The sequence below is a fragment of the Kitasatospora sp. NPDC096204 genome, assembly GCF_044763205.1.
Classification (GTDB): domain Bacteria; phylum Actinomycetota; class Actinomycetes; order Streptomycetales; family Streptomycetaceae; genus Kitasatospora.
The window spans coordinates 1-48,672 of record NZ_JBIWFT010000057.1; the positions used below are offsets into that span (position 1 = coordinate 1).

The 48,672-nt window shown below is 71.6% G+C and carries 39 protein-coding genes, 1 tRNA gene and 1 pseudogene; 17 read left to right on the plus strand and 24 right to left on the minus strand.

Annotated elements, in window-relative coordinates:
* Positions 1-516: 516 nt before the first annotated feature.
* The 4 genes from ACIQ87_RS37380 to ACIQ87_RS37395 form a co-directional block, all read right to left on the minus strand.
* Positions 517-2,163, minus strand: coding sequence for a polyamine aminopropyltransferase (locus ACIQ87_RS37380; protein WP_402416087.1), 1,647 nt, complete (start codon positions 2,161-2,163; stop codon positions 517-519).
* A 154-nt stretch (positions 2,164-2,317) separates the two neighbouring features.
* Positions 2,318-2,848 carry a DUF2617 family protein gene (locus tag ACIQ87_RS37385; RefSeq protein WP_402416090.1) on the minus strand — a complete coding sequence of 177 codons (531 nt, stop codon included), beginning with the start codon at positions 2,846-2,848 and terminating at the stop codon, positions 2,318-2,320.
* A gap of 501 nt (positions 2,849-3,349) precedes the next feature.
* Positions 3,350-4,510 (minus strand): pyridoxal phosphate-dependent aminotransferase, encoded by a 1,161-nt coding sequence (locus ACIQ87_RS37390; RefSeq protein ID WP_402416092.1) that lies wholly within the window; start codon positions 4,508-4,510, stop codon positions 3,350-3,352.
* A gap of 120 nt (positions 4,511-4,630) precedes the next feature.
* A complete protein-coding gene (locus ACIQ87_RS37395) occupies positions 4,631-5,188 on the minus strand; it encodes a YbjN domain-containing protein (RefSeq protein ID WP_392868552.1) in 558 nt (185 codons plus the stop codon).
* Positions 5,189-5,602: 414 nt separating this feature from the next.
* Here ACIQ87_RS37395 and ACIQ87_RS37400 point away from each other — a divergent pair, with 414 nt between their 5' ends.
* Positions 5,603-5,884, plus strand: a complete 282-nt coding sequence (locus tag ACIQ87_RS37400; RefSeq protein ID WP_402416096.1) for a helix-turn-helix domain-containing protein — start codon at positions 5,603-5,605, stop codon at positions 5,882-5,884.
* Between the two features lie 107 nt (positions 5,885-5,991).
* On the opposite strand, the gene clpB is transcribed toward ACIQ87_RS37400, so the two are convergent.
* The gene (gene clpB, locus ACIQ87_RS37405; RefSeq protein ID WP_402416098.1) at positions 5,992-8,598 is read right to left on the minus strand and encodes an ATP-dependent chaperone ClpB; all 2,607 of its coding nucleotides are present in this window, start codon (positions 8,596-8,598) and stop codon (positions 5,992-5,994) included.
* Positions 8,599-8,670: 72 nt separating this feature from the next.
* Positions 8,671-9,603: a LysR family transcriptional regulator gene (locus ACIQ87_RS37410; RefSeq protein WP_402416101.1), complete on the minus strand. Its 933-nt coding sequence runs from the start codon at positions 9,601-9,603 to the stop codon at positions 8,671-8,673.
* A gap of 70 nt (positions 9,604-9,673) precedes the next feature.
* Between ACIQ87_RS37410 and ACIQ87_RS37415 the strand changes: the two genes are divergently transcribed.
* The 3 genes from ACIQ87_RS37415 to ACIQ87_RS37425 all read left to right on the plus strand — a co-directional run bounded on the left by ACIQ87_RS37415 (position 9,674) and on the right by ACIQ87_RS37425 (position 13,443).
* A complete protein-coding gene (locus ACIQ87_RS37415; RefSeq protein WP_402416103.1) occupies positions 9,674-10,789 on the plus strand; it encodes a TDT family transporter in 1,116 nt (371 codons plus the stop codon).
* 721 nt (positions 10,790-11,510) lie between these two features.
* Positions 11,511-12,497 (plus strand): LuxR C-terminal-related transcriptional regulator, encoded by a 987-nt coding sequence (locus ACIQ87_RS37420; RefSeq protein WP_402416106.1) that lies wholly within the window; start codon positions 11,511-11,513, stop codon positions 12,495-12,497.
* Positions 12,487-13,443: a LuxR C-terminal-related transcriptional regulator gene (locus ACIQ87_RS37425; protein ID WP_402416109.1), complete on the plus strand. Its 957-nt coding sequence runs from the start codon at positions 12,487-12,489 to the stop codon at positions 13,441-13,443. The genes ACIQ87_RS37420 and ACIQ87_RS37425 overlap by 11 nt, the downstream gene beginning before the upstream one ends.
* Positions 13,444-13,933: 490 nt before the next feature.
* On the opposite strand, the gene ACIQ87_RS37430 is transcribed toward ACIQ87_RS37425, so the two are convergent.
* The 6 genes from ACIQ87_RS37430 to dnaK form a co-directional block, all read right to left on the minus strand.
* Positions 13,934-14,551 (minus strand): hypothetical protein, encoded by a 618-nt coding sequence (locus ACIQ87_RS37430; protein ID WP_051709310.1) that lies wholly within the window; start codon positions 14,549-14,551, stop codon positions 13,934-13,936.
* 574 nt (positions 14,552-15,125) lie between these two features.
* Positions 15,126-16,118 carry a hypothetical protein gene (locus ACIQ87_RS37435; protein WP_402416111.1) on the minus strand — a complete coding sequence of 331 codons (993 nt, stop codon included), beginning with the start codon at positions 16,116-16,118 and terminating at the stop codon, positions 15,126-15,128.
* A 193-nt stretch (positions 16,119-16,311) separates the two neighbouring features.
* On the minus strand, positions 16,312-16,842 hold the full coding sequence (locus ACIQ87_RS37440; RefSeq protein ID WP_402416114.1) for a heat shock protein transcriptional repressor HspR: 531 nt from the start codon (positions 16,840-16,842) through the stop codon (positions 16,312-16,314).
* A 7-nt stretch (positions 16,843-16,849) separates the two neighbouring features.
* On the minus strand, positions 16,850-18,013 hold the full coding sequence (gene dnaJ / locus ACIQ87_RS37445) for a molecular chaperone DnaJ (protein ID WP_402416117.1): 1,164 nt from the start codon (positions 18,011-18,013) through the stop codon (positions 16,850-16,852).
* Positions 18,014-18,227: 214 nt separating this feature from the next.
* Positions 18,228-18,845, minus strand: a complete 618-nt coding sequence (grpE, locus tag ACIQ87_RS37450; protein WP_402416119.1) for a nucleotide exchange factor GrpE — start codon at positions 18,843-18,845, stop codon at positions 18,228-18,230.
* The gene (gene dnaK / locus ACIQ87_RS37455) at positions 18,842-20,683 is read right to left on the minus strand and encodes a molecular chaperone DnaK (protein WP_402416122.1); all 1,842 of its coding nucleotides are present in this window, start codon (positions 20,681-20,683) and stop codon (positions 18,842-18,844) included. Before dnaK ends, grpE begins: the two co-directional genes overlap by 4 nt.
* Positions 20,684-21,014: 331 nt before the next feature.
* Here dnaK and ACIQ87_RS37460 point away from each other — a divergent pair, with 331 nt between their 5' ends.
* The 4 genes and pseudogenes from ACIQ87_RS37460 to ACIQ87_RS37475 all read left to right on the plus strand — a co-directional run bounded on the left by ACIQ87_RS37460 (position 21,015) and on the right by ACIQ87_RS37475 (position 26,938).
* The gene (locus ACIQ87_RS37460; RefSeq protein ID WP_402416125.1) at positions 21,015-23,240 is read left to right on the plus strand and encodes a heterodisulfide reductase-related iron-sulfur binding cluster; all 2,226 of its coding nucleotides are present in this window, start codon (positions 21,015-21,017) and stop codon (positions 23,238-23,240) included.
* 342 nt (positions 23,241-23,582) lie between these two features.
* A pseudogene (locus ACIQ87_RS37465) lies at positions 23,583-24,656 on the plus strand (sugar phosphate nucleotidyltransferase); the annotation flags it as partial.
* A gap of 196 nt (positions 24,657-24,852) precedes the next feature.
* Positions 24,853-25,953 (plus strand): Yip1 family protein, encoded by a 1,101-nt coding sequence (locus tag ACIQ87_RS37470; RefSeq protein ID WP_402416128.1) that lies wholly within the window; start codon positions 24,853-24,855, stop codon positions 25,951-25,953.
* A gap of 94 nt (positions 25,954-26,047) precedes the next feature.
* Positions 26,048-26,938, plus strand: coding sequence for a metal-dependent hydrolase (locus tag ACIQ87_RS37475; RefSeq protein ID WP_402416131.1), 891 nt, complete (start codon positions 26,048-26,050; stop codon positions 26,936-26,938).
* Between the two features lie 108 nt (positions 26,939-27,046).
* Here the strand turns inward: ACIQ87_RS37475 and dcd are convergent, their stop codons facing one another.
* Both dcd and ACIQ87_RS37485 read right to left on the minus strand, forming a co-directional pair.
* Positions 27,047-27,622, minus strand: coding sequence for a dCTP deaminase (gene dcd / locus ACIQ87_RS37480; RefSeq protein ID WP_392868524.1), 576 nt, complete (start codon positions 27,620-27,622; stop codon positions 27,047-27,049).
* Positions 27,623-27,693: 71 nt separating this feature from the next.
* Positions 27,694-27,915 (minus strand): hypothetical protein, encoded by a 222-nt coding sequence (locus tag ACIQ87_RS37485; protein ID WP_074001850.1) that lies wholly within the window; start codon positions 27,913-27,915, stop codon positions 27,694-27,696.
* A gap of 276 nt (positions 27,916-28,191) precedes the next feature.
* On the opposite strand from ACIQ87_RS37485, the gene ACIQ87_RS37490 reads away from it, so the two are divergent.
* Positions 28,192-28,265 (plus strand) — tRNA-Gly (locus ACIQ87_RS37490).
* A gap of 272 nt (positions 28,266-28,537) precedes the next feature.
* On the opposite strand, the gene ACIQ87_RS37495 is transcribed toward ACIQ87_RS37490, so the two are convergent.
* On the minus strand, positions 28,538-29,137 hold the full coding sequence (locus ACIQ87_RS37495) for a GNAT family N-acetyltransferase (protein ID WP_402416134.1): 600 nt from the start codon (positions 29,135-29,137) through the stop codon (positions 28,538-28,540).
* Between the two features lie 23 nt (positions 29,138-29,160).
* Positions 29,161-30,564: a hypothetical protein gene (locus ACIQ87_RS37500; protein WP_402416137.1), complete on the minus strand. Its 1,404-nt coding sequence runs from the start codon at positions 30,562-30,564 to the stop codon at positions 29,161-29,163.
* Positions 30,565-30,943: 379 nt separating this feature from the next.
* Here ACIQ87_RS37500 and ACIQ87_RS37505 point away from each other — a divergent pair, with 379 nt between their 5' ends.
* The 6 genes from ACIQ87_RS37505 to alaS all read left to right on the plus strand — a co-directional run bounded on the left by ACIQ87_RS37505 (position 30,944) and on the right by alaS (position 37,385).
* Positions 30,944-31,777, plus strand: a complete 834-nt coding sequence (locus ACIQ87_RS37505) for an aspartyl/asparaginyl beta-hydroxylase domain-containing protein (RefSeq protein ID WP_402416139.1) — start codon at positions 30,944-30,946, stop codon at positions 31,775-31,777.
* Positions 31,778-31,812: 35 nt separating this feature from the next.
* Entirely contained in the window at positions 31,813-32,685 is an 873-nt protein-coding gene (locus tag ACIQ87_RS37510; RefSeq protein ID WP_402416141.1) for a hypothetical protein, read from the plus strand.
* The gene (locus ACIQ87_RS37515) at positions 32,682-33,281 is read left to right on the plus strand and encodes an LOG family protein (protein WP_402416144.1); all 600 of its coding nucleotides are present in this window, start codon (positions 32,682-32,684) and stop codon (positions 33,279-33,281) included. The genes ACIQ87_RS37510 and ACIQ87_RS37515 overlap by 4 nt, the downstream gene beginning before the upstream one ends.
* The gene (locus tag ACIQ87_RS37520; protein WP_402416146.1) at positions 33,278-33,829 is read left to right on the plus strand and encodes an orotate phosphoribosyltransferase; all 552 of its coding nucleotides are present in this window, start codon (positions 33,278-33,280) and stop codon (positions 33,827-33,829) included. The genes ACIQ87_RS37515 and ACIQ87_RS37520 overlap by 4 nt, the downstream gene beginning before the upstream one ends.
* Positions 33,826-34,494: an HAD family hydrolase gene (locus ACIQ87_RS37525; RefSeq protein WP_402416149.1), complete on the plus strand. Its 669-nt coding sequence runs from the start codon at positions 33,826-33,828 to the stop codon at positions 34,492-34,494. The genes ACIQ87_RS37520 and ACIQ87_RS37525 overlap by 4 nt, the downstream gene beginning before the upstream one ends.
* 227 nt (positions 34,495-34,721) lie before the next feature.
* Positions 34,722-37,385, plus strand: coding sequence for an alanine--tRNA ligase (alaS, locus tag ACIQ87_RS37530; protein ID WP_402416152.1), 2,664 nt, complete (start codon positions 34,722-34,724; stop codon positions 37,383-37,385).
* A gap of 61 nt (positions 37,386-37,446) precedes the next feature.
* Here alaS and ACIQ87_RS37535 read toward each other — a convergent pair whose 3' ends face one another.
* The 6 genes from ACIQ87_RS37535 to ACIQ87_RS37560 form a co-directional block, all read right to left on the minus strand.
* Positions 37,447-38,004 carry a GNAT family N-acetyltransferase gene (locus ACIQ87_RS37535; protein ID WP_402416155.1) on the minus strand — a complete coding sequence of 186 codons (558 nt, stop codon included), beginning with the start codon at positions 38,002-38,004 and terminating at the stop codon, positions 37,447-37,449.
* Positions 38,005-38,107: 103 nt separating this feature from the next.
* Entirely contained in the window at positions 38,108-39,169 is a 1,062-nt protein-coding gene (locus ACIQ87_RS37540) for a phosphotransferase (protein WP_402416158.1), read from the minus strand.
* A 618-nt stretch (positions 39,170-39,787) separates the two neighbouring features.
* Entirely contained in the window at positions 39,788-40,924 is a 1,137-nt protein-coding gene (locus tag ACIQ87_RS37545; RefSeq protein ID WP_402416161.1) for a caspase domain-containing protein, read from the minus strand.
* Positions 40,921-41,292, minus strand: coding sequence for a hypothetical protein (locus ACIQ87_RS37550; RefSeq protein ID WP_402416163.1), 372 nt, complete (start codon positions 41,290-41,292; stop codon positions 40,921-40,923). The genes ACIQ87_RS37545 and ACIQ87_RS37550 overlap by 4 nt, the downstream gene beginning before the upstream one ends.
* A gap of 106 nt (positions 41,293-41,398) precedes the next feature.
* Positions 41,399-42,142, minus strand: a complete 744-nt coding sequence (locus ACIQ87_RS37555) for a hypothetical protein (protein WP_402416166.1) — start codon at positions 42,140-42,142, stop codon at positions 41,399-41,401.
* 1,107 nt (positions 42,143-43,249) lie between these two features.
* Positions 43,250-44,176 (minus strand): LysR family transcriptional regulator, encoded by a 927-nt coding sequence (locus ACIQ87_RS37560; protein ID WP_402416169.1) that lies wholly within the window; start codon positions 44,174-44,176, stop codon positions 43,250-43,252.
* A gap of 144 nt (positions 44,177-44,320) precedes the next feature.
* Here ACIQ87_RS37560 and ACIQ87_RS37565 point away from each other — a divergent pair, with 144 nt between their 5' ends.
* Positions 44,321-45,577: an MFS transporter gene (locus tag ACIQ87_RS37565; RefSeq protein ID WP_402416172.1), complete on the plus strand. Its 1,257-nt coding sequence runs from the start codon at positions 44,321-44,323 to the stop codon at positions 45,575-45,577.
* 104 nt (positions 45,578-45,681) lie between these two features.
* Here the strand turns inward: ACIQ87_RS37565 and ACIQ87_RS37570 are convergent, their stop codons facing one another.
* Together ACIQ87_RS37570 and ACIQ87_RS37575 are read right to left on the minus strand one after the other, a co-directional pair.
* Positions 45,682-46,800: a nucleotide disphospho-sugar-binding domain-containing protein gene (locus tag ACIQ87_RS37570; protein ID WP_402416175.1), complete on the minus strand. Its 1,119-nt coding sequence runs from the start codon at positions 46,798-46,800 to the stop codon at positions 45,682-45,684.
* A 176-nt stretch (positions 46,801-46,976) separates the two neighbouring features.
* Positions 46,977-47,759, minus strand: coding sequence for an alpha/beta fold hydrolase (locus ACIQ87_RS37575; protein WP_402416178.1), 783 nt, complete (start codon positions 47,757-47,759; stop codon positions 46,977-46,979).
* Positions 47,760-48,096: 337 nt separating this feature from the next.
* Between ACIQ87_RS37575 and ACIQ87_RS37580 the strand changes: the two genes are divergently transcribed.
* A complete protein-coding gene (locus tag ACIQ87_RS37580; RefSeq protein WP_402416181.1) occupies positions 48,097-48,576 on the plus strand; it encodes a hypothetical protein in 480 nt (159 codons plus the stop codon).
* Positions 48,577-48,672 lie beyond the last annotated feature (96 nt).

The window sequence follows — 48,672 nt, forward strand, 5'->3', positions numbered from 1 at the left end:
GCTGGAGCAACCGCTGGATGGGCGCTCTGAACGCCTTCGACATGGCCTTCGACGGCCGCCTGTCAGCCGGACGGGCGTAGGCCACTCGGCCCACAGCCGACGACAAGATCAACAGCTAGTCCAAACGGGTGTCGTACACCGGAATCCTGATAGTCCCCCCCGGCGCGGACGCGGGGCCGTGGTGTGGCTTGGTGCGCCTGCCGTGTCGGGGGGCGGTGGTCTGGGGTGGCGGTGTGGGTGGGCGTCGCGCGACGGGGAGCCGGGAGTGTGGTGGGCCCGGGCCCGGATGTGGGGCCGTGGTGTGGCTTCGTGGTGTGGCGTGGTGTGTTTGCCGTGCCGGGGGCGGTCCGCTCCCGTACGAGGCGAGGCGGCGGCTCGGCGGCCCGTTCTCCTCCGTCCCGTCGCCGCTTCGGCGGGGCCGAAGCGGCGACGGCGGCGTTCGGGCTCTCCGCGTGGGAAGCCGGCGGGACCGACCTCCCACGGCGCCGCCTTCCCCCGGTGGCTCGGCCGGTCGCCTCAGCGTGGGCCGAGGAGGGTGAGGGCGGCCGGGGGGTGGGTGGGACGGAGGGCGGTGAGGCGGGCGGTGGTGGTGCGGAGGGTGTCGGGGGTGAGGGCGCGGGGTGGCGGGGCGTCGGGGGCGAGGGTGAGCCGGGGGCGGCCGGCGGCGGCGAGGAGGAAGTTCCGGGCGTCGCCCGGCGGGCCGGGCCGGCAGGTGGCGGTGGGGCTGTCCGGGACGGCGTACGGGGCGGTCTGGAGGCCCGCCGCGCGCAGGCCGGACTCGATCTGCCAGAGGCCGTCCGGGTCGCTCCCGGCGCGGACGGCGATCCGCCCGTCGGGGGAGAGCAGCCGGGTGGCGAGGCCGTAGAACTCCTGGGAGTGGAACTTGACCGGCCCGCCGTCGGCCGGGGCCGGGAGGTCGGCGAGCACCACGTCGTACGGCCCGTCCCCGCCGGGGGCGCCGGCGCCGCGCAGCCAGGCCAGCGGGTCGGCCGCGGTGGTGCGGACCCGGGGGTCGTCCAGCGAGTGGCCGTCGAGGGCGGCGAGCCCGGGGTCGGTGCGGGCCAGCCGGGGGAGGACGGGGTCGGCGTCGACCAGCCGGACGGTGCGGACGCCCCGGTGCCGCAGCACCTCCCGCAGAGCCGTCCCGTCGCCGCCGCCGAGCAGCAGGACCCGGGTGTCCGGGCCGGCCGCCATGGCGGGGTGGACCAGGCCCTCGCTGCTGCGGTACTCGTCGGGCCCGCAGACCGCGAGCCGGCCGTCCAGGTAGAGCCGGAGGGGGCCCTCGGCGGGGCCGGTGAGCACGATCTCCTGGTGCCGGCTGCGGATCGCGTAGCGGACCTGGTCGCCGTACAGGGCGTGCCGGGCGGCGCGTTCGACGGCCTCGGAGCTGGCCGCGGCCGCCGCGAGCAGGCCGAGGACCAGCAGGCAGCCGCCCCACAGCAGCCGGCGTATCCGGGGGGCCGGTTCCTCGCGGAACAGCCAGAGCACCACGGCGGCCCCGGCGACGGCGTTGACGGCGCCGGTGAGCAGCGCGCCGTCGCCCGGTCCGAGGGCGGGCAGGATCAGGAACGGGAAGGCGAGGCCGCCGATCAGCGCGCCCACGTAGTCGGCGGCGAACAGGTCGGCGACGGCCCGCCCGGCGTCCTCGCGCCGGATCCGCTGGATGAGGGTCATCAGCAGGGGGATCTCGGCGCCGATCAGGATGCCGATCAGGCAGGTGAGGCCGACCATGGCGGCCTGGTAGCGGCCGAGCCAGGCCCAGCAGGAGTAGAGCGCGAGGACGGAGAGTCCGCCGGTGAGCGCGAGCGCGCACTCGACGGCGGCGAAGGCGGTGGCGGGCCGGCTGGTGAGCCGTTTGGCGAGCAGCGAGCCGAGGCCCATCGCGAACACCATGACGGAGAGCACGACGGAGGTTTGGGTGACCGTGTCCCCGAGCAGGTAGTCGCCGAGCGCCACGAGTTCGAGCTCGTAGACGAGTCCGCAGGCCGCGCAGACGAACGCGGCCAGCAGGACGGCCAGGCGGGCGAGCCGGGGGCGGGAGCGCAGCCGGGATGGACGGCGGGCGGGCAGGAGTGGGGCGAGGCCTCGCCCGGGCCGGGGTGGGGCGCCGTCGTCGAGGTCCACTCGCGGGCGTGCGGGCGGACCGGCCGGATGGTTGATCACGAACAAACGCTAGGGGACGTGCGGGATGGATCGCTGCGCCCATCCGACGGACAGTGAGCGACGTCGGATTGACGAACCGTTCCTGCGTACGATTCGCAGGCCCGCGCTGGACGGCCTACGGCCGGATCGGTGTTCCGGTCCGGGCTTGGGACGGTCATGCCCCGGACACCACCAGCGAGGAGCGGGTGCACACCAGCTGCCCCTCCTGCGGGTAGGCGTGCCAGGTGCGCCAGAGCAGCCGGTCCGCGCCGCCCTGGGTGACCAGCGCGGTGAAGGCGCTCGGGTCGCCCGGGAAGACCCCGGCGAGGCCGCGCGGGTGCCCCTCGACGAGGGCCAGCAGCTCCTGGGCGCGGGCCGCGAAGTCGTGCGGTGGCAGCGCCTCGATGCGGGCGGCGAACTCGTACTCCCAGCCGCCGACCTGCTTGGCCACCCGGGCCGGCAGCGGGGTGCGGCGGCCGGGCAGGCAGGCGACGGTCTCCAGGCACTGGCCGGGGCCGGCGTCGATCACCACCTGGTGGGAGGCGCCCAGCAGGCGCAGCTGGAGGGTGCCGGACGCGCCCGGGCGGCCGCCTCCGTCGAGTCTCAGGTCGCGGACGGCGAGCGCGGGCAGTGGGTCGCCGCCGAGGCACCAGGCGAGGTCACCGGCGCGGGTGTCCGTGTAGGAGGTCTGCAGTGTGGTGAGCATGCTCGGCTCCGCGTTTCAGCTCCGTGCGCGCCCGCCGAGCAGCAGCGAGTAGGCCTAGGCGATGGCGAGGCTGTTCGTGGCTGTGCGGCCCTGGGCGCGGCCGACCGTGGAAGGAAGGATTCCGGCTGGAGATTCAGCAGCAGAGAAGCACGAATACGCCGGGTCCGCCGGTGATTTACCCAACTTTGTCAAGCATTCACCGTTTAGGGCACATCTGCTTCCCGGGTCTGATCGAGTCCATGTGCGAGTCTGCACAGCGCGCGCCCCTATCACCGGATTGTGCGCCGTGCGCGCCGGGTGTGCGCTGTTCGGGTGCAGCACACACCGCCGCCCTCCGGGCGCGGGGCGTGGAGGGCGGCAGGGGAGTGCCTGGAGAGGCGGCCAGGATGTCTCGATTGAGGCAAACAGGCAAGCTGATCAAGGAAGTTGATGATCCATCAGAACTGGTGTCGGGTCATGGACGCCTCTGTTCGACGGGAGTGAAAGGGGGCGTGCGGCCCCTCACAGGCGCCGTAGACGGGTGACGGCCTCCTGAAGAACCTCGTCCTTTTTGCAGAAAGTGAAGCGGACCAGGCTACGGCCGGCGTCCACGTCGTCGTAGAACACCGCGTTCGGAATGGCGACGACGCCGCAACGGCCGGGCAGGGCGCGGCAGAACTCGATGCCGTCCTTCTCGCCGAGCGGGGTGATGTCGGTGGTGACGAAGTACGTGCCCTCGGGCGTGAAGGCGCGGAAGCCCGCCGCGCCGAGGCCGTCGACCAGCAGGTCGCGCTTGCGCAGCAGGTCGGCGCGGAGGGTGTCGAAATAGCTGTCGGGGAGCCGGAGGGCCTCCGCGACGGCGTACTGGAAGGGGCCGGCGCTGACGTAGGTGAGGTACTGCTTCGCGGTGCGCACGGCCGCGACCAGGTCCGGGCTCGCGGTGACCCAGCCGACCTTCCAGCCGGTGAAGGAGAAGGTCTTGCCGGCCGAGGAGATGGTGACGGTGCGCTCGCGCATGCCGGGCAGCGCGGCGATCGGGTGGTGGGTGGTGCCGAACACCAGGTGTTCGTAGACCTCGTCGGTGACGACCAACAGGTCGTGCTCGACGGCGAGTTCGGCGATTCCGCGCAGTTCCTCGGCGGTGAGGACGGTGCCGGTCGGGTTGTGCGGGGTGTTGATCAGCAGCAGCCGGGTGCGCGGGGTGACCAGCGAGCGCAGCTCGTCGAGGTCGGGGCGGAAGGAGGGGGCCCGCAGGGTGAGCGGGACACGGGTGGCGCCGGACATCGCGATGCAGGCGGCGTAGGAGTCGTAGAAGGGTTCGAGGGCGATCACCTCGTCGCCGGGCTCCAGCAGGGCCAGCAGGGTGGCGGCGATGGCCTCGGTGGCGCCGGCGGTGACCAGCACCTCGGTGTCCGGGTCGTACGTGAGGCCGTGGAAGCGCTGCTGGTGCTCGGCGATCGCGGTGCGCAGCTCGGGGATGCCGGGGCCGGGCGGGTACTGGTTGCCGCGGCCCTCGCGCAGGGCCCGTACGGCCGCCTCGCGGACCTCCTCGGGCCCGTCGGTGTCCGGGAAGCCCTGGCCGAGGTTGATCGAACCGGTGGCCGTGGCCAGCGCGGACATCTCGGCGAAGACCGTCGTGCCCATCCCGGCCAGTCGGCGGTTCAGCAGTGGCCTGGTACCCATCGGTGGCTCCTCGCGGCTCGTCGTCAGGGCCATCCTGGGACAGTCGGGAGCCGGGGACAAGAACGGCCCGCCACCGCGCGGAGGCGGTGGCGGGCCGGACCGGAGTGCCGGGGAGCGGGATCAGGCCTCGTCGGTGCCCTCGGTGCCCTCGCCGTCCTCGCCCTCGATCTCGTTCTGGAGGCCGAGGCGCTCGACGATCCACTGCTCGAAGCCGACCGCGGCCTGGGTCCAGTTGGCGGTGGTGGTGACGAAGTAGTCCAGGTTGACGCCGGTGCCGACGATCATCTGGGCCTCGCCGATCAGGCGGACCACGCCGTCCTCGTGGGTGTGGGTGTACACCTTGGGCCAGAGGGTCTCGCGGTTCCACTCGTCGATCAGGTCGAGGATCTCGCCCTTCTTCTCCAGCGGGTACGCGCGGTCGTAGAAGGCGCGGACCGCGAAGAGCTCCTTCTGCTCGCCGCGGAACATGTAGTAGACGCGGAAGCCCTCCCAGGGGGCGGTGAGGTCGCCCTCCTCGTCCACGACGTGCTTGAGCTGCATCTGGTCCAGCAGCTGGGTGACCAGGGCCTGGTCCGGGACGATGATCGGCGGCGGGCCGGCCGGCCGACCGCCCTGGCCGCCGGGCTGGCCGCCCTGGGGAACGCCGAAGGACGGGATGGACGACGGGTCGATGCTCATGGGGGTCCTCTTCCTCAGTGCACGTGGTGGCCGGCAATGAGAGGCCGCCCTTTCCACCTCCCATCCTGCCTCATTCGGGGCTTCGCTCACAGGGGCACCCGGGGGCGTGTGGATCTTCGTCCGGTGTTCGTCCCCGCGTTCTTCCCGGCGTTCTTCCACCGGTTCTCCCGGCTGCCGTCCGGCGGTTCCGGTGGCGGGTTCGAGGGGTGGCGGTCACGCAGGGTGTTCGGGGCGGGGGCGGGCCGTCCGCGGGGGGCGCGTGAGCCACGTCACGCGCCCGGCGCGCCGGTTCGGCTGCCGCGCCGGCCGGTTGCGGTTAGCGTGCGACGGAACTCGCTTCGATCAAATCCCGGCCGGGCCGGGGGAGTTGGGCCGTCCTGAGGTGGACTGTCCGGAATTGAGGGGGGAACAGGAGTGGGTGGAGCGGCGACGGGGGACGGCGCATCGCTCGGGGCGCTGCTGCGGAGCATCCGGCTGGACCGGGGCATGACGCAGGAGCGGCTGGGCGAGGCGACCGGGCTGAGCGTGCGGTCGATCAGGGACCTGGAACGGGGGATCTCCTGCCCGCGGGTGTCCACGCTCCGGCTGCTGACCCAGGCCTGGGGCCTGCCGGACGCCCAGGTGGCCGAGCTGCACCGGCTGGCGCGCAGCCGGCGGGACCGGACGCGGCGGCTGCTGCGGCAGGCGGCGAAGTGACGCCCGCCGGGTGAGGCCGGCCGGGTGACGCCGGGCGCGGAAGCGGAGCGGGCCGCCCCCGCCGCCGGAGCGGAGGGAGCGGCCCGTGCGCCGGACGCCCGGCGGTACTACTTCTCCAGCGGACCCCGGCCGCGGACGGTGAGGCGGTCGCCCTCCTCGTCCCGCTCGACCACGACGGTGTCCCCGTCGTGCACCGCGCCGGACAGGATCGCCCGGGCGAGCTGGTCGCCGATCGCGGACTGCACCAGCCGGCGCAGCGGGCGGGCGCCGTACGCCGGGTCGTAGCCGGTGAGCGCCAGCCAGTCGCGGGCGGCCTCGGAGACCTCCAGGGTGAGCCGCCGTTCCTGCAGGCGCTCGCCCAGGCGGGCCACCTGGAGGTCGACGATCCGGCTGAGCTCGCCGGTGCCCAGCGGCTCGAAGACCACGATGTCGTCCAGCCGGTTGAGGAACTCCGGCTTGAACGCGGACCGGACGGCGCCCAGCACCAGCTCCCGCTTCTCCGCCTCCGGGGTGGTCGGGTCGACCAGGTACTGGCTGCCCAGGTTGGAGGTGAGGATCAGGATGGCGTTGCGGAAGTCCACCGTGCGGCCCTGGCCGTCGGTGAGCCGGCCGTCGTCCAGCACCTGGAGCAGGACGTCGAAGACCTCCGGGTGCGCCTTCTCCACCTCGTCCAGCAGGACCACGCTGTACGGGCGGCGGCGGACGGCCTCGGTGAGCTGGCCGCCCTCCTCGTAGCCGACGTACCCGGGCGGGGCGCCGACCAGACGGGAGACCGAGTGCTTCTCGCCGTACTCGCTCATGTCGATCCGGACCATCGCCCGCTCGTCGTCGAACAGGAAGTCGGCCAGGGCCTTGGCGAGTTCGGTCTTGCCGACGCCGGTCGGGCCGAGGAAGAGGAAGGAGCCGGTCGGGCGGTCCGGGTCGGCGATGCCGGAGCGGGTGCGCCGCACCGCGTCCGAGACGGCCTGCACGGCCTCCTTCTGGCCGATCAGGCGCCTGCCCAACTCCTCCTCCATGCGCAGGAGTTTGGCGCTCTCGCCCTCCAGCAGCCGACCGGCCGGGATGCCCGTCCAGGAGGCGACCACGTCGGCCACGTCGTCCGGGCCGACCTCCTCCTTGACCATCGAGGCGGAGGCGTCCTGGTCCGCGGCGCGCTCCTGGGCGTCGGTGAGCTCCTTCTCGGCGGCCGGGATCTCGGCGTACATCAGCTTGGACGCCCGCTCGAAGTCCCCGTCCCGCTGGGCGCGTTCGAGCGCGCCGTGCAGGTCGTCCAGCCGCTCCTTGAGCTCGCCGACCCGGTTGAGGCTCTTCTTCTCCTGCTCCCAGCGCGCCGTCAGCACGCTCAACTGCTCGTTCCGGTCGGCGAGGTCGCGCCGCAGCCGGGCCAGCCGGTCCACCGAGGCCGGGTCCGACTCCTTCTCCAGGGCGAGCTCCTCCATCCGCAACCGGTCGACGGAGCGCTGGAGTTCGTCGATCTCGACCGGGGAGGAGTCGATCTCCATCCGCAGCCGGGAGGCCGCCTCGTCGACCAGGTCGATCGCCTTGTCGGGCAGGAAGCGGGAGGTGATGTAGCGGTTGGACAGGGTGGCCGCGGCGACCAGGGCGGCGTCCGAGATCTGCACCTTGTGGTGCGCCTCGTACCGGCCCTTGAGCCCGCGCAGGATGGCGATCGAGTCCTCCACGCTGGGCTCGCCGACCAGCACCTGCTGGAAGCGGCGCTCCAGGGCCGGGTCCTTCTCGATCCGCTCGCGGTACTCGTCCAGCGTGGTGGCGCCGACCATCCGCAGCTCGCCACGGGCCAGCATCGGCTTGAGCATGTTGCCCGCGTCCATCGCGGAGTCGCCGCCGGCGCCCGCGCCGACCATGGTGTGCAGCTCGTCGATGAAGGTGACGACCTGGCCGTCGGAGGACTTGATGTCGTTCAGGACGGCCTTCAGCCGCTCCTCGAACTCACCGCGGAACTTGGCTCCCGCGACCATCGCGCCGAGGTCCAGCGCGACCAGCCGCTTGCCGCGCAGCGACTCCGGCACGTCGCCGGCCACGATGCGCTGGGCCAGGCCCTCGACCACGGCGGTCTTGCCGACGCCGGGCTCGCCGATCAGCACCGGGTTGTTCTTCGTCCGGCGGGAGAGCACCTGGACCACCCGGCGGATCTCGTGGTCGCGGCCGATCACCGGGTCGAGCTTGCCGTCCCGGGCGGCCTGGGTGAGGTCGGTGCCGTACTTCTCCAGGGCCTTGTAGGTGCCCTCGGGGTCCGGCGAGGTGACCTTGCCGCTGCCCCGGACGTCCTTGAACGCGGCGAGCAGCGCCTTCGGCGTGGCGCCCTGGTGCACCAGCAGCTCGGCCACGGCGCCGCCCTCGGCGGCCAGGCCGACCATCAGGTGCTCGGTGGAGACGTACTGGTCGTCCAGGTCGTCCGCGCGCTTGCCGGCCTCGGTGAGCACCGCGATGGTGTCCCGGGCGAGCTGCGGCGCGGCGACCGTCGAGCCCATCGCGCTGGGCAGCGCTGCGGCCTGGCGGCGGGCCTCGGCGTCGATCCGGGTGACGTCCGCCCCGACCGCCTCCAGCAGGGGCCGGGCGATGCCCTCGGGCTGCTCCAGCAGGGCGATCAGGATGTGCACCGGCCTGACGTCCGGGTTGCCGGCCGTGCCCGCCTGCCGGATCGCGGCGGCCAGGGCGTCCTGCGTCTTGGTGGTGAACTTGCTGGCGTCCACTGCTGGGGGGTCCTCCCTCGTCGTCCTTCACTGCTGCTACGTACAGCATGCACTATGTTGAGTCTATTCCGCTCAACTTTTGCTCGTCGGATTCCGGACGGCCGCCCGCCGGGTCAGTCCCAGCAGCTCCCGGGCCGGTCCGCCCGGCCGCTGCCCGGCCGGCCAGACCGCGCGCAGCGGCCGCCGCAGGTCCAGCTCCTGCGCCAGCGGCACCTCGACCAGCCGCCGGGTGGCCAGCTCCTCCGTCACCGCCAGCTCGCTCAGGCAGACCGGCCCCGCCCCGGTCATCGCCGCCGCCTTCAGCGCGGTGGACGAGGCCAGCTCCATCCGGGGCCGCGCCACGCCCCCGTACGGCCGCAGGGCCGTCTCCAGCACCTCCCGGGTCCCCGAGCCGGGCTCGCGCAGCGTCAGTGGGGTGGCCGCCAGCTCGGCCCCGGTCAGCGGGGCGCGGCGGCGGGCCCAGGGGTGGCCCGGCGCCACCACGACCACCAGCCGGTCCGCCGCCACCACGGCGCCGGCCAGCCCGGGCGGGGCTGACGGGCCCTCGACGAAGCCGAGGTCGGCGTCCCCGGCCAGGACGTGCCCGGCGACCTCCGCCGAGTTCGCCGTCCGCAGCGTCACCGCCGTCCCCGGGCTGGCCTCGGACAGGCTCAGCAGCCAGCCGGGCATCAGGTACTCGGCGACGGTCAGGCTGGCCACCACCCGCAGCTTGGCGTCCCGCCGCTCGCGCAGCGCGTCGATCCCGGCGTCCAGTGCCTGCGCCGCCTCCACCACCTGCCGGGCCCACTCGACCACCAGTCGGCCGGCCTCGGTCGGCCGGCTGCCCCGGGGCGAGCGGTCCAGCAGCGGGACGCCGATCTGCCGCTCCATGCCCTTGATCCGGGCGCTGGCGGTCGGCTGGCTGACGCCCAGCTCGGCCGCCGCCCGTCCGACGCTGCCCAGCCGGGCCACCGCGAGCAGCAGTTCCAGGGCGCCGAGTTCGGGGACGTGCGAGGAGAGAGCCATAGGTTCAGGCTATGCCCCCATAGGAGCCCCGGCGCTACCGGCCGCCCGGCCCAACGGCGACGGTAGGGACATGTCCACTTTGGCCGGTATCCGCCCCCTCGCCCGCCCCGCCGCCGTCCGCCTCCGGCCGGACCTCGCCCAGCTCGGCCCCAACTGGTACGCCGCCGTGATGGGCACCGCGATCCTGGCGAACGGCGCCGCCGTCCTCCCGGTGCGGCTGCCCGGGCTGACCGGCTTCGGCGAGGTGATGTGGGCGCTCGCGCTGGCCGCCCTGCTGGTGCTGGTCGGGGCCCGGCTGGTCCACCTCACCCGGCACCGCGAGGCGGCCCGCGCCCAGCTGCTGGACAACCCGGCCACCGCGGTCTTCTACGGCTGCCCGCCGATGGCGCTGCTGGCGGTCGGGCTGGGCACCCTGCTGCTCGGCTCCCGGGTCATCGGCACCGGCCCGGCGGTCGCCCTGGACGCGGTGCTGTGGACCCTCGGCACGGTGTACGCGCTCGCGGTGGCCGGCGGCATCCCGTACCTGATGATCACCCGGCACCCGGTCTCCGCCCTGGAGGCCAACCCGACCTGGCTGCTGCCGGTGGTCGCCCCGCTGGTCGCCTCCGCCTGCGGCCCCGCGCTCGTCCCCCACCTGCCGGCCGGCACGCCCCAGCAGGCCATGCTGTACGGCTGCTGGGCGCTGTTCGGGGTCGGCCTGCTGGCCACGCTGGTGCTGCTGCCGGTGGTGTTCACCGGGCTGTTCCACAGCAAGCTGCCCGCCCTGGCGCTCACCCCCTCGCTGTTCCTGGTGCTCGGCCCGCTCGGCCAGTCCGTCACCGCGGTCCACCAGCTCGCCGACGCCGCCCGCCCGGTGCTGCCCGCCCTGGCGCCCGCCATGGTCGACCTCGCCGAGCTGTACGGGGTGGCGGTGATCGGCGTCGCGATGCTCTGGCTGGCCGTCGCGCTCACCGCGAACCTGCGCGCCCGGCGGGCCGGGATGCCGTTCGCGATGACCTGGTGGGCGTACACCTTCCCGGTCGGCACCTGCGTCACCGGCGCCTCGGCGCTCGCCCGGCACACCGGCTTCGCGGGCTTCGGCGGGCTGGCCCTCGGCCTGTACCTGCTGCTGGCGCTCGCCTGGGTGCTCGCCGCGGGCGGCACCGCGGCCGGGCTGGCCCGGGGCCGGCTGCTGGGGCGGGTCTGACCGCCGGGGCGGGGCCGACCGCCGGGACCGGGCCGACCGCCGGGACCGGGCCGACCGCCGGGACTGGTTCGACACCTCCCGCCGCCGCGCCCCGACGCACGGCCCGGGAACACGCCGCCGGTGCAGGAACGTGCACCGCGCGCGGCCGCCCGGTGCGGCCGCCGGGGGGCACCGACACCCCTCACCGGCCGCGGTTCCCACCGGAGTCCGCCCCACCGCCCGAGGCGCCGCACCCGGGCCGGCTGCAGATTGCTGCAATTGCGCGAACCTGCACTCGGGCGGCACTTGTTCACCGGCCGTCACGCTGTGAGGGTGGAGGCACGCCAAGTCGTCCGGGCAACCGCAGCCCGATGACGGCGGCTGGCTCTTCATACTGACCGCCGGTGCGACTCGCGCACCGGTGGAACGGGGGGGAAGAGCACCGGACCGGGGTTCATGTGTGGTGATGGCCCCCGGACCGGACCCGTCGAGGCGTTGCTGCTCCGCTTCGACGGGAGCGCTTGGGCTTGGCGTACCGATGGCGGCCCCCGGACGAACCGGCGTGCGACGGCACCCGGCCCGGGGGCCCGCCGCACCGACCGGTACCGTGACCGCCTGTTCCATGATCACGACGTGCCGGCCCACCGGTACCGTGGGCCCGCCCGGCCCGCCGGTGCCACGGCCCGCGCGGCGGGGAGCACGGGCAGTACCAGGGACAGGCGTCCGGCAGGGAGAGTGGGACGTGACGGGGGACCCGGCGGTCACACCGCACCACGGGCCGGTGGGCGAGGAACCCGACGAGGCCGCCCGCCAGCTCTACCTGGCCATCATCGCCGAGGGCGGCCGCGTCCCCATCGCCGAGGTCGCGGACGTCGACCGGGACGCGCTGCAACAGCTCATCGACATCGGCCTGTTGATGGTCAACCGGATGGACCGCTGCTTCACCGCGGTCAGCCCGCGCTCGGTCAGCGACCGCCTCGGCGCCGAACTGCGCAGCGAGGCCACCCGGCTGCTGGTCCGCGCGGAGAACCTCCCGGGCGCCCTGGACGGCCTCACCCGGGCCTACGACGCGATGCCCCGCCCGACCGACCGGGCCGGCGCCGCCGTGCACGTCGAGGGGCACGTCCACATCCGCCAGCGGATCTCCCAGCTGGTCTCCGACTGCCGATCCGAGGTGCTCACCGCGCAGCCCGGCCACCGGCCCGCCGACACCCTCCAGGTCGCCCTCCTCCAGGACGTCCAACTGCTGCAGCGCGGCTGCTCGTTGCGCACCATCTACCAGCCGGTCGCGTTCGCCGACCCGCCCGCGCTCGCCTACGCCGAGGAGGTCACCCGGCACGGCTCGCTCATCCGCGTGCTCGACGAGCCCTTCCAGCGGCTGATCGTCTTCGACCGCTCCGTCGCCGTGATCTCCGCCAACGACGACAACAGCACCGCCGCCTTCATCACCGACCCGGCCACCATCACCTACCTGGTCGGCGGCTTCGAACGCGACTGGGCCCGCGCCGACACCGCCGAGGCCGCTTTTGCCCAGGCACCCGCCCGCACCATCCCCGACCGGGTCGGCCGGCTGCTCGCCCGCGGCCTCACCCAGCGGGCCGTCGCCACCCGGCTGGGCCTGAGCGAGCGCACCGTCGCCGCCCACATCTCCCGGCTGCGCGACCGCTACGGCGCGCAGACCCTCTTCCAGCTCGGCTGGCTGATGCGAGGCGCCCGCGATGACCGATGAACCGGGCCCGGCCGAGCGGGCCCTCTACCTCGCCGCCGTCCGGGGCGGCGGCCGACTGCGCCCGGAGGACCTCGCCCCCGCCGACCGCCCGGCCCTGGCCGCGCTCGTCGCCCGCGGCCTGCTCACCCCCACCGCCACCGGCTGGACCGCCGCCGGCCCGCGCGCCCTCGGCGACCGGATCGGCGTCGAACTGCGCACCCGCGCCCTGCGGCTGCTGCGGCACGCCGAGCGGCTCCCGGCCACCCTCGGCCCGCTGGCCCGCGCCTACGACGAGGCCCGCCACCCGGTCGGGGCGCCGTCCGTGGGCCCCTCGGCCGGGTGTCCGGGGGCCGGCGTCGTCGTCGACACCGCCGAGGTCCGCGGCCGGATCAGCGAGCTCATCTCGGAGTGCCGCGAGGAGGTGCTGGCCGCCCAGCCGGGGCTGCGTCCGCTCGAAGGGCTCCGGATGGCCCTCTCCCAGGACCTCTCGCTGCTCCGCCGCGGCTGCGCGCTGCGCACCGTCTACCAGTCGGTCACCCTCGCCGACCCCGCCGTGCGGAGCCAGGTGGCCCTGCGCACCGAGCAAGGCGCCCAGGTCCGGATCCTCGCCGAACCGTACGAGCGGGTGCTGGTCTTCGACCGGGTGGTGGCCGTCATCCCCGCCGCCGAGGACCGCAGCCGGGCCGTCTTCCTCACCGACCCCACCACCGTCGCCTACCTGGTGGCCCAGTTCGAACGCGACTGGGCCCGCGCCACCCCCGCCGACAGCCGCCTCGATCCGCCGCCCGTCACCACCGTCCGGATCGGCCGGCTGCTCGCCCGCGGCCTCACCCAGCGGGCCGTCGCCACCCGGCTGGGGGTCAGCGAGCGCACCGTCGCCGCCCACATCTCCCGGCTGCGCGACCGCTACGGCGCCCGTACCCTCTTCCACCTGGGCTGGCAGCTGCGGGGCGAGCACCGTGACTGACACCCCCGCCGGCGCGCTCCGCGCCGCCCACCCGCCGGAGGGCCTCGCCCGGGCCCACGACGCGGCGCCGGCCACGGAGGCGGGCCCGCGGAACCGGGTCCTCGGCGCCGGCTCCGGCTCCGGCCGGACGCCGGTCCTCGACCGCGCCGTCGCCGTGATCCCGGCGACCCCGGAGGACGGGGTCGCCGCCATGGTGGAGGATCCGGCGGCGGGCGGGTACCCGGTGGGCGTCCTCGAGCGGCGCCGGCGGCAGGCCCGGGTCGTGGACCGGGCCGCGCTGTTCGGCGGTGCGACGGTGCCCGCCGCCCACGAGGAGGTCGGACGGCCGCGTGCCCGGGGGCTCACGCGGCGGGCGATCGCCGTCCGGACGGGGCCGGGCGGACGCACCGTCGCCGGTCACCTCGCCCGGCCGCGTGAGCCGTACGACGCGGAGGCGCTGTTCCTACCGGACCGGCGGATGCGGGGAGCCCGGACGGGCCGTGACGGCCGCTCAGCCGGTGGCGGCGCCGGTCGGCCAGTAGCCGGGGACCGGGGGCTGCTGCCGGGGGACGTTGAACTGCTCGCCGGGGGCGGTCCAGAAGCCCTCGCGCAGGGAGAGCGCCATGCCCGCCCAGTCGAGCGCGGTCTCGACCGTGTGGTTGAGGGCCTCCTGCGACCAGGTGTCGTCGAAGACCAGCGGCAGGACGGGGGCGACCTGCTCGATGGTGGCGATCAGCGGGTTGTGGGTGATGGCCTCGTCGACCAGGAGGACGATCGGCTTGCGCAGCGCCGACGCCCAGCCGAGCTCCAGGCTCACGCCGGCCGAGAGGGGGGCCCCGACGTAGGCGAACACGAGGTCGGCGGACTGGAGGGCGCGGAAGTCGGAGGGGACGCGGGGCTCCGGCGCGCGGCCGGAGATGGTCCAGGCGTCGCTGTGGTGCGCGCTGTACACGGCGGCACCGCTGCGCAGCAGGGTGGTACGGAGCGTCGTCAGCCGCGTCCGGCTGGCGAGCGTCACCACACTGTCGGCCGGACCGGTCAGTCGCATCAGGGGGGCGGCCAGGAACACACGTGCACGCCGACCCTCAGGGGCCTGGCTGTCGTGGTGACGCAGGTAGGGCTCGGTCATGTCGACTCCGGGGAAAGGCCGACCGGGTGGTGATGTGGTGCCGGCGGGCGCTGAGGACAGTGGCTTTTGAGTCTGCGAGCGGAAGAGATCCGGCAGATATTTGACGGTACAGCGGCAAGTTCGCTATCTGTGCTGGACCATTGGGAGCGAACTGATCGTCTATCAGCGCGCGCGGCCGCGTCCAGCGTCCCGCCCTGTCATCTGGATGCCTGGCAGAGAGATGACGCTCCGGCCGGGGGGAGTGGGGATGGCACTCTCGCGGAAGGTGCGGCATCATGTGGACGCCAGTGCTATTGATTCGGTCCTAGGTGTTCGAGAGTTTGGAGGGTGGGTCCGTGTCTCTGCGTCGACTCGTCTGCAAGGCTGCGCTTCCGATCCTCATCGGCATGGCGGTTCTGACCGGAGTCTCCTTCGCGTCCGACGGTGGGCACGCGGCTGTGAGCACCAGTGCGCTGACGGCTGTTGCCGACGACCTGCACTGGGGCTGAAATCCGGCCTTACGGCTCGATCGGGACGGGGCGGGCGTGAAGGCTGAGCCTTTCGCGCCGGGTGGGGCGGGATTCGGCGGCCGCCCTCAGCCCAGTTCCGGTCTCGTCGACCGGCCGAGCGCGTAGCCCAGCTGGAAGAGGGAGTCGACGTGGTACTCCTCCCTCAGTTCCGCGATGTGGCGCGCCAGGGTGCGCTCACTGATGCCCAGCCGTCGTGCGATGACCCGGTGGTTCGTCCCGGCGAGCATCAGGTCGATGATCGTCTGGCGCAGTCTGGAGACCACTTGTTGGGGGACGGAACGGTCCCCGTCGAATTCCAGGGCCCGGTTCCAGCTCCGCTCGAAGACCTCCTCGATGAGGAAGCTGACGATGGCCGGATCGTGGATGAACGCGGCCAGGTCGTCGTCCACCACCGGGATCACGGCCAGCTTGCGGTCCACGATGATCAGCCGGGCGTACGGCTCGTCCAGGGTGCGGAACTGCCACCCTTCCTCGGTCAGCTTCGCGACGTAGTCCCTGGTCGCCTGGTGGTAGCGGGTGCTCGCGTTGTAAATGGTGCGCATCGACGCGCCGTGGCGGAGAATCTCCAGGTCGCGCGCCAGGAAAGACGTCAGCATTTCCGCCGGGCGGGGTCCGCCGGGCTGCATGGACAGGCCTTCCGTGACTCCCGCGGCGGCCGACTGCTGAAGTCTCTGATTTATCCGCGCTTTCCCGTGGATGTATTCGATGGCCCCACCCGTCGTGTCGGGGGCGTGAAATGCCTCGGCGAGTTCGCTGAGGTCGCCGGGCAGCGATACCGCTCTGGAGAGCAGATCGAGGGCCTGACGCTGCCAGGTGGAACTCAGACTGCCGGCGAGTTGGGCCGGATCGACCGCGAGCAAAGCGCCCGGTTCGTCGCTGTCGGGTATGAGCAGTCCGAGTTTCAACAATTCATCGAGGGCCGGGACACTGGTGACCGGACACGCGCTCCGGGAGAGACGGCCGTTCTCGTTGACGGCCTGCAGGTAGAGCTTTCGGGCGTCCTCGGACAGGACGCGCGATCCGCCGAATGCAGCCCCCGCGTGCTCTCGCCCACTCATCTCGGCTCCTAGTGTTGACCGGGAAGTAGTCAACGCGACTGTCGTCTTCTGTGGCAAGAATCCTAGGTGGCGCTGACCGGGTGCCTTGCCGCCCGCAGATCGACCGTGCCGGCCCGATAGAGCACTCTCTCACCAACACCGAGCCGCCGGCACCCCCCGAGAGGAGGGACCGGCGGCCGGTGGATCCGTCAGGTCAGCGCTTGGGACGCCAGACGACGAGCGCGCTGGACTGCGGGGTGGGGGGCTGGTACGGGACGAGGTCGCGGCGGTAGGACGCGTGGACGGCGGCCTCGCGCTGCTGGAGGGCGGTGGCGGCGCCTTCCAGCGAGTCGACCAGCTCCGCGACGCGGGACCGGAGGGCGGTGACCTGGTTCTCCAGCTCGATGATCCGCTTGATCCCCGCCAGGTTGATGCCCTCGTCCTGGGAGAGCCGCTGGACCTCGCGCAGCTGCTGGATGTCGCGCGCGGAGTAGCGGCGGCCCCGGCCGGCGGTGCGGTCGGGGCAGACCAGACCGAGGCGGTCGTACTGGCGCAGGGTCTGCGGGTGCAGGCCGGACAGTTCGGCGGCCACGGAGATGACGTACACCGGGGTGTCCTCGGTGAGCACGTACGTCGGCGGGGCCGCGGCGGCCCGGCGGGTGCGGCGGGCGCCGGCGCCGGGCAGGCCCTCGCCGAGGCCGGAGCCGATCGGGGTGTCGGGGTCGATCGGGTTCATCGGGGACATCTGGTCGTCACGCTCCCTTCGCCGCCCTGAACAGGTCGGCTCGCGGATCGTCGGAGGCGGTGGCCTCGCGGTACTGCTCCAGGGCGCTCAGCGCGTCGCCGGTGACGTGCTGCGGCACCACGACCTCGACGGTGACGAGGAGGTCGCCGCGGGTGCCGTCCTTGCGGGTGGCGCCCTTGCCGCGGGCGCGCATGGTGAGGCCGTTGGCGCTGCCCGGGGGCAGCTTGAGCTTCACGGCCGGGCCGTTCAGCGTGGGCACCTCGATGGTGGCGCCGAGCGCCGCCTCGGGGAAGGCGACCGGGACGGTGACGGTGAGGTTGTCGCCCTTGCGGCCGAACACCGGGTGCGGGTCGACGTGCACGGTGACGTAGAGGTCGCCGGGCTGCCCGCCGCGCTCGCCCTGGGCACCCTTGCCCTTGAGCCGGATGCGCTGGTCGGCCTGGACGCCGGCCGGGATCCGGACCTGCATGGTGCGGGCCGAGCTGGCGCGGCCGCTGCCGTGGCAGTCGGGGCACGGGTCGTCGACGATCATGCCCCGGCCGCGGCAGTCCTTGCACGGCTCGGAGAGCGCGAAGGCGCCCTGGCCGCGGCTGACGGTGCCCGCGCCGACGCAGGTCGGACAGACCCGCGGGGTGGTGCCGGCCTTGGCCCCGGTGCCGTTGCAGCCGCGGCAGGGGGCCTGGCTGGTCATCCGCAGCGGGACGGTCGCGCCGTCCACCGCCTCCTCGAAGGAGAGCGTCACCTCGGTCTCGACGTCGGCGCCGCGCCGGGGCTGGGCCTGGCGGGTGCCGCCGCGGTTGAAGAGGCCGCCGAAGACGTCCCCGAGGCCGCCGCCACCGCCACCGCCGCCGCCCTGGCTGCCGCTGAAGAGGTCGCCGAAGTCGAAGCTGTAACTGCCCGTGCCGCCGGGGCCGCCGGCCCGGAAGCCGCCGTTGGCGAAGAGGCTGCGGGCCTCGTCGTACTCCTTGCGGCGCTTCTCGTCGGAGAGGACGTCGTACGCCTCGGAGATGTCCTTGAACCGCTCCTCGGACTTGGCGTCACCCTTGTTGGCGTCGGGGTGGAACTCGCGCGCGAGCTTGCGGTAGGTCTTCTTGATCTCGGTGGCGGTGGCGTCCTTGGGCACGCCGAGGACCTTGTAGTAGTCCTTCTCGACAAAGTCCTTGCCACTCATGCGTCCACCTCGCTGCGCTCGGCAGCCGCTGAGCCGTTCACGCGCCTCTCGATCGTTCGCTCGCTCACGGCTTCCGCCACCTCCCGAGTTCCATCGTCACAGAGCTGTCAACAGCCGCTGGGTGCACGACCGTTGACAGAGCGCTGCGGAGCCGGCCGCCGTACTGGCCGGCGTACGACTCCGCAGCGCACTGGTTGTCAGCTGTCACAGGTTGTCAGCTGTCCGAGCCACCGTCGGACTTGTCCTTGTCGGTGGACTTCTCCTCGGCGCCCGAGGACGCCTGGCTGCCGGGCTGGGGCTCGGCGACGGCCACCATCGCCGGGCGGATGATCCGCTCGCCGATGCGGTAGCCGGGCTGGAGGACCTGGACGCAGGTGTCCTCGGTGACGTCCGAGGAGTAGCTGTGCATCAGTGCCTCGTGCATGGTCGGGTCGAAGGGCTCGCCCTCCTTGCCGAACTGCTGCAGGCCCAGCTTGGCGACGACCGTCTCCAGCGACTCGGCGACGGACTTGAAGCCGCCCGTGACCTCGCCGTGCTCGCGGGCGCGGCCGATGTCGTCCAGGACCGGGATCAGCGACTCCAGGATGTTGGAGACGGCGATCTCGCGGACGGTCAGCCGGTCGCGCTCGACCCGCTTGCGGTAGTTCTGGTACTCGGCCTGGAGGCGCTGGAGGTCACCGGTGCGCTCGGCGAGCTCCCGCTTGGCGGCGGCGAGCTCCTCCGAACCGGAGCCCTCCGAGCCGGCCGCGGCGGCCTCCTCGGCAGCCTTGATCACGGCCTCTTCGGCGGCGGAGTCGTCGCCGGGCTTGCCGCCCTGCGGCTTGTCCGTCATGCCGCACCGCCCTTGGGCTTCTCGTCGTCCACGATCTCGGCGTCGACGACGTCGTCGTCCTTGGCCTGGGCGGAGTCACCGGAGGCGGCGGCACCGGCGGGGGCGTCGGCGTTGGCGTACAGCGCCTGGCCGAGCTTCTGCGCGGTGGTGGAGACCTTCTCCGAGGCCTCGCGGATCTTCGCGATGTCCTCGCCCTTCAGGGCCTCCTTGAGCTCGCCGATGGCGGTCTCGACCTCGGTCTTGACGTCGCCCGGCAGCTTGTCGGCGTTGTCGGCGATGAACTTCTCGGTCGAGTAGACGAGCTGCTCGGCGGAGTTGCGCGTCTCGACGGCCTCGCGGCGCTTGTGGTCGTCCTCGGCGTACTGCTCGGCCTCGCGGCGCATGCGGTCGACCTCGTCCTTCGGCAGCGAGGAGCCGCCGGTGACGGTCATCTTCTGCTCCTTGCCGGTGCCGAGGTCCTTGGCACCGACGTGCATGATGCCGTTGGCGTCGATGTCGAAGGTGACCTCGATCTGCGGCAGGCCGCGCGGCGCCGGCGGCAGGCCGGTCAGCTCGAACATGCCGAGCTTCTTGTTGTACGCGGCGATCTCGCGCTCGCCCTGGTAGACCTGGATCTGCACGGACGGCTGGTTGTCCTCGGCCGTGGTGAAGATCTCGGAGCGCTTGGTCGGGATCGTGGTGTTGCGCTCGATCAGCTTGGTCATGATGCCGCCCTTGGTCTCGATGCCGAGGGACAGCGGGGTGACGTCGAGCAGCAGGACGTCCTTGACCTCGCCCTTCAGGACACCGGCCTGGAGCGCGGCGCCGATGGCGACGACCTCGTCCGGGTTGACGCCCTTGTTGGCGTCCTGGCCGCCGGTCAGCTCCTTGACGAGCTCGGCGACGGCCGGCATGCGGGTCGAGCCACCGACCAGGACGACGTGGTCGATCTCGGAGAGCGAGATGCCGGCGTCCTTGATCACGTTGTGGAACGGGACCTTGCAGCGCTCCAGCAGGTCCGCGGTCAGCTGCTGGAACTGGGCGCGGGTGAGCTTCTCGTCCAGGTGCAGCGGGCCCTCGGCGGAGGCCGTGATGTACGGCAGGTTGATCGAGGTCTCGGAGGACGAGGACAGCTCGATCTTCGCCTTCTCGGCGGCCTCGCGCAGACGCTGGAGGGCCATCTTGTCCTTGGACAGGTCGACGCCGTGGCCGGCCTGGAAGACCTTGACCAGGTGGTCGACGACGCGCTGGTCCCAGTCGTCACCACCGAGGTGGTTGTCACCGTTGGTGGCCTTCACCTCGACGACCCCGTCGCCGATCTCCAGCAGGGAGACGTCGAAGGTGCCGCCGCCGAGGTCGAAGACCAGGATGGTCTGGTCGTCCTTGTCGAGGCCGTACGCGAGGGCGGCCGCGGTCGGCTCGTTGACGATGCGCAGGACGTTCAGGCCCGCGATCTCGCCGGCCTCCTTGGTGGCCTGGCGCTCGGAGTCGTTGAAGTACGCCGGGACGGTGATGACGGCGTCGGTGACGGTCTCGCCCAGGTACGCCTCGGCGTCGCGCTTCAGCTTCTGCAGCACGAAGGCCGAGATCTGCTGGGGGTTGAAGTCCTTGCCGTCGATGTTGATCTTCCACCCGGTGCCCATGTGGCGCTTCACCGAGCGGATGGTGCGGTCGACGTTGGTGACCGCCTGGCGCTTGGCCACCTCGCCGACCAGGACCTCGCCGTTCTTCGCGAAGGCGACGACGGACGGCGTGGTCCGCGCACCCTCGGCGTTCGTGATGACGGTGGGCTCGCCACCCTCCAGAACGCTGACGACCGAGTTCGTCGTACCGAGGTCGATGCCGACCGCGCGTGCCATCGTAAATACCTCCACGGAAGAGTTGAGCTTTACGGGCTCAAGGATGCACGACTCGATGGGCGGCGTCAACAGGCATGAGTGCGAGTCGCTCAACTTTGCTGAGCCGGGACCTCGGTCGGGGGCCCGGAAGTCCGGGGTGCGCCCCGCCACGCCGTGGCGGGGGTGCGCCCACGTGACTGCCGCCATAGCTTGGGAATCTTCTGGAGAACTGTTGCCCACCGGTAATGTCCGGGCCGTCGGCCCGGCAAGTTACCGACCAGTACACTCAGTTCCAAAGACCTGAGAACCGCAGAGCCTGCTCAACCGCAAAGCCGCAGGAGACGGAGAGCCGATGCAGCTAGCAGCGATCGTCATCTCGCTGGTCACATTCGTGATCGGCACCGCGCTCGCCGCCCGTGCGGCGCTGTACATCTACAGGGTGGTCCGCACCGGTGCGGACGACTCCACCCGCTTCGGGCAGCCCGCCCAGCGGGTGAAGACCGTGGCGACCGAGTTCGTCGGCCACACCAGGATGAACCGCTGGGGGGTCGTCGGCGTCGCCCACTGGTTCGTCGCGGTCGGCTTCTTCAGCCTGGTGCTGACCATCGTCAACGCCTTCGGCCAGCTCTTCGACGCCGACTTCGCGCTGCCGATCATCGGCCACTGGATGATCTGGCAGCTCTTCGTCGAGCTGATCGGCACCCTGACCACGCTGGGCATCCTGGTCCTGATCGTGATCCGGCTGATGAGCCTGCCGTCCAGGTCCGGCCGCAAGTCCCGGTTCGCCGGCTCGATCGCCTGGCAGGCCTTCTACGTCGAGTACACGATCCTCGGCATCGGCCTCTGCATCCTGATGCTGCGCGGCCTGGAGGGCGCCCTCAACGGCGTCGACTCGTACGGGCCGGAGCACCTGGTCTCGTACCCGCTGGTCTCCGCGCTGAGCGGCCTGTCGCACGGCACGCTGGAGAACCTGATCTACCTGTTCGCGATGCTGAAGATCTGCATCTCGTTCGCGTGGGCGACCACCATCGGCCTCAACCCCTCGATGGGCGTGGCCTGGCACCGCTTCCTCGGCTTCTTCAACATCTACTTTAAGCGCGAGGAGGACGGCGGCACCGCGCTCGGCGCCCTCCGTCCGATGACCAGCAACGGTCAGCCGATCGACTTCGAGGACCCGGCCGACGACGCCGTCTTCGGCGTCTCCCAGGTCGAGCACTTCTCCTGGAAGGGCATCCTCGACTTCTCCACCTGCACCGAGTGCGGTCGCTGCCAGTCGCAGTGCCCGGCCTGGAACACCGGCAAGCCGCTCTCGCCGAAGCTGCTGATCATGAGCCTGCGCGAGCACGCCTACGGCAAGGCGCCGTACCTGCTGGCCGGCGGCGGCAAGGACATGGAGGGGGAGGAGAAGGCCACCTCCGAGCAGCTCAAGGACGTCCCGGCGGCCGCCCTGGCCGAGGCCGAGCGCCCGCTGATCGGCACCGCCGAGGAGAACGGCGTCATCGACCCGGACGTGCTGTGGTCCTGCACCACCTGCGGCGCCTGCGTCGAGCAGTGCCCGGTGGACATCGAGCACATCGACCACATCGTCGACATGCGCCGGTACCAGGTGATGATCGAGTCCTCGTTCCCGACCGAGGCCGGGACGATGCTCAAGAACCTGGAGAACAAGGGCAACCCGTGGGGCATGGCCACCAAGGCCCGCCTGGACTGGGTCAAGGAGCTCAAGAAGGAGACCGGCATCGAGGTGCCGGTGATCGGCGAGGACATCGACCCCGCCGAGGTCGAGTACCTCTACTGGGTCGGCTGCGCCGGCGCCCTGGAGGACCGCGCCAAGAAGACCACCAAGGCCTTCGCCGAGCTGCTGCACACCGCGGGCGTGAAGTTCGCGATCCTCGGCAAGGAGGAGTCCTGCACCGGTGACTCCGCCCGCCGCCTGGGCAACGAGTTCCTGTTCCAGATGCTCGGCGCGCAGAACGTGGAGACGCTGAACGCGGCCCTGGAGGACGCCCCGGTCAAGCGGATCGTGGCGACCTGCCCGCACTGCTTCAACACGATCGCCAACGAGTACCCGCAGCTGGGCGGCCACTTCGAGGTCATCCACCACACCCAGCTGCTGCAGCACCTGATCGACGAGGGCAAGCTCGTCCCGGTCAACCCGGTCGAGGGCCTGATCACCTACCACGACCCCTGCTACCTGGGCCGCCACAACAAGGTCTACAGCCCGCCGCGCGAGATCATGGACAAGGTCCCCGGTCTGCGCCAGCAGGAGATGCACCGGCACAAGGAGCGCGGCTTCTGCTGCGGCGCCGGCGGTGCCCGGATGTGGATGGAGGAGCGCATCGGCAAGCGGATCAACACCGAGCGCGTGGACGAGGCGCTGTCGCTCAACCCGGACATCGTCTCCACCGCCTGCCCGTTCTGCCTGGTGATGCTCTCCGACTCGGTCAACGGCAAGAAGAACGAGGGCGCGGCCAAGGAGCACCTGAAGGTGGTCGACGTGGCCCAGCTGCTGCTCGACTCGGTGAAGGCCCAACCGCCGGCCGGGAGCGAGGAGCAGCCCGCGACGGTGGACGCGTAACAGCCGCCGCACAGCCCGCTGTTCGACAGTTCTGCTACAACTGCCCGGCCCGGTGGACGCCGTGAACGCGCCCGCCGGGCCGGGCTTTCGGTTGGCGCGGACGGCCCGCGCGGGTACGGCGGGAGTACGGCGGGTGACGGCAATCGCACAGGCGCCGGACGGGCATTCGGTCGGAAGCAAATACAGTAGGCCCGGACCGGCTTCGTGCCGGTCCGCCCGCTCCGGACGGAAGCCCCGGACGGGTGGCGACCCGCGCCGGCCGGACGGCCGGGTCCAGACCGACGACGAGGTGCCGGCCCACCGGGCCGGGCCGCAGAGACCACAAGGGGAACAGCGCAGACCATGACCGAGGCGATCATGCTGGTCGGTGGTAAGGGCACGCGACTGCGTCCGCTGACCACCCACACCCCCAAGCCGATGCTGCCGGTGGCAGGCGTCCCGTTCATCGCGCACCAGTTGGCCCGCGCGGCCGCCGCCGGCGTCACCCGCGTCGTGCTGGCCACCTCGTACCTGGCCGAGGTGTTCGAGGACCACTTCCAGGACGGCACCCCGTACGGCATCGAGCTGGTCTACCTGACCGAGCGCGAGCCGCTGGGCACCGGCGGCGCCATCCGCAACGCCGCCTCCGGCCTGACCTGCGGCCCGGACGAGCCGGTCCTGGTCTTCAACGGCGACATCCTCTCCGGCGTCGACATCGCCGCCCTGCGCGACGGCCACGTGGCCGCCGGGGCCGACGTCACCCTGCACCTGACCCGGGTCGAGGACCCGCGCGCCTTCGGCCTCGTCCCCACCGACGAGGACGGGCGGGTGCTGGAGTTCCTGGAGAAGCCGGAGACCCCGGAACAGATCGTCACCGACCAGATCAACGCCGGCTGCTACGTCTTCACCCGGTCCGTGATCGACCGCATCCCGGCCGGCCGCGAGGTGTCCGTCGAGCGCGAGACCTTCCCCGAGCTGCTGGCCACCGGCGCGCTGCTGCGCGGCGTCGTCGACACCTCGTACTGGCTCGACCTGGGCACCCCGGCGGCCTTCGTCCGCGGCTCGGCCGACCTGGTGCTCGGCAAGGTCGACTCCCCGGCCGTCCCCGGCCCGACCGGCGACGCCCTGTTGCTGCCCGGCGCCACCGTCCACCCGGGCGCGGTGCTCAGCGGCGGCACCGTGGTCGCCGAGGACGCGGTGGTCGAGGCCGGCGCGATCGTCGAGGGCAGCGTGATCCTGCCGGGCGCGGTCATCGGCCCGGACACCCTGGTCAAGGACTCGATCGTGGGCGCCTTCGCCACCGTCGGCGACCGCTCGGCGCTCGACGGCGCGGTGATCGGCGACGGCGCGATCGTGGAGTCGGACAACGAGCTGCCGAACGGCATCCGGATCGCCTGCGGCACCCTGCTGCCGGTCGGCGCCGTCCGCACCTCGGCCGGCCCGGGCGGCTGCCCGGCCGGCACCAGCGCGGCCGCGGCGGTGCACGGGCCGTCGGTCGGCGCGCAGCGGTAGCGCCCGCGGGGGCCGGGCCGTTCGCGGGGTTTCCGGTCCCGTTCGTCTCAGCCTCGCTGCAAACCGGCCCCGGCTCCGTCCGGGGCCGACGCGGGCCGGGCCGGGCGGGTACCTTCGGACCGTGGCTGGTAATCGATACGACAGCGGTCAGGGCGCGAACCGTCCGCACGGTGGGTGGTCTGCCCCTCCGCCGCCGCCCGGGGGGCACGGGGCGACGGACGGGCCGGAGTACTTCACGGCCCCGCACCCGGCGGCGCCCGGCGGGCCGGGCGGCGCGCCCGGCGGTCCCGGCGCGCCCACCGGCGGGCCGGGGCACCCGGCGGGGGACGGGTACGACCCGTACGCGGCGGACCGGCCCGGCAGCACCAGGGCCTTCCCGGTCGGCGACCCGTACGCGGGCGGCGGCCCGTACGCTCAGCAGCCGCCCCACCAGGGGCACCCGGGCCAGGAGCACGGCTACTACGACGACGGTCACGGGCAGCAGCCGCCGTACGGGCCCGCGCAGGGCTACGGCTCCGACCAGGGCTACGGGCCGGACGCGGGCTACGGGCCCGACGGGGGTTACGGGCCCGACGCGGGCTACGGACCCGACGGGGGTTACGACCGGCAGCAGCCGTACGGCCAGGACAACGTCGCCGTCTACCGGGCCGGCGGCCAGTCCGCCCCGCACGTCGCCGGGCCCCGGCCGCACTGGCGTGAGCTGTTCACCGGCCTGTTCCGCAGCCCGACCGCGATCTTCGACCGCACCCGCGACCACCAGGTCTGGCTGCCCGCCCTCACCGTCTCGCTGCTGTACGGCGCGCTCGCGGTGCTCGGCATAGGGCTGACCCACGACGACATCGTCAACTCGACCTTCACCGTGGCGCTGACCGGCATCCTCGCCGCCGCCGTCTGCTTCACCGTGGCCGGGGCGCTCTTCGGCGGGGTCACCTACGCGCTGGCCCGCCAGCTGGGCGGCGACGGCCCGTGGAAGGCGACCGTCGGCCTGGCCGCGCTGATCGGCTGGCTCACCGACGCGCCCCGGCTGCTGCTGGACCTGGTGCTGCCCTCCGGCAGCGTCGTCGTCCAGGTCGTCGGCTGGGCCACCTGGGCGCTCTGCGCCTACCTGCTGACCAGCATGGTCCGGCGGCTGCACGACCTGCCCTGGGGCAAGGCCGCGGCCGCCTCGGCGGTGCAGCTGGTCGCGCTGCTGGTGCTGATCAAGCTGCCGACGCTGGGCTGAGGCCCCCGACGGGCGAAGGGCAGAATGGGGGCGGGCGGCGGCCGAACGCCGGGCCCGCCCCACCCTCGTCGTCCTACCTCACCGGAGCCAGGCCATGACCCTCCCCACCACCCACGTCAGCTTCCCGGCCGGGGCGGTGACCGGCGAGTCCCCGGTGCTCGCGGTGCACCCGCTGGCCGACGGGCGGTACGCCGTCGTCACCGAGGCGACCCCGTTCCACCCGCTCGACCACACCTGGCCCGACCAGCCGGCCGACCTCGGCACCCTGACCGTGGACGGCACCGAACTGGCCGTGGTCGACTGCCTGACCGGCGCCGTCGGCCCGGAGGGCGGGGAGCTGCTGGTCGGCGCCGACATCCCGGTCCGGCGCGGCGACGAGGAGTGGTCCTGGCTGGTCCTCCACGTCCTGGACACCGACCCCGGCGACATCGTCGGCCGCACTGCCGCGCTCGCCGTCGACACCGATCGCCGGGGCGCCCTCAGCGCCTCGCACAGCGGCTGCCACCTGCTCGCCCTCGCCCTGAACGCCGCGCTCGCCCCGCGCTGGCGCAAGGACCCGGGCCGCTCGGACGCCTTCGGCCACCCGGACTTCGACAGCCTCGCCATGGCGAGCTCGGTGATGGACACCGCGGCCAGCACCGACACCTACCGGCTCGGCAAGTCGCTGAAGAAGAAGGGCTTCACGGTGGACGCCACCGAGGAGTTCCCGGCCCTCGCCGACGCCCTGCCGGCCCTCACCGAGGCCGTCAACGCCCGGCTGGCCGCCTGGGTCGCCGCCGACGCCCCGGTCCGCATCGAGGTGCCCGGCCCCGAGCTCACCGCCCGCCGCCAGTGGCACTGCGAGCTGCCCGAGGGCGGCGCGCAGATCTTCTGCGGCGGCACCCACCTGCACCACCTCGGCGAGCTGGCCGAGCTGCGCACCGAGCTGCGGCTGTCCGAGGACGGCACCGAGCTGGTCGCCGTCACCAGCCCCAAGCGGGCCTGAGAACGCCGCGGGCGGCCACCCCTCGTCCGTCCTCGGATGGGGGTGGCCGCCCGTCGTGCGTGCGCTCCGTCGGCCCTGCGGGTCTCGCCGGCCCTGCGGGCCCTGCGGTCAGACCTTCGTCTGGTGGAAGTTCAGGTACGAGCGGGACGGCGTCGGGCCGCGCTGGCCCTGGTAGCGCGAGCCGTAGCGCTCGGAGCCGTACGGGTGCTCCGAGGGCGAGGAGAGCCGGAAGAGGCACAGCTGCCCGATCTTCATCCCCGGGTACAGCTTGATCGGCAGCGTCGCGACGTTCGACAGCTCCAGGGTCACGTGGCCACTGAAGCCGGGGTCGATGAAGCCGGCCGTGGAGTGGGTGAGCAGGCCCAGCCGGCCCAGGCTCGACTTGCCCTCCAGCCGGGACGCGACGTCGTCCGGCAGCGTGATGACCTCGTACGTGGAGGCCAGCACGAACTCGCCGGGGTGCAGGATGAACGCCTCGTCGCCCTCCGGCTCGACCAGCCGGGTCAGGTCCGGCTGCTCCTCCGAGGGGTCGATGTGCGGGTACTTGTGGTTCTCGAACACGCGGAAGAAGCGGTCGAGGCGCACGTCGATACTCGACGGCTGGATCATCGCCGGGTCGAAGGGGTCGACGACGACCCGGCCCAGGTCGATTTCGGTCCGGATGTCCTTGTCAGAGAGCAGCACGCTTCGAGGTTACGTGCAAGAAAGGGCCCCGGACGAATCCGCCCGGGGCCCGTTCCGTCCTTCCGCGACCGTCAGGCCAGGAACTCGGCGGCCTCCAACCGCATCGCCCGCGCCAGTTGCGGCTCCGACAGCTCCCGCACGTCGGCCAGCACCGAACTCCGCATCCGTCCGCACTGCGGACAGCGGATCAACCGCCCGGGGCCGAGCCGACCCGGACCGAGGTTCTGCATCGGGAACGTGGTGGTGCTGAACAGGTGCCCCTCGGCACAACGAACGACGGCGCGCTGCTCCATCGATCCCCTTCCCATCCCTAACCCAGTACTCACCCGTACTCACCGCCCCGGCGACCGAGCCCAGGGACAGCGTCACATTAGGGGATGTTCCGGACATTCCTCACCATGGCTCGCCGCCTCGGCTCCCACCCACCGGAGCACTCGCACGCGGCCCAAACAGTACGCCCCCGACACCCGTCCCACCCGGCTCCGCCACGTCCCCCGACCCCCTGTGCAACCACCGTCGCAGATGGGGTACAGTGACACTGGATCGAGCGGTCTCTGACGGCTCATCAGGCGGGCGTAGTTTAATGGTAGAACATGAGCTTCCCAAGCTTAGAGCGCGAGTTCGATTCTCGTCGCCCGCTCCAGCAGTAAAGCCCCAGGTCAGCGACCTGGGGCTTTCGCATTGTCTGGACCAATCCGACCCTGCCGTGCCAGATCCGTGCCAGAAGGCGCTTGGGCTCCGGCGACGTGAGCGGGGCCGATCCACAGGACACGGGTCCACTGCTGGCCGCAGTACAGCCAGCAGAAGCCGTCGACCCAAGTGTTGCCGTCGTCGGTCGCGGGTGGGTCGGGCATATTGCCGCGGGCGAACCCGGCGATGCCGGGGATCACTATGTGCGGCTCGGGCAGCACCGGATCACCGCCCCGGACTGTGTCCGGCCTCGGATCCAGCGGCTCGGCCGGTTCCCAGTCCGTCGATTGGTGCCCACTCGTGTTCCAGGATCGAGTAGGTGATCGAGTCGCGCCAGGCGCCGTGGACGAAGACGTGGTCACGGATCCGGCCGTCCTCGGTCATGCCGGCCCGAAGAAGAGTGCGGGCAGAGGCTTCGTTGAGCGGGGAGCGGGCGGCCCAGATGCGGTGCAGGCCGAGGACGTTGAAGCCGAGTGCGCACAGCAGGTGGACGGTCTCGGTGCCGAGTCCCTTGCCCCACGCGGCGGGGTGGAGGGCGAAGCCGATGGTGGCGGCCTGCTGCGGCTCGGTGGCCAGGCGCGCGTAGCCGATCAGCCGCTGTTCGCCGAGGCGGGTGACGGCGAGGCAGTACTCGGTGCGCGGGGTGGCGCGCGCGGAGTCGATGGAGCGGGCGGTGATCGCCTCGACCTGCTCGCGGGTGCGGGGTTCGAAGCTGAGGTGCCGGGTGGCCTCGGGGTCACCGTAGATGGCCAGGAGATCGTCGGTGTCCTCGGGTTCGACCTCGCGCAGTGCCAGGTTGGGGCCGGTCAGGTGTACAGGATTCATGGCTGCGGAGCCTATCCGTGGGGTCACCGGACGAGGACCGAGGTCGGGGTGGCGGTGAAGGCCTCGATCTCCTCGCGCAGACCTGCCGCCGCGCCGCTGCCGCTGCGACGGCCGTCGCCGTGCAGGGCGGCGTGGACGCGCTGGGCGCTGCTCACGATGCCGAAGTTCCGCTGCTCGACGGGGAGGTCGAGCACGGGGCGGACGGCCTCGGCGGCACCCTCGATCTCGCCGCGGGCGATGCGGGCGAGGGCAAGGTCGGTCTGGGCGCCGGCCTGGTCGCCGAAGGCCCATTCGTCCTCGGATGCGCTGCGGTAGGCGGCGACGGCCGCTTCGGACTGGCTCTCGCCGAGCGCGGCGTCCTGGCCGAGCTGCACGGTGGCCTCGGCGACGTAGTAGAGCTGGCGGGGCACCGGGAAGGTCATGATGCCGCCGAAGGCGTCGAGGTCGTCGGGTTCGACGGCGGCGCGGGCATTCTCGGCCCGTTGGATGGCCGTGCGGGTGGCCTCACCGTCGCCGAGGAGGGAGTGGGCGCGGGCGGAGAGGCAGGCCAGCCAGACGCCGGTGGTGCCGCGCACGTCGCCGGCCACGTTCTGCCCCAGGGCGGCGTACTCGGCGGCCTCGCCGGGGCGCCCGGCCCAGTAGGAGATGAGCGACTGGAGCGAGCGGACCCAGGCGCGCATGGCGTGGTGGTCGGCGTTGTCGGCGCAGACGAAGGCCGTGCGGGCCTGCATCATCGCGGCGCTTGGGTTGCCGAGGTCGTGGCTGGCCTTGGCGAGCATGCCGGAGGTGATCCCGGCGAGCAGGTACAGCGCCCGGGCCTGCAGCGGCTTGACGCGGCCGTGCTCCAGTAGCCGGAAGGTGAGGTCCTGTACTTCGACCAGGTCGCCGAGCAGGGTGGGCAGTGCCAGCTTCGGGTAGGCGGCGGTCAGCCGCCGTACCTCGTCGTGGATCTGGCCCAGGGTCTCCGAGCCGACGCTGCTGCCCTCCGCCGTCGCGGTGAACCGAAGTGCACGACGAGCCGCCATCATGACCTGCCTTTCCAATTCCGTGGTGCCCGCGTCGAAGCGGGGTTCGCTGCTGGACGGGCCACCGACAGGCAGTGCCGCTGCCTGCTCGGGTGGGAGGAGGATAGGGACAGCCCGTGGTGGCGGGACGACGAACGAGGCGGTGGCAGCGTGCACGGGGCCGGCCGGTGCGGGTGCGAGGAGTTGGTCGACGCCGACGCCGAACATGGCCTCCAGCACCCGGCACTGGTCCGGGTAGGGGCGGGTCTTCACCGCTCCGCCGTACCAGCGCTCGAACTGCCGCTTGGAGACCGACAAGCCCCGAAGCCGGGGGTCGCGTTCCTGCTCGGCGGCCGAGTTCGCCGTCGCCTCGAACCGGAGGCGGAAGGTTTCGTAGACCTGCCAGTGCCGCTGAAGCGTCAAAACCCTTAGAAGCGTGGGAGTTTCAGCCACCGCGGATCATCTCCATCCCCGTTCCTCTGCTCTGACGATAGCCATCGTCCCTCGACAGGAAACCTGTTCGAGACCGCACTGGCCCAGATGACGGCGGCCATGACGGCAGTCATGACGCACACCGCCATGACGCCGGCCTCGCCGCCCTCATGGCGACGGGATGGTGACGGCAGCCGCGTCGTATCGGTGCCGTACCTGGCGCCGCCATCCTGAACGCCACCTCGCTGTCCGTGCATCGCCGACAGCGAAGCGTGAGATCAAGGGCGCTGGGACCGGCGCCCGGTCGACCCCATCCAGCACCACGTGCATTCCGGCTCGCCATGCCGTGAGCCGACCCGGGAGGGAACCGATGGACAGCACCCTGACCGCTCTGGCTGGGCAGATCGCCCAGCTGGACGCCGTGGACTCCGCCCATCTGGAGCGGATGCGCCACGAGGCCCTGACCGCCCAGGCGCCGTGGAAGGCGGAGTACGGCGCCTACCAGTCCGGCGGCTGGTGGACCACCTCGCTGATGAACGCCTCCGGCGACGCCGCCGACGTGACGATCGGCGACTGCGCCGCCAAGCTGACCGACCTGCTGGGGCGGATGCCGGCCACCGCCGCGTTCCTGGCCGACCTCGGCCTGAACTTCATGTGGGTGCGGCTGGCCCGGCTGGAGGGCAACGCCTTCCTCTGGGAGCACCGCGACTACGACGAGCTCCACCAGGTCGAGCGGCACCGGCTGCACGTCCCGCTGCACACCAACAGGTCCGCCTTCCTGGTCACCGGCGGCACCAAGGTACACATGACGGGCGGGCGGATCTGGCGGCTGACGCCGACGTACGCCCACGGGGTGTGCAACTTGCTCGGCCCGGACCGGATCCACCTGATCGCCGACGTGTACGCCGACGACGCGTACCAGCGTCTGGCCCGTCGGCCCGCGCTCAGCCCGGCGGTCGCGGAGCCGCTGCCCACCGCCGACCAGAACATCCTGGCCGCGCGGCTGGAGAGCGCCCGCAACATGGCCACCCTCGGCTACCCGGAGGCGGCCGAACGGATGCTGCTGCGGCTCTTCTACACCTACGCCCTGCCGGAGGGCACGGCGTACGACCTGATCGCCGAACTGCACACCTCCCTCGGCGACATGGAGGCCGCGACGCGCTGGGAGACCGCCAAGCGCCGCCTGCTCGCCCTCCCCGCCTGATCCCAGCCCGCACTACGCCCGGAAGGAAGAAGCGCATGCCCACCCTGCAACTGGCGGCGATCACCCAGGCCAACCGGCCCACGCAGCTGCCGCTGCTGTCGAAGCTCGCCGACATCCTGGCCACCTCCCTGTCGGTGACCCACCTGATGGTCCGCGGGTCGTTGGCCCACGGCACCGCCGACCGCCTGTCCGACGTCGACTTCGTCGTCGGCGTCCACGACGCCCAACTCCCAGCCTTCGTCGAGGCGCTGGACACCCTGATGCCCGTCGAGGCCGGCGCCCTGCTGCCCGGCTGGCGCGACACGATCGTCGCCGACCTCGGTGGCGTCGGGATGGTCTTCCTCGTCCCGGATGAGGGGAAGCTCCACCAGATCGACCTCTACGTCGCGCCCGCCTCCCGGATCCCGCGGCTGCAGGAGATGGTCAACACCGCCGCCCTCCTCGACCGCCGGCCCGGACCGGCCGCCGCGCCGGACATCGCGGCGGCCGAGAGCTTCGTCGCCGCCTTCCTCGCCCGGCCGCGTTCCTGCGCCGAGTTGCTGATCGAGCACCTGGTGCTGGCTGTGCTCCTGCACAAGCGGATCCGGCGCGGCCAGCGGTTCGTGGCGTACTCCGAGTGGCACCGCCTGCACACGGCCACGAAGGACCTGATCAAGACCGCCCTGGCCCCCGCCTCGCGGTACTGGGGCTGGTACCAGCTGCGCGAGGAGATCGCCGTCACCCCGATCGGCCGGGCCTGCCTGGGCGACCTGGACACGGCGATCAGCGGCCCGGCCATCCCGGAGGCCGCCGACGTCACCGAGGCGATCGCGCGGGTACTCGCCCTGACGGAGCGGGCCTGCCCGCAGGCGCTCGACGGACTGCACGACGCCATCGCCGCCTACCGCACCTACCAGGAGCTGGCGTGAACGCACTCCACCTCGCGGGCCCGGCCGCCGGCCGGGCCCGCGAGGGCCTGACCGCCGTCTTCTTCGGCGGTGTCGTCCCCGCCTCCGCCCACGAGGAGGCGCTGGCCGAGGAGATCGGCCGGTCCCTCGCCCGGGCCGGGTACCAGCTCCTGCACGGCGGCTACAACGGGCTCATGGAGGCCGCCGCCCGCGGAGCCGGAGGCCAGGGAGCCACGGTCACCGCCGTCACGCTGACCGGCAAGCACGACGAGTGGGGAGCGTTCAACCCGCACACCACCATGTCCGTCCACGTGCCCGACCCCGGCGCCCGCCTCAACCACTACCTGGAGAACGCCGACCTGATCGTCGCCATGGGCGGCGGAGTCGGCACCCTCCACGAGCTGACCGCCGCCCTCTACTACGCGACCACCATCCGGCCCGTCCCGGTTTGCCTCGCCGGAGCGGCCGCCCTGCGCCTGCTCGCCTTCCTGCGCGAGGAACGGTGGCTGTACGAGACCCCGACCCGGCCGCTCGGCTTCCTCGCCACCGCCGAGTCCGCCGCCGCCTTCCGCGCCCACCTCGCCACGCTCGACACCGCCCCGATCGGAGGAGCATGACCACCCGCACCTCGCCGGCCAGCCTCGCTGCTCGGCTCGCCGAAACCGCGTGCGTGAACGCCCCGTTCAAGCTCGCCGAGGGAGGCCGGCTCGACGCCTACTTCGACGAGTACCGGCTGGCCTCCGAACCCGCGCTCCTGCGCGACACCGCCACCGCCCTGGCCGACCTCGTCCCCGACGATGCCCAGGTGCTCGCCGGTATCGAACTCGGCGGCGTGCCCCTCGTCGTGGCGCTGTCCGCCGCCACCGGCCTGCCCGCCGTGTTTGTGCGTCGCAGGCCCAAGAGCTACGGCTCCTGCCACCAGGTCGAGGGCCTTCCCATCGACGGCCGACGCACCGTCCTGGTCGACGATGTGGTCCGCTCCGGCGGCCAACTGCTCCACATGGCAAGGATCCTGCGGATGACGGGCGGACCGGTCACCCACGCGCTGTGCGTCCTGGAGCGCCCGCTCGGTGGCCGGACCCTGCTGGCCGACCACCGCGTCACCCTGCACTCCCTGTTCACCGAGGCCGACCTGCCCGCGCCACGGACGGGTGGTGCGGCGTGAAGCGGGCCGTGCTCTTCGACCTCGACGGCGTCCTCGTCGACAGCCGGGACGCCCAACTCGTCACCCTGGCTGGCTATGCGACCTCGACTCTCGGCAGGCGGGTGACCGTCGCCGACCTCCCGCCCGCCGCCGCGACCACCCCGCGCGAGTACGTCCTCTCCGACCTCGGGCTGGACGGGCCGATCAACGAGGACGGTTGGGCGGCGGCGAGCGCCACGGCCACCCTCACCGCCGAGGTCTTCCCGTACGTCACCGAAACCCTCGCGGCGCTCCGCGAGGCCGGGGTCGGCACCGGCGTCGTCACCCTGCGAAGCCGCGAACGGGTCAACTGGCTCCTGCCGCAGGACATCCTCGGCCAACTCGACACCGTCGTCTGCTACGAGGACGCCCAGCCCAAGCCCGCCCCCGACGGGGTCCTGCTCGCCCTCGAACGGCTCGACGTCACCCCGCGAGCGGGCATCTTCGTCGGCGACACCGAGACCGACATCCACGCCGCCCACGCCGCGGGCGTCACCGCCGTCGGCGCCGGCTGGGGCTTCGCCGGCCCTGAAGCGCTCACTCGGGCCGGAGCCCACCTCGTGATGCCCCGCGCCGACCACGCCGCCTTCGTCCTGCCCCTCCTGGTCGGCATCGGCCGACAGGAGGACAACTCCAAGCGATCTTGACTCCCGACCCGCTACTGTTGGTGGCGCAGTCGCAGCGCACCGTTGCGTCGCTGTCGGCTGCGCCACCTCAGAGCGACGGATACCGGAGTCATGGTCTACACCGTGGGGGCGCGAGCTATCTGCGCCGAGCTGGAGAACTGAGAACCACTCAGTCCTCGTTCTCGGCCCGGCTCGGCGTGTGATCACCCCACATCTCTCCGCGATTCTTCCGTGAGGGCCATACCGCCATGCGCTCGACGCAGATCCGCTCCACCTTCCTGGACTTCTTCACCTCGCGCGGCCACCGCCACGTCCCGTCCAGCCCGCTCATCCCCTCCGACCCGACCCTGCTGCTGGCCAACGCCGGCATGAATCAGTTCAAGCCCTACTTCCTGGGCGAGGTCACCCCGGAGTACCCCCGCGCCACCACCATCCAGAAGTGCGCCCGCACCTCCGACATCGACAACGTCGGCCGCACCAACCGGCACGCCACGTTCTTCGAGATGATGGGCAACTTCTCCTTCGGCGACTACTTCAAGGCCGACGCCATCGCCTACGCCTGGGAACTCCTCACCCAGGGCTACAACCTGGACAAGGACCGCCTCTGGATCACCGTCTATGAAGACGACGACGAGGCCGAACAGCTCTGGCGCAAGATCGGCGTCCCCGCCGACCGCATCCAGCGCCTCGGCATGGAGGACAACTACTGGTCCATGGGTGTCCCCGGCCCCTGCGGTCCGTGCTCCGAGGTCAACTACGACCGCGGCCCTGCCTTCGGCCGCGAAGGCGGACCGGCCGTCGACGGCGAACGCTACGTCGAGATCTGGAACCTCGTCTTCATGCAGTTCCAGCGCGGCGAGGGCGACAAGAAGGGCGGCTTCCCGATCCTCGGCGACCTCGCCCAGCAGAGCATCGACACCGGCCTCGGCCTCGACCGCCTCGCCGCCATCCTCCAGGACGTCGAGAACGTCTGTAGCACCGACCTCCTCTCGCCCACCCTCAGCACCGTCCAGGAACTCGCCGGCCGCGACTACCCCGGCAGCGGCCCCTTCGGCGAGGAGAAGGTGTCCTTCCAGGTCGTCACCGAGCACGCCCGCTCCATCGCCTACCTCATCGCCGACGGCGTCCTGCCCGCCAAGGACGGCCGCGGCTACGTCCTGCGCCGCCTGATGCGCCGCGCGATCCGTCACGCCCGACTGCTCGGCATCGACCAGCCCGTCCTCGCCCCGGCCACCGCCAGCGTGATCGCCAACCTCGGCGACGTCTGGCCCGAACTGGTCGACCAGGCCTCCCTCATCGAGCAGGTCGTCACCGCCGAGGAGGAGTCCTTCACCCGCACCCTCAGCCAGGGCACCCGGCTGCTCAACGCCGCCATCACCCGCAGCCGAGACGGCCGCTCCAACACCCTCACCGGCGACACCGCCTTCGAACTGCACGACACCTACGGCTTCCCCGTCGAGCTGACCATCGAGGTCGCCCGCGACGCCGGCCTGAGCGTCGACGAGGACCGCTTCACCACCCTGCTCGCCGAACAGCAGAAGCGCGCCAAGGCCGGTGGCAAGGCCAAGGCCGCCGAGGCCCTGCGCCGCCAGGACGCCTACCGCGAACTGTCCTCCCGCCACGGCCGCACCGACTTCACCGGCTACGACCGCCTCGACAGCGAGGCCTCCGTCCTCGGCCTCATCTCCGACGGCACCCTCGTGCCCGGCGCCGACCAGGGCAGCACGCTCGAACTCGTCCTGGACCGCAGCCCGTTCTACGCCGAGTCCGGCGGCCAGGTCGGCGACACCGGCGCCATCCGTACGTCCTCCGGTGCGCTCCTGGAGGTCCTGGACACCAGGCTCGGCTTGGAGGGCTTCCACGTCCACACCGTCCGCGTCCGCGAGGGCGAGATCCGCACCGGCGAGCAGGCCGAAGCCCTCGTCGACGGCCCGCGCCGCGACGCCGTCGCCCGCTCCCACTCCGCCACCCACGTCCTGCACGCCATGCTCCGCCGCACCCTCGGCGACCACGCCCGCCAGCACGGCTCCCTCGTCGACGCCGGCCGCCTGCGCTTCGACTTCGCCCACTTCTCCGCCGTCGACCGCACCCAGCTCGCTGCCATCGAGACCCTCGTCAACGACCACCTCCTCGACGATCCCGAAGTCCGCATCTGGCAGGCCACCCGGTCCGAGGCCGAGGCCGCCGGAGCCACCGCCCTGTTCGGCGAGAAGTACGGCGACCACGTCCGCATCGTCGACATCGGCGACTTCTCCCGCGAACTCTGCGGCGGCACCCACGTCGGCCACGGCTCCAACGCCGGCCCAGTCCGCATCCTCGACGAAGCCTCCATCGGCTCTAACCTGCGCCGCATCGAAGCCCTCACCGGCCGCGACGCCCTCACCTACTACGACACCGAACGCCGCCTCCTCGAAGAACTCTCCACTCTCCTCGGCACCCGCCCCCAGGACGCCCCCGACACCCTCCGCAAGCGCCTCGACGCCCTCACCAACGCCCAGCTGGAACTCGCCCGCCTCCGCGACGCCGAGCTCCGCACCCGCGCCCAGCAGCTCGCCGCCACCGCCCGCACCGTCCCCGGCGGCCAGATCGTCACCGAGAAGATCCCCGGCCTCGGCCCCGACGAACTCCGCATGCTGGCCACCAACACCGCCGACCTCCTCAACGGCGACCGCGCCGTCGTCGTCCTCTGCACCGAGCACGGCGGCAAGGCCCTCCTCGCCGCCGCGATCACCCGCAGCCTTCACGACACCGGCACCCACGCCAGCCAGATCCTCAGCCCGGCTGCCCGCACGGTCGGTGGCGGAGCCGGCGGCAAGGGCCCCGTCGCCAGTGCCGGCGGACGCCGCCCCGAGGCCCTCGACGAGGCCCTCACCATCGCCGGTCAGGACGCTGCCCGAGTCCTCGGCCAGTAGCGCCGGCAGTTGGCGCGTGCGGTCGGTGCCTCCCAACTGGGAAGGTGTCGACCGCACGTTCTCACCGTTCTCGGCCAGCTGCGGCAAGGTCTTTCCGCAGGACCACGCTCTCGTAGTTGGTCACATCCCACCGCCACGTCCCCACGGGGACGTACCCCCGCCGGCGGTACCAAGCGACCAGCTCAGTGGCCTCGGCCGACGTATCGATGACCGCTTCCATGGACCCGAGAGCGACTATGCGGTCCTCCGCCACGGTCAGCAGCCGCTGTCCGAGGCCCGTCCCCTGACACACGGGATCCACCGCAAGCTGCCAGAACGAACCCGCATCGGCTGGTGTCGGATACCCCACGGGCACCGCGTACGGTGCCGTCACCGTCACCGACCCGACCAGCTCAGCACCCCGGAAGGCGAGCCAGCACTCACCCCTCCCCACCCGGGTGGCCGTGTCCTGCACGGACTGGTACGACGCGAAGAAGACCCTGCCAGCCGCTGCATGGGCGGCATACGCGCGGTGCAGGAGCAGAGTGAGCTCCTCGGCCGAATCGCCATCGGTGAATCGCCGTATCGAGATGCCTCCCCCGGAGCCAGCCGAACGGCCATGAACGCTGCGCAAGATCACAACGAACAGTCTCGCTCCGACAGAGCCGGAGGGCCTCCGGGAACCTGTTGGGCTTGCCTACCTGCTGTCCGTGACCGGTCAGCGCGTAGCGACCGGGCGCCACTCAGGGCATAGCCGCGAACGCCTCCTGCGCGTCCTCGCGCCGCTCCGCCCACCAGGCCAGGAAGCGCTCGGCGGGCATGAACAGGTGGTCGCACGAGTGGTCGTCGCGGTCGTAGTGGAAGACCAGCTGCCAGTAGTCCGACATGCGCTTCCACCACAGCCGATCCACCGCGTCCTCCAGTGCCGGCACCGGGAGCGGCACGACCGACCGGTAGCCGGCCACGAACGCAGCGGTCCGCTCCAGGTCGAGGAAGCCGTCCTCACCGCCGAACTGCACTGTGGCGGTGCGGGCGACTTCCTCGCCGAATGGCCGGACCCGGATGCGGTCCCAGTCGATCACCCCGGCGATCTCACCGTCCCGCCACAGCACGTTCCGGTGCTGCACATCACCGTGCGTCCACCCCACCGGGCCGACCGCCACCTCGCCAGCTGGGCGCTCGCTCCCGTACTTCTCCAGCAGCACCTTGCGCTCGGCCAACGCCGAGGCCGCTGCGGTGTCGAACGCGGTCCGATTCTCCAACCCCGCGATCACGGCGAGGAAGCGGTCCGCCTCCTGGTGAGCCGCAGCGGGCGTGGTCACCGAGACGGTCACCTGCTCCGGCCCTGGCGGCAGCAGGCCAGCCAGCCGCTCGCCGTTCAAGCTCCGATGGATCCGACCAAGCAGAGCGCCGAGGTCACCGGCCTGCCCGATCGAGAGATCCGTACCGGGCAGATGGCCACCCTCCATCCACGGGACCACGCAATACCCACGGTCGGCGACCTCTACCACCGCATCCCCAGCCCCGGAAAGCCGCGCCCTACCCACCGGCAGGCCGTCATCGGCCAGCGCCGACAGCACAGCCAGGTTCCGACGCGCCAGCGGCAGCGGCACATCCGTGATCCGCTTCAACGCGAACGAGCCCTCGGCCGTATCCAGCCGCCAGCTCCCGTTCATCAAGCCGTCCGACAGGAAGCGGCACTCCCGAACCTCACCCAGCCCGAAAGCCCGGCCGAGAACCGCCAGATCCTCTGCGATCTTGCTGTAGCGAGTGCCACTTGGGGTGTCGAAGGTCGAGTCCGTCACCCCAAGCAGGCTAGCGGAGTCAGGGCACTGGTGCGGTCGGTCCGCAATGCATCCCGCCCCGACCTCGTCGCGGTCGGGGCGGAGAGCGGCGCGGCGGCGAGGAGTAGATTGACAGTGACGAATAGAAGGCGAGTTCGAAGACAGTGCTTGTCGCGCAGGTCGGCCTGGTAGCGCCGGAGGGGGTTCATTCGGCGGCTCGCTCAGCCGATCGACTCAGAGACTTGCAGCCATGCGTGGGAACGGCAGCGGACCAAGAGCTCCGAATGGAATCGGCCATGTCTTTACCATCGGCGGTCTATCACGATGGCGCCTGCCAAACTCGGTTTCGGCGGCGGATGGTCTGCCGTCGGTACCGGGGGTGTTGGATGGCTGGGCGTTCCGGCAGGTACTACCGCGCAGGTCACTGGGTGAACCGCCCGACGGGTGGGCGCAAGCCAGCGGTGAAGCCGCTGACAGGCGCAGGCGTTGTGGGCCTGATCGCAATGGTTGTCATACTGATGTTGATCTCGGATGGCTCCGGAAACCCGGGGACCACGACCGTCCAGAGCCCGGGGGCTTCGCCCTCGTCCGTCAGCGCCAGCCCGTCTGCACCCGGCCAATGAGCGTACGCTGCGGCTGCTAGTGGCGATTCTGTCGGCGTGGACTGAACCGGGTACGCCATCCTTGGTCCGACTGCGGCGTTCTCTCCCCGGATTTCTGGATCGTCCTGTCAGGCTGCGTTGCGGCAGCCACTCTGATTCGCTCCCAGACAACCTGCCAGCGTTGTACCTGGTCGGCCGGCAGCCCGCATGCGTGAAGGTAAATCTCCGTGCTCTTCCATGACCGTGGCAGCGTCCTACGGTTCAACAACGCGCTGACAGCGCTGGGGGAGAGCGATGGTCGGGCATTGTCGCTGACGGCTTGAATGCTGCGTCCGCTGATCGCCCGGATGTGTCCGAGCGCCTCGATGAACTCCTGGGCGGTGTCGAGCACATCAGGGTCAGGCCAGCGGGCGCCGCTCCCCGCCGCCGCTACCGCCGTTGAGGTCCAGGGCCGGTAGGCGTTGTTGCGCCCCAGGAGTAGGCCGCCCGCGGTGTTGCGGTCGCGCTTCTGCGGAAGCGGTCGACTCTTGGCCGCGAGCACGGACCGCAGCCGCCGGTAGACCGACTCCAGGTCCAACCATGCTTCGCCGCCCTCGATCCCGCTCTTCAGGATATCGAGCAACTCGCCGGTGAATGCGGTGTACTGTTCCCCAGGCGGTGCCAGCGCCACTCCGGTCTCCGGAGCGGCAGCCAGCAGATAGCTGCCGTCGATCTGTGCCTGATCAGCGACTGAGCCGCCCATCGTCCCCAGCGCCCGGCCGCTGAAGCAGCAGTCAAGAATGATCACATGGCGTTGCGCACGACCAGACATGATCGCGCTGCGCAACATCGCATACGGAACCCCCGTGTGACCGTGGCCCGGCCTTGACCGAGGGAGGCCGAGGAACAACTCGCCGCGGTCATCGGTCAGGCCGTGGCCGGCGAAGTACACCAACAGCGTGTCCCGTGCCGCCCGAGCCGCCTCCTCCACTGGTTCCAGCACCTCGTGCAGGCCGGACGGTTCTGCGACCACGGCACAGTGCTCTCGTGCCAGCCCCCAGGATCCGGGGCTCGTCAACGCGTCCGCCAGGGCGGGCAGGTTGTTCGACACGGCGGGCAGCGTTTCCAACCCCGTGTACCGCGCCACCCCGATCAGCACTGCACGTGAGGTCTCTGCTTCGGGAAGCCCCTTCACACCTCGTCGTCCTCGATGCCGTCCGGAGTCTGTTGTGACAGCAGCTCAATCACCTGCTGCATCTCCGCATCCGTCCCCTCAGTCAGTACCACTTCGATGCCGCCGTGGCGGACGATCACCTTGGGCGGCCGCGGTCGGGTCTGCCGCCAGGTGACCACGGTCATGACGAACGAGGCAGCACTCCACCCGTTCTCCGTCACGATCTGCAGAGTGTCCAGCCAGCCGCCCATCGCACCCGCGCCTGCGGGCCGCTCCACGAGCGATAGCGTCGCCGAACTGCGTACCTGAGGATCTTGACCCAACCATGTATGCAGGGAACGGAGCTCGGTCTCCTGGCCATCTCCGCTGACCTTCACCTCGACCTGCACTGGTGCCTCCTCAGATCTTGAATCGTCGAGATTTACTGTCTGAAGCCATAAGGAATCTGCGTTTTCGAACAATGGCAGTGAGATTTGCGAAATCATGAAGGGCGCTTCAGTGCTTGCTCAGAACGTCATTGCTGAGCTTGACCGCAGCCCCGGCGCGCTCGAAGATAGTGGGGTCCAAGAATCCAGCTAGTACAGTTGCGCAGAGTATCAGAGGGAGTGCTGCGGCCGGATTTGCCAAGCTGTGGGTCCAGCTAAAGGGTTGTAGAAATACCAGCAACACCGCAGAAGAGAAGACCGAAATTGCGGCCGCACGTCGCACGCTTCGCAAGACTCTCTTCCCGAGAGCCTCGCGTGCCGAGATCTCGCGAGTTAGCTCTAGCCATCGCCCGTTGACAGCGTCGACCAGGCCTTCGCTGAATGCGTCACGCATTTCGCCGAGCTTTTCTCCTCCGATAGCAGCGGTAGGCTTCCATGAGCGGACGCTTGCTGCGATTCCATCGGCGACTCGCCGAATTTCTGCTCCACCTGCGGGGTCCTTGGGGCGGAGCCTCCGCTCCCAAGGTCCCTCCAGGTATCGAGCAAGAGACTCCAGCTTTTCGACCACTTTGGCCCGCTGGTCGCTAGCTATGTATGGCTGAAATGCTGGTGGAATCTCTTCGCCAGAGAAAATGAAAGTTAGAGCCGGCGGCTTGGGGCGCGTTGCTGCTTCTAGCAAAAGGGCAATCTCAAGCAGGGAGTCGATAACAACTGCACAGGCAATAGCTTTCGAATCCTCTAGCTCTATGGTCACCCGCCTAAGGGGTAGGGAGATCTCAAATATGAGCAGTAGGACCGCGAATGAGGTAAGCATCGTCGTAGATCCGGTTGCTACGTCATGCCAGTTTGCTTCACTCCAGTCAAACTGATGTACCTTCTGTGGGGTGTTGTGCGTTGAAGGATTGTTTGAAGTGTGGCGCCTCCAATAGTCATCGGCCGTGCTCGCAGCCAATCCTATCGAAAGTAGCGAAGCAGCGGAAAAGATAGGTGACGATCGAAAATTAAGGCGCGACATTCTTCGATGCAGGGGTAGGAAGAGCAGGCATGCCCCGCCCCCCGTGTACATTGCAATAGTGCCGGCTGGATTATCGGTTCCCAATTTTTTGATGGGTTGAAAAAGAATGATCCCTAGGAGGAAAAGGAGGCTCCCCAAGCGAAGTGCGCCGGCGGATTTTCGCAGCCACCCGTGATCTCTCAGAAGGGATTCCAGTGCTGCATACTGGTGCCGCACCTTGTGTGCAAGCAGGGAGGCCTCGCGCACGGCTGGGCCGATACGAATGCGGGTCACGCTGTCCAAAGCTGGTAGCAGTGTCAAGGCAGCTTGCTGATCACGGCCATACCGTTCCGCAAGGACTTTTTGATCGTCTGGCATGGCCTTGATGCGTGCCCGGACCTGAGCCAATTTCCTGCGGGTGGTCTCCGCTTCGGCGTGCGCCATGATCTGCCCACTCCCTGCTTGGTCAGCCTCTCGACGGTCACTCTGTGTGTCGCACAGTTACAGAATGCCCGAGTGTGCCCCTCGTGTGGGCGGAAACTGGGAACTCACCCTCGCTCCAGTTGGGGGATCGCATGTGGAGCCCTACCTGGCTGCAGGGGTTCGGCGGGCTTCAGGACCGTGCAAGGTGTGGTCAAGTCAGACCAGCACACAGTACGCAACGCTGGCACGGCTCTGGCTGTGCCAGAGCCGTGCCAGAACAGGTGGAGAACGGCAGACAGCAGCGGTCCGCGACGAGCCTCGGAAGGGCCAGTACTGTTGTTATCAATGCAGGTCAGGGGCCCTTTGTGGCTCGAAGGCCCAAAGATTCCCAAGCTTAGAGCGCGAGTTCGATTCTCGTCGCCCGCTCCACTACCGAAAGCCGCAGGTCACATGACCTGCGGCTTTCGTGTTGTCCGGGCCTGGGCGGGCCGGGCCGGGCGGGGGTCAGTGGGGGCGGACCCAGGTGGGGGTCCAGGTGTCCGGGGTGGTGGGGGCGGTGGCGAGGTGGGCGCGGAGGATGGGGAGGGCGGGGTGGGGGTTGTCGCGGTGCCAGAGGAGTGAGTGGGGGTAGACGGGGGTCGGGTCGGTCACCGGGATGCGGCGCAGGCCGTGGCCGGCGGGCCAGACGAGGCGGGTCCGCTCGCTCATGAAGGTGGCCAGGGCCGGGGTGTCGGCGATGGTGTCGAGGAGGGCGTCGGAGCCGAAGTTGGGGCCGGTGGACTCGATGGTGAGGCCGAACTCGGCGACGAGGTCGTCGTAGTAGGCGCCCCACTCGCTGCCGGGGACGATGCCGGGCATCCAGATCCGGTGGCCGACCAGTTCGGCGACGGTCACCGACCTGGCGTCCGCCAGGGCGTGGGCGGGGCCGGTGAGGAGCTGGAGGGGTTCGTCGAGGACCCGGACGGACCCGATGTCCTCGGGGAGCGGCCGGCCGGGCATGGCGACGGCGCGGAAGGACGCGTCGATGGTGCCGGAGCGGATGGCGGCGACGGCGGTCTCGATGTCGAGCAGCATCAGCACGTCGAGGTCGATCCCGGGGTGGGCGCGGTGGAAGTCGCGCATCAGGCCCGAGGCCGCGCCGCGCGAGTTGATCACGTCGACGCGCAGCGGGCGGCGGCCGGCGCGCACGGACGCTACCGCGCGGTCGGCGGCGCGCAGCAGCTCGCGGGCGTGGGGCAGGAAGGCCTGTCCGTCGATGGTGAGTTCGGCGCCGCGCGGGGTGCGGGTGAACAGTCGGACGCCGAGGTCGCGCTCCAGGGCGGCGACGCGCTTGGAGACGGCCTGCTGGGTGACGGCCAGGTCGACGGCGGCCTTCTGGAACTGGCCGGCTTCGGCGATGGCGGCGAAGGTGCGCACTGCTTCGAGGTCCACGCCGACCCACCCTAGGGAACAACCACTGGTTGTGCGGGAGGGGTGAGGCGGTTGTTTGACCCCTTGTCCCGGCGTCGGATTGGCTCTCCCCGGTCAACCGCGGTTTGTGCGGTCGGACGTCGAGTCGAGGGGAGCGCACCGCGGATGAGGGGCGGGAGACGGCTGGGTCGGCCGTTCGGCCGGCTGTGGGCGGCGTACGCGGTGAGCGCGTACGGGTCCGGGCTGGGGTTCGGGGCGCTGCCGCTGATCGCGGTCCTGGTGCTGCACGCCGGCCCGGCCGAGGTGTCCGCGCTGTCGGCGGTGGGGCCCGCGGTGGGCGCCTTGGTCGCGGTGCCGCTCGCGCCGTGGGTGGAGTCCCGGCGCAAGCGCCCGGTCATGATCGCGACGGACCTGGTCCGGTTCGCGGCCATGGCGACGATCCCGGTCGCCTACGCCTTCGGCCTGCTCGGCTTCGTCCAGCTGCTCGTGGTGTCGGTGGTGGTCGCCGCGGCCAGGATCGCGTTCGGCGCGGCCAGTGGCGCGTACCTCAAGGCCGTCGTCCGGCCGGACGACCTGCTGGTGGCCAACGCCCGCCTGGAGTCCACGAACTGGAGCTCCATCGCGGTCGGGCCGCCGCTGGGCGGGGCGGCGGTCGGCCGGTTCGGGCCGGTCACCACGGTGGTGGCCGACGCGCTCGGCTACCTGCTCTCCGCGCTGTGCATCACCGCGATCCGCGGCCGGGAGGAGGCGCCGCGGCGGGCCGGCGGGAGTTCGGCCCGATTCGGAACGGTGCTCGACGGCTGGCGGCACATCACGGGCGACCCCGGGCTGCGGGCGCTCTACCTCAACAACATGCTCGTCGCCGGTCTGATCATGGCCACCGAGCCGGTGCTCGCCGTGCTCCTGCTGCGCCAACTCCACTTCGCCCCATGGCAGTACGGCCTCGCCTTCGCGGCGCCCTGCCTCGGCGGGCTGATCGGCTCCCGGCTGGCCCGGCGGGTGGTGGAGCGGTACGGCAGGGACCGGGTGTTCCGGACCGTCGGCACCCTGCGCGCCGTCTGGCTGATCGGCCTGGTCTTCGTCCGCCCCGGCGTGGTCGGCCTCGTCACGGTGATGGCCGTCGAGCTGGCGATCATCATCAACATGAGCCTGTTCAACCCGGTGCTCGCCACCTACCGGCTCGAACGCACGCCCGATCACCTCGTCGCCCGCACCCTGTCCGCCTGGTCGATCGGACAGCAGGCGTCCATCGCCGTCTGCACCGCGCTCGGCGGGCTGCTCGCCGACGCCACCGGCCCGCGCACCGCCCTCACGGTCGCGGGACTGCTCATCCTGGCCACCCCGTTCCTGCTGCCCCGGGCCGACCGGACGCGGTCGGAGGCCGTGCCGGACGCCCCGGCAGCGCGGAGGTCTCCCGTCTGAGCGTCGACCGGCCGTGCTGCCGGAGGCGGCGGTACGGCGGCAGTCGCGGGTCGGTGGACCCGCGACTGCCGCGGGCTCGGGGCGCAGGAGTGCCCGAGCGGGGATCAGTGGCGGGTGGCGAGGTCCTCCAGCGTGGCGACCAGGGCGGCCGGGGCGGGCAGTGCGGTGTTGGCGGCCTGCAGGCGCCGGGCGGCCTCGCGGAGCGCGGCGTCGGTGAGGACGCGCTCGATCAGCGGGGTGTCGACGGCGTCGGAGGCGGAGCTCAGCGCGGCGCCGGTGGCGGTGAGGGCCTCGGCGTTGAGGAAGTGGTCCGCGCCCTGCGGGAGCAGCAGCTGGGGCAGGCCGGCCTGGACGGCGGTCAGCATGGTGCCCGAGCCGCCGTGGTGGATCAGCGCGTCGGCCTGGCTGAGCAGCTCGTTGAGCGGGACCCAGGGCAGGCCGCGGACGTTGTCGGGCAGGGTGCCGAGCGGGGCGAGGTCGGCGTCGCCGACCGCGAGCAGGAAGTCGGCGTCGACCTCGGCCGCCGCCTCGACCATGCGGACCACCGCGCGGACACCGTCGAGCTCGGAGAGCACGGTGCCCAGGGTGACGACCGCCCGCGGGCGGTCGGGCTTGCGGAGGAACTCGGCGGGGACGATGCCGCCGCCGTTGTACGGGACGTAGCGCATCGCGAGGCCGTCCGGGTCGCCGCCGAGCGGGCCGACGTTGATCGTCGCGGCGATCGACGGGCCGGCCAGGCCCCACTCCTCGTACAGGTCGGGCACGTGCGAGGCCACCAGTTCGGCCATGGAACGGCCGGGACTGGCCCCGAAGTTGTGCACGACCGACGGGATCCTGAGCCGGGTGGCGACCAGCGGGCCGGCGGCGTGGAAGGCGTCGTGGACGAGCAGGTCGGCGCCCCAGTCGGTGGCGGCCGCCAGCAGGCCGTCGACGTCCGGGCGGGAGGCGTACGCGAACATCGCGGCCGCCATGTCGAAGATCTCTTCCTGGGTCTGGTCCTGGTTGACGTACTGGACCCGGCCGCCGAGGCGCTCCTCGACGATCGCCCGCAGGGTCCGGCCGTCGCCGATCTCCACGACGGGGAAGCCCGCGGGCCGGATCATGTCGAGCGGCTGTGCGCCGGCGAACAGCACCTCGTGCCCGGCGGCGCGCAGCGCCTGGGCGGTGGGCACCATCGGGTAGAGGTGACCGGCCGCGGCGGGGCCGGTGAAGAGTATGCGCATGGTCTTCTCCTTGCGATGTTTCCGACAAGGCAGTCTCACCTTTGAAGTTGACGTTCAGTCAATTTGATAGGGATCACCATGCGCGGTAATCGGCCGTTCTGGGACGGGGCTTGCCTCTCGGGCGGCGGTGTGCTCCTCGCGCCGGTCGCCCGGCGCGGGCGGGCGGGCCGGATCGCTCAGGCGGCGGCGAGGAACTCCCGGACGGCGCCGGTGAACGCCCCGGTCTCCTCGGCGAGCACGATGTGGCCGGTGTCGAACTCGGCGTAGCCGCTGCCGGGCAGGGCGGCGTGCAGCCGGCGGGCGTTCTCCACCGGGACGGTGGCGTCCTGGGTGCAGCCGATCACCAGGGCGGGGGCCTGGACGCGGGGGAGCAGCGGGCCGAGGTCGAGGGCCAGGTTGAGGGCGATGTGCCGCAGGGTGCCCGGAGTCGGTCGCAGGTAGGCGGTGTTGGCCTCGACGGCGGCGCGCCCGATCCGGTCGAGGAAGCCGCGGCTGAACGCGGTGAGGGTGGCGTAGCCGCCGAACGCGGCGGGGTGGTCGGCGAGCGAGAGCCAGGTGGCCATGGAGAGCCGCAGGTACTCGTCCTGCTCCGCGCTGATCCAGCCGGCCGCGGCGACCAGGCGGCGGACCCGCCCGGGGTGCAGGGCGGCGGTCGCGGTGGCGACGACGGCGCCGAGCGAGAAGCCGAGGACGTCGGCGGGGCCGCGGCCGGCGTCCTCGATCACGGCGGCGACCTGGGCGGCCAGGGCCTCCAGGGTGAGCGGAGCGCCGTCGTCAACGGCGGCCTCGCTGCCGGAGAGGTCGGGCAGCAGCACGGTGTAGCGGTCGGTGAAGGCGTCCAGCAGGCCGTCCCACATGGCGGAGCCGGGGCCGGTGCCGTGCACGAGGACGAGGGTGTCGGGGCCGTCGCCGACGGCGCGGTAGGGGATGCGGGCGGTGTCGACGGTGATGACGGGCATGGCGGGTCCTCTCGATGGTGGGTCAGAAGGCTTGCCGGGAGCGCCGGTCGGTGGTTCCGGTCCGCCTCGGCCGGCGCAGAAGTAAACTACACCGTGCAGTGCACTATGAACGTGTGGAAACCGTGAGGGAGGGGATCGGGAGGGGAACTGCGCGTACCCGTCCGCCGTCCAAGCAGTGACGGAATGCCTGCCCGGGTTGAACACCGGGAGGAGTACGGAGGGCCCTGTGCAGTCAGGTGGTGCCGAACTGAACCTCGGACGCCCGGGCGGTGGCCCCGGAGGGGCGTGGATCGCGCCGGTCCGCCGACCGGGGGCCGGGTCGGGGTCGAACCCCGGGGTGGCGGCCGATCAACTCGACGCCGCCGAGCGCTGCGAGACGCTGCTCCAGGACACCCTGGACGCCGTCCGTCCGGCGCCGGTCTGGCAGGGGGCGCCCGCACGGGCGGGAGCGCGGCTGCCGCTGCCGGGGCGCGAGTCGGAACTGCTCTGGTACGTCACCCGCGGCCGGGACCTCCTCACCGTCGTCTCGCTGCCCCGACGGGCGGTGCTGGCGGACGTGGTGGAGCGGCACTGGCGCCGGCGCGGCTGGACGATCACCTCGCTGAACGCCGACCGGGACCGTCCGGGCGTCGCCGCGACCACCCCGGACGGCTACCGGCTGGCGCTGCGCTTCGGAGAGTCCGGAGAGGCGGGGCTGACCGCGAGTTCGCCCGGCGTGGCCCGCTCGGAGCGCGGCCCGGTGCTGGCCGGCGGCGTCGACCACTGCGCGCCGCCGCTGCCCTACGTCCGCTGTCCGCACTGGAGTGCACTGGGCTAGCCCCGGACTTCGCACATGGGGTTTTAGGTTTCCAGCCAGCGGGGTCGGGTTTCGTCGATGCCGAGGAGTTCGAGCAGGTGTGCTTGGACTCCTCGG

Bases quoted from the DNA above. Each gene is read 5' to 3' on its own strand.
- ACIQ87_RS37575 (WP_402416178.1), bottom strand. From the start codon at position 47,759: ATGCCCGTCATCACCGTCGACACCGCCCGCATCCCCTACCGCGCCGTC.
- ACIQ87_RS37410 (WP_402416101.1), bottom strand. From the start codon at position 9,603: ATGGCTCTCTCCTCGCACGTCCCCGAACTCGGCGCCCTGGAACTGCTG.
- ACIQ87_RS37510 (WP_402416141.1), top strand. From the start codon at position 31,813: ATGCCCACCCTGCAACTGGCGGCGATCACCCAGGCCAACCGGCCCACG.
- alaS (WP_402416152.1), top strand. From the start codon at position 34,722: ATGCGCTCGACGCAGATCCGCTCCACCTTCCTGGACTTCTTCACCTCG.
- ACIQ87_RS37565 (WP_402416172.1), top strand. From the start codon at position 44,321: ATGAGGGGCGGGAGACGGCTGGGTCGGCCGTTCGGCCGGCTGTGGGCG.
- ACIQ87_RS37555 (WP_402416166.1), bottom strand. From the start codon at position 42,142: ATGCTTACCTCATTCGCGGTCCTACTGCTCATATTTGAGATCTCCCTA.
- ACIQ87_RS37395 (WP_392868552.1), bottom strand. From the start codon at position 5,188: ATGAGCATCGACCCGTCGTCCATCCCGTCCTTCGGCGTTCCCCAGGGC.
- ACIQ87_RS37430 (WP_051709310.1), bottom strand. From the start codon at position 14,551: ATGACCGAGCCCTACCTGCGTCACCACGACAGCCAGGCCCCTGAGGGT.
- ACIQ87_RS37475 (WP_402416131.1), top strand. From the start codon at position 26,048: ATGACCCTCCCCACCACCCACGTCAGCTTCCCGGCCGGGGCGGTGACC.
- ACIQ87_RS37485 (WP_074001850.1), bottom strand. From the start codon at position 27,915: ATGGAGCAGCGCGCCGTCGTTCGTTGTGCCGAGGGGCACCTGTTCAGC.
- ACIQ87_RS37520 (WP_402416146.1), top strand. From the start codon at position 33,278: ATGACCACCCGCACCTCGCCGGCCAGCCTCGCTGCTCGGCTCGCCGAA.
- ACIQ87_RS37435 (WP_402416111.1), bottom strand. From the start codon at position 16,118: ATGAGTGGGCGAGAGCACGCGGGGGCTGCATTCGGCGGATCGCGCGTC.
- ACIQ87_RS37505 (WP_402416139.1), top strand. From the start codon at position 30,944: ATGGACAGCACCCTGACCGCTCTGGCTGGGCAGATCGCCCAGCTGGAC.
- ACIQ87_RS37460 (WP_402416125.1), top strand. From the start codon at position 21,015: ATGCAGCTAGCAGCGATCGTCATCTCGCTGGTCACATTCGTGATCGGC.
- ACIQ87_RS37425 (WP_402416109.1), top strand. From the start codon at position 12,487: ATGACCGATGAACCGGGCCCGGCCGAGCGGGCCCTCTACCTCGCCGCC.
- dnaJ (WP_402416117.1), bottom strand. From the start codon at position 18,013: ATGAGTGGCAAGGACTTTGTCGAGAAGGACTACTACAAGGTCCTCGGC.
- ACIQ87_RS37495 (WP_402416134.1), bottom strand. From the start codon at position 29,137: ATGAATCCTGTACACCTGACCGGCCCCAACCTGGCACTGCGCGAGGTC.
- dnaK (WP_402416122.1), bottom strand. From the start codon at position 20,683: ATGGCACGCGCGGTCGGCATCGACCTCGGTACGACGAACTCGGTCGTC.
- ACIQ87_RS37440 (WP_402416114.1), bottom strand. From the start codon at position 16,842: ATGTCCCCGATGAACCCGATCGACCCCGACACCCCGATCGGCTCCGGC.
- ACIQ87_RS37390 (WP_402416092.1), bottom strand. From the start codon at position 4,510: ATGGGTACCAGGCCACTGCTGAACCGCCGACTGGCCGGGATGGGCACG.
- ACIQ87_RS37385 (WP_402416090.1), bottom strand. From the start codon at position 2,848: ATGCTCACCACACTGCAGACCTCCTACACGGACACCCGCGCCGGTGAC.
- ACIQ87_RS37415 (WP_402416103.1), top strand. From the start codon at position 9,674: ATGTCCACTTTGGCCGGTATCCGCCCCCTCGCCCGCCCCGCCGCCGTC.
- grpE (WP_402416119.1), bottom strand. From the start codon at position 18,845: ATGACGGACAAGCCGCAGGGCGGCAAGCCCGGCGACGACTCCGCCGCC.
- ACIQ87_RS37570 (WP_402416175.1), bottom strand. From the start codon at position 46,800: ATGCGCATACTCTTCACCGGCCCCGCCGCGGCCGGTCACCTCTACCCG.